Raw genomic sequence first — 43,111 nt, forward strand, 5'->3', positions numbered from 1 at the left:
AGCAACATAATTGATAGGCTCAAGATTCAGTCTAGCCAACGATTAGTACTTATTTTGTTGGTGCGAAAGTTGAGTTACTATTAATATCAGTTTTATAATCTTTTTCAATCGATGATTTTATCTGCGAATACAAATAAAATATCCGTTCTATATGATGTTGCTCAGGTCCCATCACTTCGGCTTCTTCTCCGACAAGATCTATTTCTAAAACATTCTGAACTATTTTCTTGTTAAACAAATGCAGATTTTCATATAAAACATCCCTTGTTCCTTCAACATATGTTTTCCATTCAAAATCAACTTTATCTCCTTGATGTATCTTATGTTTCAAGGGGGTTTTTCTTCCTTCGAGAAGAAGAAATTTATTATATGCTATATGTTTTTCACGTTTATCATTTGTTTTTTTAATTCTATCTTGATGCATTGTTTGTACTACATACGAAATAAATCCGCCAATTACAACACCAATCAAACCGAACAAAGATTGTAATATCCCACTCACATCCTTAATATTAAATAAATACATACATACTAAACATCTGGTTAACTTTTTCTAATTATTTTTCCGTAATAGTACCCGTTTTTATAGTTGAAGATTTTTATAGAATGGGGAATTCCATTGTTTCTAGTTGAAACTTCTCATGAGCTTTTTCATCTGTATGGTAGACTACGGAATTCAAATCTTTGATTGCATCATACAGGTTATCTACACTTAAATTTCTTTTCATTCCATTTTTGAACTTAGTATTTCTTATTGTTTTTACATATCTCTCGTCAACATATCCTCTGTTATGAATTATGAGATTTCTTATAGCTATATATTCTATAATTGTTTCACGTCTATCTTCAGGCAATTCTAATGGGATACCTCTTTCTTTACACCATTCTTGAACTTTACCTAATCCACTATAAGATAATGAACTTACTTTTTCCTCTATTAAATCCTGTACAAGAGCATCAATATTATCATATTTTAATATTTGTTCCATTGAGACTGTTGGCTGTCGATTATATAATATTTGCGGTTTTACTTTTAGTATTTCCCGTATTATATCAATAATATAAACTTGAAAATTATCTACGAGCCTACTAAAAAACATTTCTATTAATTCTTGTTTATGTTCTCTTAGCTGTAATGTTAATTTTCCAGGTTTTTTATCAAGTAATTCACTTGGTTCAGAATAAACATCATCATTCCCATCAAGGGCTTCTCTTGCCCTATATGAAGCATAGTCCATGTTTACCACATTATTCACAACAAAATAAAACAGCTTCAAATCTTTATTGACAGAACTAAAGAATTGGACTGCAGAATTTGTTCCTACTTTTGGTAAGCTATTATTTAACTCAATCTTATTATTCTCCATAAATACACCTTCCTCAACTTACCCATCTTAATTTTCTGGTTTCCAACCTCTAAGTCGGGTAAGTAATACCTTATCTTTTTACATTATAATACTTAGATATATCTATAAATTGTAACATCTAAGCGCCAATAATTCTATTGAACAAATTCAACAACACATCCTTCACACCACTTGCATTAAATACTAATCCAACCGCAATTAAAGCAACTATTAAAAATCCATCAGCTTAGAGAACTCCCGTTTAAATCCTAAATAAATTCCAATCACAACAATCGCCATTAACACTAAAGACTGCGCATTACTTAAAAACCAGTTATACAAATTTTGTCCAAAGTTCATTATTCATTTCTCCTTCCATCTGCTAATATTTTGTTATTTTACGCATACATTCGATAAACCATAAAATGATACCACCTATGATAGTAAGAAAAATATACTTTAATAATTTCATGAAAATCCTCCAATCCATCATTTAATGACATCTTCTGTCTTAAGAGCCTGTTGCATCAATAATTGTTGATGACGCTTGCTTAACTTCGCTTGATCCAACATATCTTTAATCACGGTCGTTTGATTGATTTCATCGAGTTTTGTTGCTAACTTCCAAGTAGGTGCTACTTGTCGAGCCAACCATCTATGTGTTTTATCGAATGTGTAAGGTTCAGGTTTTGTTGTTAAATATATTTTTCTGTTTTCACCTAAATCTAAAAAACGCTGCCACTCTGCATTCATTGGCCAACTACTTCGTCGTTTTTTCTCATCTTTATCAACAAATCGAATATAGCGATTAATAATAGAAAAAGCTGTTCGTCCCGCATCCTCATACGTCATTAAATCAACAACTGCATGATAGGCACGGTCATTTTTCAATCGAATTTCAAAACGATTTTTAATGTCTGTGTCTTCAAGTGATGCGCCGTGTTTCACGTACTGTTCGTAATCTTTTTCATACACGCAAAAATACACATCACTTTTCAAGGAACCAATATATAACGTATTTCCCATATCACGTTTTTCTTCTCCATGAACCAATTCGCCAGAACGATAACTTTTAAAGCTACGAAAAACGGAAATACATTCTTCATTTCGGCATTTGTTCGTTAGAAATGGAATATCCAATATGCCTGTTTTATCATTTATCGCTAGGTCAACTCGTTTAAATACACCATTCACGCGAAATACATCCATAAAGAAATCAAACCATGTACGTTGCTGGGCTAATAAAAAGTTTTCAAATTGACGGCAACCCTTGCCTTTGAGTTCAAGTAAACAACCTTTATCTTCATCTGGCGAAACCATGACGACAATGTCACCAAAAACATATTGTTCCAAGTAAGAATAAAACGCGTAATCTTCATGGATCATATACTCCATTTTCAACCGTAAGATTTCTTCAATAACAGGCTTCGGGTTCGTTGTTAAAAAGCGTATTCGCACGTAATCAAATAAGATTTCCAAAGGCGCTTCTGGATTAAATTGTTCTAAAATATCGAACATCGCTTGTTGTAACGTTTGGGTCGGTGTGATTTTTCCAGTTTCAATCTCACTTATATACTGCCTTGAAATTCCTACATGTACCGCTAATTTATTTTGCGATACGCCATATGCCAATCGTTTTTCTTTTAATTGTCGATACCAAGGTATCTCATTCATATGCATTCCTCCCAACACAAAAAAGATGTCAACTAAAGCATAAAAGCTGACATCTTCGTAATATGTTCTAAACCCTTGATGCACAAAGGGCTTTAGACTTTTGAAACAGTTTCTTATTGTTTTTCTACCCCCCTGTTAGAAACGGGGGGTAAAGGGTGGCTATCGCCACGCAGGCTTTGCCCAGCACGTCGGCTTTCGCTTCGCACGCCGCCGCACTGTGCAGCCTTTATGACACTAATTTTTCAATTTCTTTTAGAAAATCATGACCTTTTGGGACAAACGGTGTGTAAAATTCAGAAATCACATTATCCCCTTTATCAACATACCCTCGACCTTTGATCTGTTTTAAGAAAAATTGTTTTTGTACGTCGCTGCCGAAAACCATACCGTATCCGAGTTCACTCATACGACCTAAAGCCACCCGAAAATTAAATTGATCACGAATGCCATCTCCAAGGTATTTTGCATCTGGTCGTTGACAGGCGAGAATAAGGAAAAAGCCTGATTGTCTACCTAACATGACGATTTGTTTTAGTTTACTCATCACTTTGATACTTTCTTTGCCGATCATTTCCATGAAGGATGTGTACTCGTCAAAAATTAAAAAGCGAGCAGGTAAACCTAAATAAGCATAGTTTTTTCCAGTCTTGTAGTTTGGCATTTGTTTCATTTCTTCATTTCGTGTCATCATATCTTCATAAAATAGGTCGATACAAGCTGTCATATCATCCTTTTTATAATAGACATCAGGCATAACAGTGGCTAAATCCGCTAAATCGGCATTTTTCGGATCTAAAATATACAACTTTGCATCTGTTTTGAGTAGCGCTTCAATCAATGTAAGAATAAAATAGCTTTTTCCTCCGCCTGTTCCACCAGCAATTAACATATGCGGAAGTTTATCATATTCCCAATAAAGTGATTCCATCACCTTTAAGCTGCCATTTTGCACAGTAACTTCCTCAATGGAAATACGGTTCGCAATCATATCATAGAAAAGAATATACTCCACATAGGAATCATGTAACTCTTTTGATACCAATTCACAATACAGGCCACTTTCTAATTTCGTTTCTAAATTTAAAAGGGGTTCTTGATTTACCGAGTGTAATTTCCACTTGAATATACAATAATCCTTTTTCAAACCGATAATACATCTTTGGAAAGTGGCTGATTTTTTCCTTCGATTTATTGGATGGAATATCTTTAAAGAAGCCCTCTTGTGTAATTTGTTTTGTTTCATACCATCCGTTCTCCAAAATCATTTTTGCGAGCTTTTGACGGTGAATGACTTGTTTTATTTTGTCATACCGATAGCGATAATAGAGATATGCACATCCAGCAGTTAAGGCAAGACTAATTAACAATGTCACCAATCCATACGTGCTGATAAAGTGTGCTTGAAAGTCATCCAATTGCCATGTGGTCGAGAGTAAAAAGGACAGATGAAAAGGGATAAAGGAAACGAGCAATACACCAACCAGCCCAAAGAATATAAATTGAAAAACGAGGGAAGCATCTTTTTCCTTAATGCGTTTCCCTCGTCTTTTAAAAGTCTTCATTATTTTTCCTTATCAGGAGTAGACTTTGAAACATTACTAGTCGATGTTGACGCTTTTCCCTTTAAGACTAAATCATCTGCCTTGATGTACCAATCGACATCAGCACCACGAAAAGTCGCATTTGCGACGGTATCTGCGACAGGATTTATAAGCTCTACTTCCGCATTGTAATCAAACTCTTTTAAAGGCACGGAAGCAGGGATGCTTACTTGTATCATGCGACCTTGTTCACGAGATTTTAAGTCATACGTGCGTTCCTTGACTTCCGATGATACCGTGCCATCCTCATTTTGAAGAAACACTTCACGACGTAATGCCGAAAATTTTAACAATCCGAATGTCTTTTCATTATCAATGACAATACCTTGAGCTAATCTCATATTTTTTTCTCCTTATGCTTTGACTAGATCGTCAGCGTGTAAAATATAATTTGTGAAACCACGTTCTCCAATTTTATAACCTTCTGCGGTGATACGTGCATTGACTAATTTTACTTTTTCCTCATGTTCAAAGAATTTCTCTCCTGCTTCTTGTGGCAAAATAACCTCAATATCATCTGCACGTTGAATATCAGAATATAGGTTATAACTGCGCGACAGTGTTGTCATACGCCCATTAATCCGTCTTTGTTCGACTTTACCTTCTCCAGCATATTCTAAATTTCCAAACGTCTTTTCCATGTTGGGAATCACATATTTTAATTCCATCATATAGCCCTCTTTTCTTGTTTTAATTTTTGGTTATCTATTCATATGGAAAGCAAGGGCAGAAGGGAGGGGAACGAGAAAAATACATCTTCATGGGTCAATCACTCCTTATGCTTCTTGAAAACGATAATCCACCCGACCATAAATAATGCACCAAAATACAACCATCGTTTCTCCATTTTTATCACGTATCAATTTCCCATAAGGAAAAAAGGGAAAATCTTCTATCTCAATTTCATTCATAACGAAATGATCATTAATCCATTCCATTACCTTTGCTTCATTTTCTTCCAAAAAAACCACACTCCTTCCTTGATTTACCCAATAAAAAAAGCATGACAGATGGAATTTGTCACACGTAAGTTGATTTATCTATAAAACTTCTGCAATACCAGCCATAATATATTCAGCGCATGGTACAGCAATTGCATTTCCAATCGCTTTATATCTTGCATAATCGCTAATGACTTCTTCCTTGTTTCCAACAGCTGTCCAGCCCTCTGGTAATCCCATCAAACGTTCATATTCTAATGGGGTAAGCTGACGAATAAATCCTTCTTTTTCTTCTCCTTCATACCAAAATGAAAAATAGTTTACGGAACCTGCAAGCAAAGTTGGAAAAGGGTCATGTGTCCGTCCAAAACTTCCGTGGAATCCTGTTTTGTTTCTATCTTTTGCGGTACTTCGCATACGTCTTTCTTGAAAGGGGCGGACGATGGGTATTTTCCCCCTTGTTTTTTGAGTAGATATTCGACTGGTGCTGGTGGAGGACAACCTGTCTTTTCCGCAAGACGTAGGAAACGATTGCAAATTGCGGGCTTTAAATAATATTTCTTTGGCACGTTTTCCTCTAAAATCTGCCACGAGGAAGATACGTCTTCTTCTTTGAGGGAGCGTGGGCTTTCCCCAATATAGGGCATCCAACACGCACCAGCACAAATCAACATCATTCCTTCGGACCATTCCAGCTTTTGCCCAGAATCCAGAAGCAGGCATTGGAATATCGGATTTTGTGAATGACTCCAGCACGGCTTTAAAATCCAACCTGTTATTTGATGAAAAAGCTCACATGACGTTTTCCCAAACAGCGATAACTGGATATGTTCCATTCGTTGCACACCTCATTTCCTCAATAATTCGTATCGCGTGATAGAATAAACTAGATTGACTTCCTGTAAGACCTTCTCGTTTTCCGATATTTGATAAGTTCTGACAAGGTGAACCAAAGGTAATAATATGAACAGGGGGTATTTTTCCACCATCTATTTTTGTAATATCCCCCAGATGGAGCATATGAGGGAAGTGTCGTTTTGTAATAGATACAGGTGCTTTCTCTATCTCACTTGCCCATGTTGGACTAATTCCATAGCGGGAAGCAGAGAGAGGGAAGACACCTATTCCATCAAAAAGACTTCCCATTTTTAAATTTGTGTTATAATCCTTTTTAATCATGTCATCTTTCAAATATTTCACCTCCATTTTAAAAACAAAAAACGCCATCTGTCGGTAAGTAAATACCGTCCAAATGACGATGCGAATAAAAATTAATTACTATTCGTATATGGGGAGTATATCCGTTTCGATATTATTTTTACATACAATTGCAACACTATATCGTGCTCTTGTTACAGCTACATAAAATTTACACTTAATATCAAAATTATTTAGCTTCTTATCATTCAATAACCAGTCCGATATCTTTTGAGTTGGATATATTAATACTCTATCACGTGTTGTACCTTTCGATTCTCCAAAATTCTTAACTTCATAATTTGGGTTTACTTTTTTAGTTCTAGAATATCTTAATTGTGTTGGAGAATATTCTATTAAATAACGTTCAATATCTTTTTCTCTTACAAGAAAAACCCCATCATGTCCCGTAATTTCATTATGGAGTGAATCACAGGATGGATATTCCGGGAATAGACTGTTGGCAAAATCACAGATAGTCTGACTATTACGCCAACTGTCTCTAAGAGTTTCTGTATCGATATTAAAATCTATAGATTTACATTCATTTAATATAAATTCTTGTATTTTTCCGTCAGAATATTTTTTGTATTTGTCGGGAAAATGAGTGTGATATGTTACTTGCCTAGGATCGCCAGCAATTTTAATAATTGAATCAGATTGAAACAAAAGTTTTATTATCTCTAAATCGTATCCTGCCATATCTTGTACTTCGTCTATAAAGATATATTTAAATAATTTAGCAATCCGTTCAATTACATAGCCATTATTTTTTTCATTACAACGAACAACAAATTTTGAGAGCTTATCAGAATATATTTGGAAATCATTTGAAAAGTAATGTTTCTCAACTTCCGCTTCTTTGAAGTACACTGGGAATTTTCCGTTTCTATATTTTAATCCTGATTTTTTATTCATCAATAACAAACCGTTTATATTTTTCTTTGTTAACTTTCCTTGGTACGGTTTTGCTCCATGCTCTATTAAAAATGAAAACCATGTTCTAATAATAACGTTATGTGGAATAACACCATTATTTAACTCGAAAAATTTCTTTTGTATTTCTTTTTTATTTTCTTCTGTAAAAGTAGTAATTAGAACACTTTCTGTAAGCTTTAAAGCTTCTTGTACGAAAAGAGTTGTTTTTCCAGCACCAGCCGCAGCAACTAAAAGATTATTTTTCATCACAATGCCCTCATAATATATTCCGGATATTTAATCTTATCTTGAGATGAAAATATTTTTAATGCACAATCAGTCTTATTTGATTTCATGTACTTAAGTAGAGAGTCCTCAGTTTCATATTTAGTATCGAATATGGAATTCAACTTTTCTAAACTGTTTGCACGAAATAAGGCTGGTTCTAAAGTATTATAATTAAAAGGTTTATTATCTTTTCCTATAGTTAGTGATCCAGTGTGTATTTTTTCTTCATAGCAAATCTCGATATTTGATTTTTTGTTTTTTCCTAAGTAATTATTATATTTCCGTTTTAAGGACTCTAAGTCTCCATCATTGTCTGTAACAACTTTTACAGGTATCTCTAAACACTCAGCAATTTCTAAGAACCTTAGGAAAGATGTTCCTACGGAAATGATTTCTACTTCTTCTTCTATAGGTAATTTATCATTGTTGTTGTCCCTATATGCCCTTTGAAGTACTAATTCATCAGAATCTCCCTCGACTAGGATTGCTTTCTTGCATAATATTAACCGCAGAGTGTCATATCCTGATACTTTTTCAAAAAAATCTTTGGAACTTAAATGATCAAACTTAACAGTTTTTTGTTTATTTAATAATATTAAATTATCTAAACCTAATTTATTAGAAACAAAACTGCTATGAGTAGATAGTATAATCTGCTTATCATGATAATTGTTTTTGATGTTATTTAGCAGTTGGTTAAGTCGTGTGTGGCTAATATGACATTCTGGTTCTTCAATTAGGATTATAGATGAAGCTTCTGCCCTTTTGTTTGACAAAGCTAAATCAGTTTTTATAATAGATTGCTCTCCTTTACCTATAAAATCAAAGGGGATTTTATCAAGTTGCGTTATTAAACTACCGTCCCAAGTTGAACGTGACCCTAAATCAACGGTCAGTTCAATTTCTTTATTGCTTAATTTAGATATATCAGTTATTTTTGAGTTAATGTCAGCAATCGATTGGTCTTTTGAAAAAGTTTCTTTTACCTTTCTATAGGCTTGTGCAACTTTAGTTTTTTCATCAGTATCTAAAATGTTTTGAACAATTCTAGATATATAAATGTCCGATCCATTTCGAAACTTGCTAAAACCTACATCGATAAATGATGATTTAATTGGAATGCTTCTAGCAGTCAATGCTTTTCTAGCGAAAGAGTACCATTCCACATCATAGTATTCAATTGGTAGACTTTCTATATTTCCCGATTTAATTAATGATTCATATTCTTCATTATATTTTTCATCTAAGGCAATTTTTAATGCAATTCCACTTGTTTTTCCTAAGGTCTTTTTTTCAGAAAACTTATCACCTTCCAAAATAGGGAGAACTTCATCTAAATATAATTCAATTAAAATATAAGGTGGTTCAGATATCTCTCCATTGTTAACATTTTCTATATATTCTTTTACAACTTCATAGTTAAATAAATATTGAGTTAGGTTGCCTTTGACTAACTTCCCCCTAAATATACCGCTGAGAGCCAGATGTATTGCCTCTAAAATGGTAGATTTTCCAGCTTCATTATTTCCAACTAAGATATTTATTCCCTTTTTAAAATCTAAAGTGAAAGAACCCTTGATACATTTAAAATTCTCGATTTTTACACTTCTGATCATTGTCTCTCTCCTATATAATATTGTATAAATTTATTATTATGTATTTTTTAGGAAAAGACAATCTAATGCATTATAGATTAAGTATCTATTCAAATGCGCCATGAGACATAACAAGGGAATCACTTCAAATTTCATGACTCACAATTTGATTAATAGTTAAAATAATTATAGAGTGTATAAGTTTTGTTGTACCTTCTCTTTAAATAAGAGACGTCCAAATGAATGGATGTCTTTACAATAATAGTATTTGTATCTATAGAAATTAGCCAAATTTGACTATTAGAGTTTTGGGAATCGGTAACAGAATTCAACAAATATTTGATTAAGTGCAATTGCACTTTTATTGCACTTTTTATTTTTCTTTTCTATACAGTTTATTTGTTTCGATATATTCCCAAATGCCTTGATATATTACAGCATTTTGCATTATATGCTGTAATATATCAAGGGTTTTTGGCTCTTTTTTATTTCTTTATTCTACAAGTAATCTACATTGAATTGATTTTAGGGGAAGAATTATAGATTTGTTTTGCTTTCTTAAAAGTAGATATCTTTAAATACACTATCATTGAATGATTCAAACTTAGTACCATTTTTGATTAGTTTACCTCGGTAATAGACAACTACTTTTTGGTTTGTGTTTAAGAATTTTTTTAATTCAGATGTAGATTTATTCTCAGATACCGATTTTATATTTGAATAGATTTTTGGTAGTTTACTATTAATGAATTCAATTTCCAGCATATTATCACCAATCTCGGCAGTTCTAATTACTGCTTCCCCGTAAATTATTCGCGTACAGTTATATGGAACGAAGTTATTTTTACTTTCCAAAAATAATTCGTTCAATGAAATTTTTTCATTTTCGATGGCGATGATTTGTGAATCTTTGTCTAGTTCAGGATCTTCAAATAAATTAACAAAACTCGCAATAGGGTAGACGTGTCTTGATTCGCTTTTCATTTTACTATTTGAGTTAGTTGTTCGATTAGTCTGCCCACTAGGAAATTCAGTTGTTAAATTAGTTTTATCATTGCTTTTTGCTTTACCAACTGATTTTGTCATCTTAATTAATCCATTTTTTTGAATAGATTCTTTGGCAAGATCGCTTTCAAGTTTTTCTTGTTCTTTAACTTCCTTTTCAGACAATTCACTACATCCAATGACATGAAGCTCGTCTTGAGATGATGGTGTAAAAAAATATCGTATCCCTTTTTTGTTCCAGTTTGTGCAAGTCATATTAATTCGACAGTTTGGATTACTACATTGAAATGCCCGCCTGTCGTGTAATCGTCCCTTGATTGAAAAATCACTTGCTTGTTTTGCACTTATATTTCTATCCAATTCCAAGCTGTAAGCACGTTCTGACACACTATACCTCCACAAATGTTTCTTTTTATTATTATAACATTACTCTTAAGGTCTATTGGGGTATACTGATGAAGTTGTATCCTTTTTGGAACAAGTTGTGCATAAAACTCACTTATGACACTTGTTCCAACATCTACATAGCCACGACCTTTGATTTGTTTTAGAAAGAAATTTTTTGTACATCACTACCAAACATCATGCCATAGCTCATTTCAGACATACGACCTAAAGAAACCCTAAAATTAAGCTGGTCACGGATTCCTTCGCCTAAGCATTTTGCGTCTAGACGTTGAAAAGCAAGTATTAAGCAAGCTTGGCGATCAAGCATGACAATCTGTTTCAGTTTGTTTAAAAGTGCGGCATTTTCTTTTGTTCCCAGCATTTCCATAATGGCAACATACTCATAACGGTAAACCATTTTAGGAAAGTAGGTTATCTTTTCCTTTGATCAACCAAAAGACACATCTTTAAAGGAGCCATCTGTTTTGACTTGATTCATACCATTTATTTTTCAAGTATCATCTTCGCCAGCTTCAGGCAGTGGTAGGGTTGTTTAACCGGATCAAGCGATACCGCTTGAAATAGGAACGCCACAAGTAAGGATTGCGACACTAATGCCGATAGTTTAGATAGGGAATATTGAACTTGTTTACTTGCGATAGCGAGAAGTCCTGTCAGTTGAGCTACCCGAATGTCTTAACATACAACAGCACGATATCCAGCAGGAAAACTGGTAATAAGGTAGCCACTGTAAAAATGAAAGACTAAATCTTTGTCACTCGGACGAATTTTTTTACCACGAAAGATACGCTATTTCATACTTGATTTCCTCCTTCCTAAGCAAAGAAAAAACAAGTAACAATTTAGGTTACTTGTTCATAAATTCTATTCATTATTTAATTTGTTCATTATGTCCTTTCCAAAATCAGTCAACTTTACTTTTTCAATTCCATCTTTGTCAACATAACTTTCGATTAAATTAATTTGCTCAAACCAATTTCTAGCTTTTAAAGCATCTTGAGTTGAAACGTAATAACCAGATTTATAAGCACTTACTTCATCTACAAAAGCATTAATTGTTTTAATTCCTGTGAGTCTTAGGGAGACAAACTTAAATAAATCGCTTAAAGTAGTTGTAATAGTTTGCTTGTCTACTTTGGTATTTGAGGTAAAAACATAGACGGTCTCTGTGTAGTGCAGAGTAATTTCTTTTTCGTAAAAGGATTTTGCTAAATCAATTTCATTTTCAGTCACATTAATTGAAAAAAGTTTTTCTTTTAGTTCTTCATTTTCATTTTTTAAAGATAAGATCTGCTTTAACAATTCTTCGTTATCTGTAGTATTACCTCTACGCCATCCAGGTCTTTTAATTTCACTTTTCGCTTGCATGATAGAGATGGCAACTTTACCCATAAGTTCTGACGTATCACGCCATACACTTGCTAGCCTATTTTGCATAGCTTTATTTTTGAATTCAGCAAGTTTTCCTTTTTTGATATCATCAGTTTCCATTTTTTTAATATCAACTTCTACCGAATCATCTAAAGAAAACACAAGGACAGGTATTCCTTTATCTATTGCATAATTATACTCCATTTCAGTGTAACTAATGCCTGTAGATTCATTGATAGACCCATATCTTTTACCAATAATCAAAATATAGTAGTCACACAAATCTATCACTTTTTTAATTACATTAAACTGTTCATCATCAGTTGCAACGAATGATTCCATTCCCGCAGGGATACAATCAGCCATTAATAAAACATCTAAAACTTGCTTGCGTTCTTTACTTAAATCTACATATGTAGAACTAAGAAAGACTTGATACTTTACTTTTTCCACTTTAAGCCTCCTGATTACTTGAGTTCTTTTGGTTGTATTATATCAAGTAAATATGATGAAGAATAGTTATAATGTCATATCAGTTATTTTTTGTCTTGATTATGCTTTAATTCCGGTGTGATTCCATAATTGAAGATGCTTTTTTTAAAAGTTAAGCGTATTTATTATGGAGAATTCTAATATATTTGTCTCCAATTGTTTCTACAAAAAAGACGCTTCAATTGAAACGTCTCTTGTTTAAGATATCAAATATTTCAGAGATAACTCTAAGCAGTGATTTGCATTTATTGCATTAAAATTGCATTATTTTAATTTTTTATATCATAATATAAGCGGTGATACTTCCTAAAAAACCTTTAAAATCAATGATATTGCTCTATATCTAGCACCATGAAAGTAGAGTGGGAATAAACTTTTCTAAGTACCATTTCCGTCAATTTTTTTGAAAAAATGGTTTAATTCATAGTTATATTATCGCTTTCTTCCCACCTAATTTACCCACAATTAAATACTGTTCTTCCGGCGGAAATAATATTTCAAGAACGCTTAGATGTCTTAATCAAACTTTAAATGCTTTATCTCACCAGTTAATAATGGTGCGCGAAGAAACCCTGATAAATAGTGACTTCAAAATAAATAAAAAATAAAAAAAGAGATACTGCTTTTACACAATATCCCTCATTTTTCTCCATTCCCTCTGGCGGAATTTTGGCGGAGAACCTATTCATTTTTAATTGTTTTATCCATTTTACATACCATCAAAATGCAGTCAAATCAACGTTTTCACTTCAAATGCTCTTAGTGAATTACTCCCACTCAATCGTCGCAGGCGGCTTACTTGTAATATCGTATACCACTCTGTTGACATGCTCCACTTCATTAACGATCCGTCTAGAAATGGTTTCAAGAACTTCCCACGGTATGCGTGCCCAATCGGAAGTCATTCCGTCAATGGAAGTAACAGCTCTGATTCCAATGGTGTGATCATATGTGCGAGCATCACCCATTACTCCGACGCTTCGAATGTCAGGCAGCACTGTGAAGTATTGCCAGATTTCTCTATCAAGGCCAGCCTTTTTTATCTCTTCACGTAAAATATAATCGGATTCTCGAACGATTTCGAGCTTATCGTCTGTAATTTCTCCAAGAACCCTGATTCCAAGACCAGGCCCCGGGAATGGCTGACGCCATACGATTTCATCAGGGATTCCCAGTTCTGTACCAAGTGCTCTTACTTCATCCTTAAATAATGTATTTAATGGTTCTATTAATTTAAATTCCATATCTTCCGGCAATCCGCCAACATTATGGTGGGACTTAATGGTTTGTGCAGTCGCTGTTCCACTTTCAATAATATCCGTATAAAGGGTTCCTTGAGCCAAGAAATCAATGCCTTCCAGTTTTGCCGCTTCATCATCAAAAACGTAAATAAATTCGTTTCCGATGATCTTTCTTTTTTTCTCTGGATCAGACACACCCTCTAATTTAGATAAAAAGCGGTCTTTCGCATCTACTTTGATGACATTCATGTGGAAGCCTTCACGGAATGTTTTCATGACGCTGTCGGCTTCGCCTTTCCTAAGTAAACCATGATCGACAAAAATACAAGTCAACTGATCACCGATTGCTTTGTGAATAAGAACCGCTACAACAGAAGAATCTACACCGCCGCTTAGTGCACATAAAACTTTCTTGTCTCCGACTTCTTGACGGATTTTTTCCATTTCAACATCAATGAAACTGCCCATTGTCCACTCGCCTTTAGCACCGCACACATCAAAAACAAAGTTTTTCAACAGTTCATTGCCATATTGTGTGTGTTGGACTTCCGGATGGAATTGAACTCCGAAAAACTTTTTCTCTTCATTACTGATTGCAGCAATCGGGCAGGAAGCACTAACAGCATCCACAACAAAACCTTCAGGCACTTGTTTGACCAGATCTCCATGGCTCATCCATGCCACTTGCTCCGTAGGAAGGCCTTTGAAAAGGGGAGCCCCTTCTCTTACTTCAATAGAAGCTTTTCCATATTCTCTTCCCTTCGCTCTCTCGACAATGCCCCCAAAATGCATCGTCATAAGTTGCATTCCGTAGCAGATCCCAAGAATAGGAATTCCTAAATCGAAGATTTTCTCATCAGCACGAAAAGCATTTTCTCCATACACACTATTCGGTCCACCGGATAAAATAATCCCCGCCGGTTTAATAGCTTCAATCTCTTCAATGGTGATGGTGTGAGGATGAAGCTCACTGTAAACACCAAATTCGCGGATTCTTCGAGTAATCAACTGATTATATTGACTTCCAAAGTCCAATACCATAATCATTTCTTGATTTTGCAGTTCTGTTTTTCCTGGCATGTAGGCACCCTCCATATCTAAACTCCGTCCTTGCAATCATTCGACAGAGTCCTTCTCCACTCATCATATCATGATTTCCAACCGTCGTGTTCTACCAAGAACGGTTCATATGATTGTCAATTTTTTTCATTTTATACTCGTTTTTCTTCATGGTCAACCTGTTGTCATGATGATTTAATTTTCCATTAAATCACTGATGCTTCATTCAAAAAAGCTTGCAGATAGTGAAACCTTATTCTGCAAGCTGCAGTCAATATTATTTTATAAATATGAAATAAAGAACGAAAATCACGAAAAAGAAATACATAATTGGATGAATTTCTTTCGCTTTTCCTTTAACGATCATTGTAATTGGATAAAAGATAAAGCCTATCCCGATACCAGTAGCAATGGAATATGTCAATGGCATGGAAACTATTGTAAAAAATGCTGGGACAGCTATTTCAAATCTCTTCCAATCAATTCCACCAATACTTGACACCATTAATACCCCGACGATAATCAGCGCCGGTGCTGTGACAGATGCAGTAATAACACCCAATAATGGGTAGAAAAACAAAGATAATAAAAATAAAATTGCTGTAACGATATTAGCAAAACCTGTCCTTGCACCTGCAGCCACTCCAGCTGTTGATTCAACATACGAGGTTGTTGTGGAGGTTCCCAAAATAGCACCTGCCACAGTTGCTGTAGAGTCAGCCAATAGAGCCTTACCAGCACGCGGAAGCACATTTCCTTTCATCAATCCAGCTTGCTGCGCAACAGCTACAAGCGTACCTGCTGTATCAAAGAAATCAACAAATAAGAAGGTCAATACAACAACAAGCATTTGAAGTGTAAATACTTCACCTGGTGTGTTAAAAATTGGTTCTAGAGCGACGCCAAATGTAGGAGCAATGCTTGGGACAGAACCAACAATTGCATCCGGTTTAGGAACAACACCTGCTATCATCCCAATGATTCCGGTAATTAAAATCCCGAAGAAAATCCCGCCTTTGACACCACGCGTCATTAAAATCACCGTAATAGCAATTCCAACAACTGCCAAGAGGACATTTCCATCTTTCAAGTTTCCAAGGCCGACAAGAACGGCATCATCATTCACAATCAGGCCTGCGTTTTGTAATCCAACAAAGGTGATAAACAGCCCAATCCCGGAGCCAACTGCGATTTTTAATTCCGGAGGAATTGAATTAATCAGTTTCTCCCGGATACCAGTTAATGTTAGGCATATAAATATGATTCCAGAAAATAGGACACCGGTTAAAGCCGTTTGCCACGGAATCCCCATAGTTAAAATAACTGTATAGGCAAAGAACGCATTTAATCCCATTCCTGGGGCTAGAGCAATCGGATACTTTGCAATGAGACCCATTAGAAGTGTACCAAGAGCAGCTGCCAAAGCAGTTGCGACGAAAACTGCCCCATGGTCCATCCTCAAAGCATCTGGAAGATCTTTTACGGTTTCAAGAGATAGTGTGATTGGATTTAAAATCAAGATATAAGCCATAGATAAAAACGTTGTGATTCCGCCAATCGTCTCCCTGCGGTAATTTGTACCTAATTCATCGAACCTAAAATAATTCTTCAATTATTTTTCCTCCAAAATGAGGTTGATTGTCAAACCCCATAATATAATCTTTCTCATTAAATAGCTTTTTATAATTCCAAGACTGTGAAACCAGCTTCATTCCAACTTGTTAGCGGCCCCCCTCTATCAGAACACAGAAAAACGCCTAAGCAACTACGACTTAAGGCGTTGACTGAGATTAATTTACAATAATAAGGGATTTATATGACAGTAAAAGAAAAATCCCCGACATATCTCGTAGTCAAGCTATTTACGGCAGCCTGGTAGGAACTTGCGGGCCATATTCCCGCGATTATACGATAAAACGACAAAATTCTGTTGACTTTACTTTATCAAGATTGGAACAGCCCGTCAATATTTTATCACTTATGCAAGATGCTTTGCGATGTCATCCCATCTATTATCAGTTAACTTAAAGCACCTCATGGAATTGCTACATAAGATTAGATTTAGTTCCGTAATCAATCAAAGATTTTTCGTTAAAACTATATAGAATAGGACAGTACCGTCCGTAGTTCGACGTTACCGTCCAGTTTATGAAGATACTATCCGAAATTCTGCATTACTGTCCAGTTTACGAAGATACTGTCCGAAATTCTGCATTACTGGCCAGGTTGCGAAGATACTGTCCGAAATTCTGCATTACTGGCCAGTTTATGAAGATACTATCCGAAATTCTGCATTACTGGCCAGATTGCGAAGATACTATCCGAAATTCAGCATTACTGGCCAGATTACGAAGATACTGTCCGAAATTCTGCATTACTGGCCAGATTGCGAAGATACTGTCCGAAATTCTGCATTACTGGCCAGATTGCGAAGATACTTCCGAAATTCTGCATTACTGTCCAGATTACGAAGATACTGTCCGAAATTCAGCATTACTGGCCAGATTGCGAAGATACTATCCGAAACTCAGCGTTACTGTCCAGATTATGAAGATACTGTCCGAAACTCAGCGTTACTGTCCAGATTACGAAGATACTTCCGAAATTCAGCATTACTGGCCAGATTGCGAAGATACTGTCCGAAACTCAGCGTTACTGTTCAGATTGCGAAGATACTATCCGAAATTCAGCATTACTGGCCAGATTGCGAAGATACTGTCCGAAGCTCAGCGTTACTGGCCAGATTACGAAGATACTGTCCGAAATTCAGCATTACTGGCTAAAATACGAAGATACTGTCCGAAGCGCGACATTACTGTCACACATGTTTAGATTCGCTCCGGAATAACCACAAATTTTTCGTTCGACCTATCTATTCTTTTTTCATTCTATTCATCGTCTTCTTCATTAAATTCTCCCATAGCTCTTTGCTATAGTCCCAGTGTGACGAGTCTTCATTTCTACTGTAAGTCAGTTCCTCATAGCGTTTCGTCAACTGGCTCATATCAGTAGTGTTAAAGTGACGGTCAACATCATCGGCATAACTGCGTAGCGTCTGTCCCGGAGGTCTCTTTAATCCAACACTCCCCAACCTTTTAAGCAATATTCCGTATGCACGCGTAAAATCTTCCTCTTCCTTCTTAATTCTATATGTCCGTATCCAAAAGCGTGGAATCCAATAATTCCGGCTGAATATGAACACACAAGCTAATAGAACAATCAAAATGACAGCAAACCCAACGATAGCCCATTGCTGATAATAGAAGTTGCCCGCTTTTGCGTCTTTTTCATTCGCTTTGTCTGGATTTTCCTTTTCTTCCGCTTCCTTTTCAACTAGCTGCTTATCTTCAGTCTCTGAAGATTTTTCTTCAAGTCCGGCCTCTGAAGTCGAGCCTGTCTGTTCATCCTGCACGATGTTGGTAGGATTGTTAAAGCCTTTGGTCGGCTCAAACGGAACCCATCCCAATGATGGAAAAAACATTTCAACCCATGAATGAGCTTCATTGTTCGTTATTTCGTAAATCCGGTTACCATCGCCGGAAGCTCCTTTATATTGACCAGGAGCATATCCTTTTACCCATCTTGCGGGGATGTCCAACGATCGCAGCATGACAACCATGGACGTTGAAAAATTATCACAATATCCCCTCTTGGTATCGAATAGAAATTGATCAACATAGTCCTGACCATCTTTTGGAACTGCTACCCGAGTTTGATCATATGAAAATTCGCCTGTCTGAAAATGATTTTCTATCGCCAGTGCCTTATCGTACCAATTATCATATTCGCCCGTAAGTTCTAGAGCCAATCTATGAACCCGCTCCGGAAGTTCTTCCGGCAATTGGGTATACTGCTCTTGAAGTTTTGAAAAATCTGCTCCACCAAGAATACCTTTCGTTCTTTTCAATTCCTGCATGCTATATGATGGTGGTTTGTATTTAATTGTATAGCTAGGTAAACGTACCTCATTCAAATCACTGCTGTAAGAAGTCAGCTTGTCCAAACGCGGATCATAACGCAGAAACCCTGATGTTTCTCCCTCTATGGATAAAAAACCATAGGGCCTAACAACATGTGAATAGCTGACTTCAAAGTTGAACATCGCTTCCTGTATCTTGTTGCTGTTAGATCCAATGTCGTCAAGAAGCCGTTCCTCGCCATATGGAATCTCCTCCGCTTCATTAGCAGTTTGATTGGAAGCAATCCATCCTTTTCCAGTATAAGTATCTTTAGTTTCAATCTTCCAATATTGTCTTGTTGGAGTGGCGACTGTAAAAATGAGCCGATCATCACTGAGGAAGGGGCCACCCAGCTGTGAATCGTCTACCCCATATCCAATTCTTGAAATCCCGCTCCTTCCCATATTTTCAGCCTTCGACTCAATAAAAGGAACGGGATCGGGCCAAATTGGGGCAGCTTTAGGTGACAGATAACCGATCACCACGCCAAAGCCAATCATAGAAGCTAGCGGAATCACCCAACGTCTCAGCAGCAAATGTTGGCCGTTCATTTTCTCCGATTCAAGCACTCTTTTAAAAAAGAGCAAGCCCAATAGAATGAATCCGATGATCACAATTCGAACAATTGCATGATCACCGTTATATTGAGTAAATGTATCCAGTAGCGCGATATAAAAAATGGTCATGAAATAAAAAACAAAGATTTTCCTTTTAATCATTAGCCAATATCTGAGCAAATACGTGATTTGCCAAAGTAGCAGGAAAAAGAGCAGACTTCTATATAATGGAGAAAGGTCAAGCCATTCTCGCGAGAAAATCATCGCGGTATTCACCTTGATTTCCCCAATAAACTGGGATAACCATAGAACTCCTCCCATATCTTCGGAAAATATGGCATATAGTGCAAACAAGATAAAGGCTGTTTTTAGCGGCCATGTGATATACCAAGGAGCATGAAAGAAATTCAGGAGTAAAGAAGCAACTACAAAGATAATAAAATATTGAACTTCACTTGTTTTTGTCACCTGCTCAAGCGGCAAAAGCCACTCCCAAAGCAGTAAGAACCCGAGGACATAAAGGATGAGTGAAAACATTTTGTGCTCGCGCATCATGCCTGTTTCACCCCCGCAAAAGCCATTTGTAAGTCATGTTCAATTGACTGGATGATCAATCCTTTTCTGACTGCTGCGGCTTTTAGCTCCATTTTCTCCGTTGACTCTCCCTCCCCCTTTATGTAAAAAAAGATGATCTGATTATTATTTCCAGGTAAACGCTCTGACATATCAATCATTTTCTTCGTCAATTTAGAGGTAATGATTAGAATAACAGCGGATTTCCTGACAATTTTCTGATTTTCAAAAAGATTTTCCTCAGATGGCAATCGATCTTCACTTACTTTTGCCAGTTGGTAAAATATAGCTTGCAGCTGGCCCTCTCCAGTGCTTGGAGGTATGAACAAGCTTTCTTTTCCACCCAGTAAAATCCCGATTTTCCCACCGTTCCTAATGATTGCTCTTGCAACTGATGCAGCGAACTTTACTAAAAATTCGAATGTTTTTGTAGGCATTGTATCTAAAACAATCAGGAAATCATCAGATTCTCTCCTATCAAATTCCTTTGTCATCATTTCATTTGATCTTGCGGACGCCTTCCAATCGATCCAAGAAAAGCGATCTCCTGGCTCATATTCCCGAATTCCCGCTACCAAAGAAGGATCATGGCTTGATAAGGGCGAGACGATGCCTCCCTGATCGAACAAATTGCGGATTGATTTGTAAGAAATATCTTCATACGGAGGATAAACCAATATGGCTTGCTTGCAGGGAATCCATTTTTCTTTTTCCAGGAGTCCAAGTGCATCTCCCGTTTTCAGCCTGACATTTTGAAAAATGTGCTCTCCACGGGAAACTTTTCTGATTGTATATGTCATCTTTAATTTCTTTTTAAATCCCGGAAAGAACATTTGCTTTATTTCTTTATGCTTAAGTGAATCTGGCCTGACATCTTCGACTACAAGAAATAGAAGCGGAAATGGAAACCTCCTTGTCAATGTCACATTCACTTCAATATCATCACCTGCAATGTAGGTTCGTGGGGAAACGGTTCTTTCTGCCGTGAAGTTCACTGGGTAAATGAAAAGGAGTACGAGGTACAAAGCAAATGGCAAGAAACTGTAAAATAAAAACCAGCTGACGAATCCACCTTGAAACATGGCATAGGCGAAAGCTGCGGCGAGCAGGATCAAAACACCAGCAAAAGAAAAAAACCTTTTTATCTTTAGCCACTTCGACAAACCCCTGGGCATTTTATTTCACTGCCCTTTTTACTGGTACATGAACATTCGAAAGGATGTTTTCCATTATATCTCCCGCTTTGATTCCCTGATATTTTGCTTCAGACCTTAAAATAAGCCGATGACCAAAAACAAATGGAACTAAATATTGAATATCATCTGGAAGGACAAAATCGCGGCCTGACATGATCGCCAGTGCTTGTGATGCTTTCAGCAAAGCAATGGAAGCCCGAGGTGAAACACCAAGCTGAACGTGTGGATCCGTCCTGGTTTTATTCGCCAGCTCTACAATATATAGTTTCATAGCCTCTTCTACGAAAACATCCTTCGCATGCTCCTGAAGACTCCTTAGCTCATTAAGTGAAATCACTGGCTGTAGATGATCAATTGGAGAAGTCCTTTGACTTAACGTCAGCATGTCTACTTCTTCCCCCTCGCTTGGATAGCCCATTTCAAGCTTTAACAAAAAACGATCCAACTGTGCTTCAGGAAGCGGATAAGTTCCTTCATACTCAATCGGGTTTTGAGTGGCCATTACAAAGAATGGCTTCTCCATTTCCAAAGTGACTCCATCAATAGTTACACTATGCTCTTCCATTGCCTCCAACAAGGCAGACTGTGTTCTTGGAGAAGTTCTGTTAATTTCATCTGCCAAAATGATATTACCCATGATCGGGCCCGGACGAAACGTGAATTCCATTTCTTTCGGGTTGTAGATAGAGACACCGAGAACATCTGAAGGCAAAAGATCCGGGGTAAACTGAATTCGTTTAAACTCGGCATTAACAGACTTTGATAAAGCTTTGACCATCATCGTCTTGCCCACGCCCGGAACATCTTCCAGGAGCACATGCCCTTCAGCCAATAGAGCTACCAGGCAAAGTCTGGCCACCTCACTTTTACCAATCATGACCTTTTCGATATTTTGAATAATTTTTTTAATGTGCTGTTGAGTGATTTCGACCTTCATATTCCTCACCTGCCGCTCAATTTTTTCTCAACCAACCTTTCAAATGCGCCGGAGGCTTTAACTTTATTCAACCGGAGTTTTCCCCCACTGAATGGTTGCTTTCATTTCGCCATTTAAAGCAGTGGGAGATTCCTGTTGAATGAAGTTAAAACTATTGAAATTATCATTTAATTCAAGATAGTTAAGAGAAAGTGAACAAGAATCATTCCTGTTCACTTCCGTATCATTTCCAAAAATCGTCGAACACTGTGATCGGCATATGCCGCTTATGCTCTGATTTCCTGTATAAAGCTTCGATTCTCTTCTTTGCCGTTTCGGAAACCTGCTTTCCTTCCAAATAATCGTCTATATCGTCATAAGTCACACCAAGAGCCACTTCGTCCGCCAGCATTGGGCGGTCATCCTCAAGGTCCGCCGTTGGAACTTTTGTATATAAATGCTCTGGGCATCCCAATTCTTGAAGAAGCATTCTTCCCTGTCTCTTGTTTAGCCTAAAAATCGGAACTACATCAGATGCACCGTCACCGTATTTGGTGAAAAATCCCGTTAGGGCTTCAGCTGCCTGATCTGTTCCCAATACAACACATCCATTCATAGCGGCAATGCTGTACTGTGCTTTCATCCGTTCGCGCGCTTTCTCATTTCCTTTAGTAAAATCGGAAATGTGGATGCCTGCTTTTTCAAGGGAAGCCGCACTAGCGTCCACCGCCGGCTTAATGTTGACTTCATACGTGACGGAAGGCTTGATGAATTCAAGGGCATCATCCACATCTTTTGCATCGTTCTGAATCCCATATGGAAGTCTGACAGCGATCAACTTGTACTTATCCGTTCCATGTGTTTCGTTCAATTCATCGATCGCTATTTGAGCAAGCCTGCCTGCAAGCGTAGAGTCTTGGCCGCCTGAGATGCCAAGGACAAAACCGTTAAAAAAATGGTGCGCTTCTATATAATTTTTAAGAAAATCCACACTTAAGCGAATCTCCTGTTTTGGATTAATCACCGGCTTCACTTTTAACGCCTCAATGATTTTCTGTTGCAAATCCATGATGAGTTATCCTCCTTCATGAGCCCATCTACTTTTTCAACTGATCAATCTTTTCTCTTACTGCCGCTATATTTTTCATTTTATTGTCCCAGCACTTCTGGCTAAGGTCAACCGGATATTCCTCCGGATTAAGCATACGCCGATATTCATCCCACAAAACATTGAGGCTTTCACATGTATATGATTTAATCTGTTCAAGCTCAGGAAGCTCGTAAACCATTTCACCATCCACGAAAATATCATGGAGCAGGTTTTTTGCTTCAAAATCTGTAACAAACTTACTGATGAATGTATGAACAGGGTGGAACATTTTCAATTTCTTTTCTTCTTGGGGACTTTCATCCCATAATGTAATGTAGTCACCTTCTGATTTATGGTTCAACCTATTCATGATCCGATAAACCTTTTTACGGCCCGGTGTCGTGACTTTTTCCGCATTCCCGGAAATTTTGATCGTATCCTGCCAGTTGCCATGTTCGTCTTGAATGGCGACGATTTTATATACAGCTCCAAGTGCAGGTTGGTCATATGCAGTAATCAACTTAGTCCCGACGCCCCAAGAGTCGATTTTTGCCCCCTGCGCCTTCAGGTGAAAGATGGTATACTCATCCAGATCGCTTGATGCTACAATTTTTGTGTCATGGAACCCTGCTTCATCAAGCATTTTTCTCGCCTCTTTAGATAAAAACGCCATATCTCCGCTATCAAGCCTAATCCCTTCAAACTTGATCCGGTCCCCCATTTCTTTTGCCACTTTAATGGCAGCCGGTACACCAGATCTCAATGTGTCGTATGTATCGACAAGAAACACACAATTATAGTGACTTTCCGCATATTTTTTGAATGCAGTGTAATCATCTTTATAAGATTGTACTAGGGAATGGGCATGCGTCCCGGCAACAGGCATTCCGAAGAGTTTTCCCGCTCTGACATTACTCGTTGCATCGAAGCCTCCGATATATGCCGCGCGCGTTCCCCATAAAGCTGCGTCCATTTCCTGCGCCCGTCTTGTTCCGAATTCAAGTGCAGCTCCATCGCCGACAATCTCTCTGATACGGGATGCTTTTGTCGCTATCAAAGTCTGGTAATTGATGATATTTAAAAGCGCCGTTTCAATAAGTTGTGCCTCAGCAAGCGGGGCTTCTATCTGCATAATGGGTTCATTGTTAAAAACAATTTCCCCTTCCCGCATCGAACGGACTGTGCCGGTAAAACGCATGTCAGCCAAATAGTCGATAAAGTCGCTATCGTACTCCAGCTCTTCACGTAAATATTTGAGATCACTATCCGTAAATCGGAACTCATTTAAAAAATGGATCGCCTTTTCAAGCCCAGCAAATATAGCATACCCGTTTTTAAACGGCAGCTTTCTGAAATATAAATCGAACACTGTTTTGCGCTCATGTATTCCATCCTGCCAGTATGTTTTGGCCATATTGATTTGATATAAATCGGTATGAAGCATCAAGCTGTCATCCGGATGATGATATTTCATTTGTTGTCCACTCCTCTACTAAACGACCTCTGCACCAAGTGTATTTTCAAAATGGGACAATGCCCATTCATGCCCCGCTTTATTGAAGCTGGCAACAGCCGCTTTATAAATCACGATTTTAAAACCCTTATTATAGGCATCTACTGCTGTATGCAGCACACAGATATCCGTGCAGACACCACATATATGCACTTCTTCTATTCCACGTTCACGCAATTTAATTTCCAGATCTGTCCCCGCAAAAGCGCTGTACCTAGTTTTATCCATATAATGTACATTCGCTTCATCTTTATGTTGCTCATACAAATGTTTCAAGGCACCATAAAAATCGCGTCCCGATGTCCCCTCTAGGTTATGTGGAGGAAAGAGCTTTGTTTCCGGATGCAGCTTGTCCCCCTCAATATGCTTATCAACAGCAAACACGACAAAGTTACCCTCATCCAAAAATTGTTTCGTTAAACCAACAATCTCCTGCTCAATCTCCTGTCCCGGCTCCCCACATGTGAGCTTTCCATCTTCTGCTACAAAATCGTATGTATAGTCGACATTTAGCAAAGCTTTTTTCATCATGATTGAATCCTCCATTCCCCTATTTGTTACAGACTGACTTTCTGTATATGCTTTAGACCTTCTTTTCTCGCCAGATTCGATAAACTCTGAGATTCTATGAACCGAACCACATCAGCCGGGTTTGTCTTCGAATATTCCCTCAAAGCCCAGCCAATTGCTTTTTGAATAAAAAATTCTTCGATATGCTTAGTCTGTCTGATGATAGAGAATAATAATTCCTTGTCGGTCTTTTCCTTGTATTTCAGCTGAAAAAGAAGCATTGATCTTTGGAGCCAGATATTGTCGGAGTTTATCCAGACTCTTCCTCTGCTTTGGATAAACTCCGGACTTTTTGAAAAGATGGTTCCAACTAGATGCGAGGCAATCAAATCCACTGTATCCCACCATGATTTTGTAATGATTAAACTTTCAATCAAATCAAGATGACTTTCATTCAAATGTTTTTTCTTTTTCACAAGAAAATCAACAGCAACATATTGATACTCTCTTTCAGGCAGATCCCACAAGCTTAAAACGTGCGTTTCAAAGTCTTCAATTGCACAAAGTTCTTGGATGAAAGTCTTCGACAGCTTTTTGCGCTCCGGCGACTTTATACCAAGAAAAGGGAATAGATTTTTCATATACTTTTTCATAGCTGCAGCATGTTCCTGATTACGATTTTCTTCCATCTGCCTCAAAAATGAAGAGATCATTTTTTATCACCCATCTATTCCAAGACTTTCAAGCCTGCCGCTCCTGCTATAATAAAGGAAAGAAACAGCATACGCCTCCAACTCGCAGGCTCCTTAAAAAACAAAATGCCCATCAAAACAGCTCCCGCAGCGCCCAATCCGGTCCAAATGGCATACGCGGTTCCAAGCTGAATCTCCCTCATTGCCAGTGATAAAAAATAAAAGCCGAACCCAAAGGTCAATATCATGATGAAAAGCCAGAAAAACGACTTTCTTTCATTGTAAATATTAATGCTCATAACGCCCAAAATTTCTCCAAAGCTTGCAATGACAAGAAATAACCAAGCCATTTTATTTTCCCTCCGCTGAAGAAGTATTGGTCTTCGATTCTTCCTGTCCGTCTGTTGTTATTTTAATGCCAACTACACCTACGATTATAAGAGCAATCAAACACACTTTGGATAAAGAAAAGTCAGCTCCGAAAAATATAAAATCAATGAGTACAATGACCGCTGCCCCAGAACCCGTAAAAACTGCATATACCGTTCCAGCGGGCAAACTTTTACATGCTTTAATAATAAAATAAAAACTAAAAATGATTGCAACAACTGTTCCAAGCCACTCCCAGATTGTTTCAGAATACCTTAGACCAATTACCCAGAACACTTCGACGATTGCCGCACAAAGAACATAGATCCAGGCCATTTTATTCCCCTTTCATCATTAGCTCCCAACTCATATATTATCACAGAAGCCATGGCTTTGTTACGTTATGAACAATATACACAATCAAGTTAGGATCGTGAAATAAAAGGGTTATTAATGTATGAAGGAGGAACAGACTAGACAAGTATCATTCAAAAAGAGGATATCATGAAAGAGGCGGCCAAGCACCTGAAATGATTTCCGCGAAACGGGAACTAATATGGCTGTGTGTGACAGTGGAAAGAATATAGATTGGGTGAGCTGGAATGGAGAGAAGAATAAGAACGGAGAATGTAATAATCGATTGAGCAACAGCCCTGCTACTCAATCGATTAGTTTTCCTGTAAATTTGATACGTTTGCTGAAGGAAGGATTACCTCAACAATTGTCCCTTTTCCGATTTCACTTTCAAAAGTAACGGTCCCCCGATGGTTTTTAATGATCTGTCGGCTGATCATAATTCCAAGACCAGATCCTTCCTCTTTGTTCGAATAAAATGGCTTGCCAAGACGCTCTAATTTCTCAGGTGAAATTCCTGTTCCTTCATCTTTTATCATAATGGAAACACCCTCATCCACCGCAGCTACTGAAATGAATATTGTTCCACCCAGCGGCATCGCTTGCATCGCATTTTTGATCAAGTTCAAAAGAGCTTGCTTGATTTGTTCAGGTGAGCCATTCACCGATGGGAGGTTCTTTCCAAACGTTATGAACACCTTGATATTGCTTTCCAAAGCCTGTGAATTGATCGCAAGGAAAATATCGCCCACAATGTCCTTTAAATTAATTAAAATAAAATCCTGCTCTGGATAAGGCTGCGCCAACATTAAAAACTCATTAATAATGGACTCGATTCTCTCCGTTTCCTGAATGATCATTTGTTGATATACATTCGATTTATCCTGATACATCAACTGCAGGAAACCTTTAATCGTCGTCAACGGATTTCTGATTTCATGGGCAAATCCAGCAGCTATCTGGCTGAACAAATTCATCTGATTAGTCTCTTCTGAATATTCATCGTTTTTTCTCCGATGAGTGATTTCACGTGTAAGATTAAGAATCTTTGATACGTTTCCAGAAGAATCAGTAATAGGAATAGTCGTTGTCCTGAGCCACCTCTCCTCTCCTTTAACCCGATATTCTATTTCGGCAGGAGATGCTAAGGGGGACTCGAATAGCTGAAAAAGCCGCTCAACATCCTCTGGATACAATCTTTCCCTTATAATGGAGGGATCCTTCATAATTTCTTCTATATCCATTCCCCAAAATATAGGGACAGATGGACTAATGTACAAAATTTTCCGATCCAAAACATCATATAAACTAATTATTTCATTTATCCGCTCGACCGCATTTAGATCGTTACTTCTATCTTTGAATTCCTTCGCAACCATCGTGACCCCTTCTTTCAGGAAGCTCTTCCTATTTGTTCATTTTAGCAGAAAGGAAGGTAGAAAATAACAAATATTGTTTGTGTATTGGGAGAAAAGATGTTTAAAGGTTAAGATTTTTGAATGGTTAATTTCAATATGTAATTTTTTAACAAAAATAGCTACCATTCTGTCCCTATCAGTTTCTTCATGATCGAAGATAAGGGAAAAGAGCGTAAACCTTAAGAATCTACGCTCTTATTTTTCCTTAACTGTTTAGACTTTTATAAAAGCCAGCAGTAGAAGAATGAATGTTCATATTGATTACTTTCGTTTCAGTGTACTCTAGTAAACTGTTCTTACCAAGGTCTCTTCCAAAGCCGCTTTGTTTAAATCCACCCCAAGGCAATTGATTATTAACAGAGTGGTATTTATTTATCCAAACAGTACCTGCTTTCATGCTTTTCGTGACTCTTAAGGCCCTAGAAAAATCATCAGTGAATACTGCGCCAGCTAAGCCATACTTCGTACTGTTAGCCAATTTTACAGCTTCTTCCTCAGTGCTAAATGTTTGAACTGTAACAACCGGACCAAATATTTCTTCCTGAACAATACTCATGTTATTAGAAACATTTGTGAAAATAGTAGGCTCTATAAAATAGCCTTTACCATAATCCCCTTCAATCAGCCGCTTTCCGCCAGCTGCTATGGTTGCCCCTTCTCTTTCTCCTGTTTGAATACAGTCAAGAACTTTATTCATATGGGCTTCAGATGCCACAGGGCCCATTTCTACCCCTTCATCCAGCCCATTTCCGATAACAATCTGCTTGGCGTGTGCTGTCATCTTTTCTATAAACTCCGGATAGATATCCTCATGAATTAAAATTCGTGAGCCAGCTGAGCATACTTGCCCTGCTCCCAGGAAAATTCCAAATAAAGCATATTCCACAGTTGTGTCGATATTAACATCTGGAAAAACGACAACAGGTGATTTTCCACCAAGCTCCAGCGTCACTTTTTTCATTGTTTCAATGCTATTTGCCATAATCTTTTTCCCAGTTACAGTACCGCCCGTAAAAGATACCTTATCCACAAGCTCATTGGATGTGAGTTCATTTCCAATTACTCCTCCAGCTCCAAGAACCAGATTGACAACGCCCGGAGGAATATCTAATCCGGACATAAGTTCAAAAAGTCGTATCGCGGACAATGGTGTAGTCTCTGCCGGTTTAAATACAGACACATTTCCGGCTGCAAGACATGGAGCCAGTTTCCATGCTGCCATTTGAAGCGGGAAATTCCACGGGACAATTTGCGTACAAACACCAATCGGCTCATGAATAACGATGCTATCTATTGTTGAATCAAAGGTTTCACCTAATGAAGTTCTAACTAAGCCAGCATAATAACGAAAGGCATCAGAAGCCGTTTCAACATCGGAAAGCGCCTCTCTGAGAGGTTTCCCGTTATTCATTGTTTCTAGTTTAGCCAGTTCTTCTTTATGTTCGTCTATGAGACTAGAAATTTGCAATAATAGGTTTGCCCGATCTTGTGCGCTAAAACTTCTCCACGGCCCCTTATCAAACGCTTTCCGAGCTGAGAGAATCGCATGTTTGACATCTTCAACTGTACCTTCAGCTACTACAGCAATAACCTCTCCGGTTGCAGGGTTCAAAATTTCACGTGATTGACTATCTTGACTGTTAACCCATTCGCCGTTGATATACATTTTTTTAACGTTAAATGGCATGTTATTTCCTCACTTATTCTGTTTTTGCCTTAGTAATATCGAATGCGTAAATAAACTCATCCATTCTCGCTTTGAAATTCCATGCACTATTTAATCCATAAAGGTCAAATTGTTGAAACAACGGTATCCAAGGAAGCTCTTCCCTAAAAATGCTAAGTGCCTCGGAGTATAGTGTTTTTCTCTTATCCTGATCTAATGATAAGCTCGCTTCTGTAGCAACTTCGGCCAGTCTCTCATGATGGAAATGTGTAGGATTCCAAGGCTTAGGATGGATAAATGCATTTCTGTATACTTCATCAGGATCAAAGGTGAAATTTCCCCATCCTACATAATACATTTGATCATACTTATGATCTCTGAAGCGTGATATAAATGGTCCCCAAGGTTGGACATCTACTTCCAGTTCAATCCCAACTTCTTTAAGCTGCTCAGCTATGTTCCATGCAATTTCTTTATCCTGTGTAAACCGGCCATCAGGAACTTCTAATTTTACTTTTACTCCGTTCTCATAGCCTGCCTCTTTTAATAATTTCTTCGCTTTTTCCGGATTGTATTCAATTGGTTTTTGGTCCTGATCCACTCCAAATGCTTGTGGATAGACAGGGCCGTTAAGCGGGTAACCGCATCCCAATAGTTCTTCGTCTATAAACTTATTTACATCAATACCATGAGCAATTGCGTGACGCAGCGTTTTGTTTTTCAATATTTCATGGTTTGTATTAATTCCCATATAAATAACCCCGACACTCGGTGTGCCTGCAACTGTCAGATGCTCATATTGTTGAACGTTTTCCTGCTCAGATGGAGGGAAGTTTGCTGTTAAATGAATATTACCTTCAATCAATCCCTCAATTCGATCTGAACCATGGGGAACAGCATGAAATTCCAATACTTCAATATCTGCTTTTCCAGCCCAATAATCATTGTTTCTCTCCAGATGAACTTTCCCTGCTTCTCTATCCCATTGCTTGAATTTAAATGGGCCTGTACCACTTGGCTCCTTCGAAAAGCGTTCTTCACCAATGGACTCAAAGTAATCTTTTGATATGATCATTAATCCCGCCAATTGCGCAAGGATATTAGGGTCTGGCCTGTTGAAATTCACTTTTACTGTGTATTTATCCAATATATCTACTGATGTCATGGAATTGAATCTACCAGAAGGAGGAAATCTCTCTTCATTAGCAGGATCTACCATTCTCTCAATGGAGAACTTCACATCCTCAGCAGTCAGTTGATTGCCATGATGGAATACTGCATCCTGACGTAAATGGAAGACTAATTCTTTACTGCTTTTTTGTTCCCATTCAACTGCAAGGTGAGGAACAATTTCCATATCTTCATTCCGTTTGACAAGAGAGTCATATACTTGCAATAAAATATTCGAGGTTGTAGTTTCTGAGTGAGCAAAAGGATCAAGTGTAGATGCATCTGTCCCTTGCGCAATAACAAATTTTTCCGACATAAGACACACTCCTACATAATTATTTATTTTTAAGAATGACTAGCTCGATAAATTCCCTCTAACAGAAGTGGAAGACTTCTGCTGAATGAAGTTAGAAAATGAAGGATGAGTCAATCTCCCATGCTGCATTCACTTCATTTCCCTCTGCAATTTGGAGGTGAGTAAACTCTTCCGGGGAGAGTGAGCACATAAAAATTTTATCTTGAACAGCCGTTTTAATACCGAATAGGTATCTGTCTCCAATAAAGTGGATAAATTCGACCTTCCCCTTAATGCTATTTTTCTTGTCCAAAGTTTCAGATGTTTTGGACAATACAACATCTTGAGGTCTGACCATTACAATGCTGTCCTTAATTTCTTTCTCTCTGTTTTTAATAGAGATCTTTGTGCCGTCTGCTAATACTCCGCTTACAACATCGCCATTACTTTTAACGTCAGCTATTTTCATCATATTTGTTTCCCCAACAAAGTCAGCTACGAAAGAATCTGCTGGATTGCTGTATATTTCAGTTGGCGTACCGAGTTGAGCGATTTTTCCTTTATTCATTACCGCTATACGATCCGATAAAACCATGGCTTCTTCTTGATCATGAGTAACAAATATAGCTGTAAATCCATGTTTTTGCTGAAGCTGTCTTATTTCAACTCTCAAAAACTGTCGCAGCTTCGCGTCCAAATTACTTAATGGTTCATCAAATAATACCATGGGTGGGCGTAGCACCAGTGCTCTTGCCAAAGCAACCCGTTGTTGCTGGCCTCCTGATAACTGCGTAGGAAAACGTTCTTCCATTCCAGATAACTGAACGGATTCCAATACATCAGTCACTCTTTGTTTGATTTCAGATGGCGACACTTTCCGTCTTTTGAGGCCAAAGGCAATATTATTAAAAACAGTTAGGTGCGGAAAAAGTGCATAGTTTTGAAACACCAGACCAATATTCCGTTTGTGGGTCGGAATGCTGCTTAATTCTTTTTCTCCCAATTTTATAGAACCGCTCGTCGGTTTTAAAAGTCCCGCAATCATTCTTAAAGTGGTTGTTTTCCCGCAGCCACTCGGACCTAATAACGAGATGAATTCCCCTTCTTTAATGCTTAAATCCAAATGATCCACGATGACATTTTCTCCGTATTGTTTGCAAAGCTTGCTAATTTCAAAATGGCTCATTTAAAAACTCCTTCCTACCCAAAGAAACTTTTCTTATCAATAAATTTCATACTAATAAGCCCAAGGATGACTGTCCCAATAATTAAAACCGAAGAAATCGCGGATATAGATGGATCTAAGTTAAATTGAATATCTGAATAGATCAGTATTGGCAAAGTAACCACATTTGAACTAGTTAGGAACAGGGCTACTACAAGCTCATCGAACGAGATAATAAATCCAAAGAACGCTCCTGAAATCAATGCTGGTCTGATTAATGGCAAAGTGACTAAGAAAGTCGTTAAAAACGGAGAAGCCCCCAATACCCGTGACGCCTCTTCCACAGAAGGATTCAACTTAGACAAACCTGCTGAAACTGCTCTTATCACATAAGGTATTGTTAATACTGTGTGAGCAAGTATCAACCGGACATAAGCATTGGTAACACCAAGATTACTGAAAAGGATTAACAATCCAATTCCCAGTAGTAAAGTTGGCACGATCAGCGGGGATAAGAATAAAGAACTGATCAATCCTTTAAATTTAAAGTCATATCGTTTTATAGCCAATGAAATCATGATCCCTAAAACCAGTGCAAATCCTGTAGAAACAATCGCAACAATTAAGCTATTTATAAATGGTTGTAAATAACGACCGTCAGTAAAGACGTGTTCATACCAGCTGAGTGTAAAGCCTTTCGGTGGAAACACCAAGTATGAGCTGTCACTAAACGACGTTAGAATCACAATCAACAATGGAGCTGCGAGAAAAATGTAGAATAATATATTTAATATCTGAAACACTTTAATGGGGCGCATTGTTACTCAGCTCCTTGTGGTGAAACTTTTTTCATTGCTTTATTGTAAAAGCTGATAATAATTAACACAGTGATAAGCAGGATGACGGAAACGGCTGAAGAAAACGGCCAGTTTAACAGATTCATCGTTTGATTGTAAACTTCTGTTGCCATCACTTGAACTCTTGGGCCACCGATTAATGCTGGAGTGATATAGAAGCTGATTGACATTGAAAACACCAATAATGTACCAGCTAAGATTCCTGGAATTGAGAGCGGTAACGTTACAAGCCAAAAAACTTTTCCTGGCGAGGCTCCCAAGCTTTCTGCTGCGGACTCTACATTTAAATCCAAGCCATCCAATACAGGGTAAAGAATAAGAACCATAAACGGCAACATGACGTGTGTCATGGCAATAACTACGCCTGTCGACGTATATAAAATTTCAGCTGGTTCTGAGATGAGGCCTATTCCCAAAAGAGATTGGTTAATTAGACCATTTTTACCCATAATTACCATCCAACCAAAGTTCCTTACCACTGCACTCGTTAATAACGGAAGAATAACGAGAAGCAACAAAAGATTTTGATATTTAGGATTTGAGCGAGAGATTCCATAAGCGATGGAATAACCCATGATTAAACAAATGATGCTTGTTGCTAACCCGATCCAGATTGTTCTCCACAAAATTCCTAAGTAGTGGGGATCTGATAAAAATCGGAAATAATTCTCTAGTGTAAAGGCTGCTTCCATTCCCGCGCCGGGTTGGGATTTAAAAAAACTGAACAGTACTATTTGACCCAAGGGGAACAGAAAGAAAAAGAATAGAACTAATAGACCTGGTGCCATTAAAATCCAATATGGGGGTATTTTTTTAGACATCCATTCACCTTCTTACAAATATTGAGAAAAACGCAAGGCGCGCAGCCTTAGGCGACAAGTACAGGCGAACCTTAATGAGGGAGTTCCCCCAAAGTTACTCATTTCAGCTACATCGTGAAAAGCTTCCTTTAGTACGCTTCACGCAGCTTTGCGACGAGGGAAACATATGCCTTCTTGAATAAGCTGTGCCGCATGAGCACATTTTTCCTGAATGAACTTCCGCGTGACTTGATCCTTGCGCCGATGGCGCCTGGCCGCTCAAGCCTATGGCTTCGGTGGCACTTGTACTACTTCCTATACGGTGACAGCTCAGGGCACGACACCCTATCGCTTCGCTTGCACTTGTACTTCCTGTACGGCGGCAGGCTCAGGGCGCGACGTCCTGTCGCTTCGCTTGCACTTGTACTTCCTGTACGGCGTACTTAACATAGAAAAATTAAATTGGAACTAAATATTTCATCTGATTTTATACTTGCTTGTCTTATTAGAAAGGGCAGCACCTGCCACTGCCCTTAGTGCTTTTATTGGCTGATCATTTTATTCCAACGGTCTGTCCAAGCATCTTTATTATTATTTGCAGCTTCCCAATTCAAGTCTACAAGGCTGTTTACAGCTTCTTCTCCATACGGCATCACTTTCGCTAATTCGTCAGAGATTTCCACATTTTTATTTGTTGGTGCAAAACCAGTTTCCTCTGCAAAAGCCTTTTGAACTTCCGGTCTCAATGAGTAGTTGACAAATTCTTGTGCCAATGTTGGACTTTCTGTACCTTTAACTACCTGCATATTGATGAATACTGCCATCGCTCCTTCGTCAGGAATGACAAAACCAATAGGTTGACCTTGTTTACTAAAGTTAAATGCATAACCAGCATCATACGGTGCAATTACGACTTCCTCTTGTGCGAACAAATTCCCCATGTCTGGTGTTGTAGCTACAACAGAAGCTGTATTTGGTAGTAAAGTTTCAATTTTCTCAAAACCTGGATCAATATTGTCTTCATCGCCACCGTGAAGCTTTGCCATCATGGCAAGGAATTGTAATCCATAGGTGTTAGAAATATCAACTAATCCGACTTTTCCTTTATATTCTTTTTTCCATAGATCTTCCCAAGAGGTTGGCGCTTCTTTCACAAGTTCTGTATTGTATAGTAATCCCAGCGCATCGAATGCAATGGCAGGACCATAATTTGTTTTCTTTGCATTGTCATAAAGCTCGCCAGTGTTCTTAACAATATCAGAGTCCATTTCTATAATTAAATCCTCTTTAGCAGCCTGAATTTCCTGTCCGCCCGAGAATTGAACGACGTCGATTTCAGGTGCGTTCTTCTGTGCTCTTAGCTTAGCCAAGGCATCAGCAGAGTATAATGTAACCACTTCCACTTCTGCGTTAAATTCTTTCTCAAATGGTTTAATCAGATATTCCATTTGAGCTTTTTCATAATCACCGCCAAAGGAAGTGACGACTAATTTATTAGGCTCTTCTCCTCCACCATTATCGGATTTTCCTGGTTTTGCATCATTTCCGCATCCAGCCAAGACCAAACTACCTGCCAACAATAGACTACCTAAAGCTTTTTTCATACTCTTGTCCCCTTTTATATAAATTTTGTTTTGCTTCATCAATCAACCATTTAAACAAACCTATTCCTGCATTCTTTTCTTCCTTCATCATTTCTGGATGCCATTGAACAGCAAGAATGTCGTTTCTTCCTAACACAGCAATTGTTTCGATAATGCCATCTTCGGATTTACCGATTACTTCTAAACCCTCTCCCAGCTGTTCAATTGCCTGATGGTGTACACTATTGACCTTTAGCTGATGGTGAGAAAAAATCTTTTTTGTAAAATCATTCATGACGATTTCTACTTCATGAACAGGTTTCTCTCTATCCTCTACCACCCAATGATTGATGTGTGTCGAAGTGGAATCATGTAAATCAATGTATAATGATCCCCCTTTGTAGACATTTAGTAATTGCATTCCTCTACAAACAAATAAGATGGGAATTTCTTTAAGCAGTGCTTCTTTAATTAAATTGAATTCGTATTGATCTCTAGCATCTGAAGCTGGAGGATAATCATTCTTATAATCCAAATAATATTTCGGGTGGATATCTTCTCCTCCGGCAAAAATAATAGCGTCCAAATCAGCTAATTGATCTTTTATTGTATCTGGATTTACGATTGGTAAAAGAATGGGTATCCCGCCAGATTGTTCAATTGATTGAACAAAATCATAACTAAAAATTGAAAGAGCTTGTTTTGGTAACCCTTTAATGATTCCTTCCTTGTTTTCAATACTGGAAAGGCTATAACCAGAGATTCCAACTCTGATTTTTTTATCCCTCATCATAACACCTCATGGAGTTTTTCTTATGTTCGTTTTCATTCTCTAATAATTTCTTCAAGCTTATTAGTTGTGCCGAAAATATGGTCGTACATTACTTTTTTAGCTGCACTTTTATCTTGTTTTTCTATTGACTCTATGATGAACTGATGTTCCTCATAGGTTTTCTTTCTGACATCCTCGTTAAAGGGCAGAAGATCCAAAGCCGGATTGATTTTAGTCCTAATCATGCGAACTGAATTTTGGAAGTAGATGTTATTAGCTATTTCCGATATTTTCAAATGAAATTTCACATCGTTTGATCGGAATTCTTCCCGCTCACAGGGGCCAGATATTTGACCATTTAATTGATGGAGCTCCTCAATCTTTTCCTCGCTAATATTGACAGCAGCCAATTTAGCTGTATATGGCTCTATAAAGTTGCGATATACAAAGATGTCCTGAAAATCTTCCCACTGGTTAATCAAGCTTTCCTTTGTTTTCTCATGTATCTTTGCTGTTAAAGGAAGAATAAAGGTTCCGCCTTTAGCACCTCTTATCTGCTCCACTAATCCTTCCTCTTTTAACCTTTGAATAGCTTCTCGAACAGTCAGTCGACTCGCATTAAAAATGCTGCACAATTCTCTTTCTGGCGGTAATTGCTCTTCAGGCAAGATTTCCTTCAGAATAATCGACTCTTTTAATTGTTCAAAAATGTGATCGCTTACTTTTTGAGCAGAAACATGCTTTAAACTAGATAAATCCGGATAATTATTTGAAGTCACTATATACCTCCTTATCAAATGCTCCTTGGCGTATTTGCGCCCAGATTTTATCGAGCTCCGCCCGACATATCCCTCTGAAAATCTGTGGCATCCGCCGGAGGCTTCAACTTGATTCAGCCGGGATTTAACCCCCACTGAATGGAATACCAATGTGCATCACCTCACCACTTACAGAAGTGGGAGACTTCTGCTGAATGAAGTTAAAGGTTTAACGTTTGAACCTTATACCAAATAATAAAACATAGGAAAATATTTTGCAAGATTTTTTTTACTTAAAAAGAACATAATCTGCCCGAAATTACTTTCATATGCAAATTATCAATAAAAAACCCGAATCCATATCAACAAGGACCCGGGTTGTCTAAAAAATTCCTTCTTTATTCTACTGATTGGTAATCATTTCCTTTAGTCGGCAGTTTGGCTTCCTTTCAACAGCTTAGCCCATTCAGTAACTATTTCCCTGCATAACTGCGTTGAATATAATAGAGATGGCTTAACCTGTTGATCAATATTACCTATAAAACTGGGACTCTGCTTTAATATCCATTCTTTCTCTTCATCCACCCATCTATCTAAAATAACTTCATTTACCTCCGGATGGAATTGTAATCCGTAAATATTATCTTTAATACGAAATGCTTGATTGACACAATGGGCACCTGATGCCAAAAGGGTTGCCTCCTCGGGCAATTCAAAATAATCTTCATGCCATTCCATAAATGAAAAAGTATCTGGCAATTTGTTGAATAATGGATCTTTCTTTCCATCAGCGGTCTTTTCCAACTCCGTTATCCCAAATTCCGGCTTGGGCATCTTCCTAACTTTTTTATTAAAAGAGCTCGCAATCAGTTGGGCACCAAGGCAAACACCCAGAACTGGCCTATTGCTCTTGTAAAAAATTTGAATGGCCTTTTTAGCGTCTGTAAGAAATGGAAACTCGGCATCATCATTGGCTCCCATCGTTCCCCCAAGTATGATTAAACCGTTGTAATTGCCAAATTCTTTCGGAAGCCTATCGTTTTCCTCCATCCGAAAAATCTCATAAGTTTCCCCAGTCGAATCTAATGCTTTAATAATTTCTCCAGGCGGAGCAAGATTGACTGGTTGGATGACTAAAACACTCACTATACTCCCTCTTTTCAGAAAATAAGTTTAGCTCCCAATCACAGATATATTTTGATCATTTAATAGGTTTCCCTGGTTACTCCTTTCTTAGTGCAACATTATTTAGCTGAAAAACTATTACATCTCATTTTCTGAGTTTACTAAATAGTCTTCTAAAGACACTTGCAGACTATCACATTCGCTAAATTCTGAGTTTCAAATAAATTTAATTTATGGTTTTATACGAGACCATATTCTTTAACAGTTCAATGACCTGGCCATTATTATTAACTAACTATTCCCCTATATCTTTATCCAGCTTTTTCAGTTATATTATTAATTCCTATGAAATATAACAATCTATCGAGATAAATTAGTTGTACCCCATTTATTATTCCACTTTAATGTTGTAGCAATTAAAACTTTTATTGTTTGAAAATATGATTCAATATCCACACATTCATTGACCCCGTGAATTCTTTCAGATTTTGGACCATATATAATGGCTGGAATTCCCTTTCCTGCATAAAAAGCAGCATCTGAAACAGCAACAAACCCCTGGAATTCTGGTGCAATATTAAATTCTCTATGAGAACTACTGCATGTTTCAACTAGTGGGTGGTCTAGAGATGTATCTACTGGTGGAAAGGAAATGCCTCTAATTCCCCATTCAATCGTAGGAACATGATCCTTCAACCAATCATCCGTCAGAGAAACTTTTTTGATAAAATTTTCAAATTCCTCTTTTACCTCTTTTTCATTTTCATTAGGTAAAAATTTAAGGTCAAACTCAATGATACAACTATCGGGAGTGATAGCAGGATTAGTAGTGATTTCCGGACCTTCCTGGCCTTTGCTGGCTCCTCCAATCATAACACCTGGATTTATAGTGGTAACTCCATAAGGTAATAGAGGATGCGACTTTTTCCGAGCCCAAGTTCTTTCAAGGTCTTGAACAGCTGCTATAATCTTCGTTGCTTTTTCAATTGCATTAACTCCTTCTCCGCTGTAACCTGGATAAATATCACTATACCTCCAGCCCGCATGGGATGAGACACCTTCAATATGAATCCGAACCCATTCTAATCCTCCTTCCGTCGGATTAATGATATTAGCAGTTGGTTCGGTTACAATTACACCACCCCCACTTGAATATTTTTCTAGGACTGCCCTTGATCCGCTGCCTCCTCCTTCCTCATCTACAACAACATGAATTTGTAAATCATTTTCCAGATAAATTTGATGATCATGTAAAAACTTTGCGACAAGTAAATTCGCTGCTACTCCAGCTTTCATGTCTCCTGATCCACGGCCGTATAGCTTCCCATCGCGGATTACTGGATCCCATGGATTCGTATTCCATTTATTTAAATCCCCTGGTGGAACAACATCAATATGACCGTTTAATATTAAACTATTGCAGGTACTTTCACCTTTTAGTATGCCGACCACATTCGGCAAATCTTCTTCAACTTCCCAGTAGTCTACTGTCATCCCATGTTTAATCATAAAATCTTGAACATAATTTTGTAACTTAATAGTTTCTTTTCTGTCAGCTGTTTTTGAAAATTTCGGATTTATTGTCTGAAAACGAACCAAGTCTTCTAATATCCCTATACATGTTTCCCTTTGACTCTCTAACCACTGCTCAATAATTGTTCTCATTTAAAATCATCTCCACTGTTAATTCCAAGTATGAAAATTTAATACTTACTATATACCCCATAATCATAGTTAGGAAAAAATTTGGCGGATTTGCGCCCAGATTGTATCGTGCTTAATTTCCTATGAAAATCTGTGGCATCCGCCAGAGGCTTGTAAGTTTATTCAGCTGAGGTTTGAAAGCCCACTGAATGGAATACCAATAGGTACTCATCTCACCACTTACAGTAGCGAGAGACTTTGGCTGAATGAAGTTAAAATCTATCCGAAAATACTTTCAGTTCCCAATCACTAATATATTGCGTGAATTTTATTGATTCTGTTCTTTTAACTTTAATAAACTCTTCCCAAATTTCTCTCCCAATAGACTCCGCAAGAATCGTATCTTCCTCCAAAGCATCCATTGCCTCATCAAGAGTACGTGGAACCCAATTCACTCCTTTTTCCAACAACTCAACCTCGCTAAGGCTACTTACATCCACCTCCATTGGTTCTCCAGGTTCTATTTTATTTTTTATTCCATCCAATCCAGCTGCCAATAAGCATGTAGTTAATAGATATGGGTTACAGGTTCCATCTGCTCCTCTGAATTCAAATCGTCTTTCTCTTCGCTTTTCCGGAATTCGAACTAAAACTGAACGGTTGGCAGATCCATAACAAATATGAGCTGGGGCCCAAGAACCAGGTTGCATACGCTTATAGGAGTTGGCGCTAGGAGCACCAACGGCGATGAGTGAACGAGCGTGTTTTAATAAACCTCCAATAAAATAATAAGCTTCTTCAGAAAGACCAAATCCTTTTTGGTCTGCAATATCCTTGAATAAATTGTCGCCTTCCTCATTGTAAAGACTTATATGAACATGGAGGCCACTCCCTGCCAGATTGGAAAACGGTTTGGGCATTAATGTCCCTATCAAATCTTGACTTCGTGCTACTTGCTTAAAGACATGCATAAATGTTACTTGATCATCTGTAGCCTTCAAGGATGGAGCGTATTTAAGATTAACCTCTACTTGTCCGGGACCATACTCACTTGAAATTTGCTCCGTCTCAACTCCCATCTCTTCCATTGCATAAACAAAGGACTGTATAAATTCCTCTTGCATGTCAATACCATCAGAAGAGAAACAATGACTGTTATCGGCAGGAACTCTTTTTCCATTCTCTTCTTTTAGTAAATAAGCTTCCTGCTCATATGCCATATAGAGCTTTCCATCTAAGGCAGTTTCCAATTCTTTTAAAAGCCTTTTTAAAGCGCCTCTCGGACACCCTGGCCAAGGTGAACCATCTACATCTACCAAGTCACACAACATTCTAGCTGTATTTTTTCGGTAGGGCAGTATGGCAAATGTTTCAGGATCCGGGACCGCAAAAAAGTCACCGTCATTCGCCCCGTACATTGGATTGGGGATATACTCATCAAATACATCAAAGCTCATAATAGCTGTACTAAAGTTTACTCCTCTTTCCATTGCAGCTCTAAGTCTATTTTTCCGAATCGTTCTTCCCCTTGTAACACCTGCATAGTCTAAAAATTCAATTCTAATAAACTCAATATTTTTTTCTTCTACTTGTTTTAATACATTTTCTATTTGTGGATTCTTGTTTACTGTCAAGTTCATTTGCGCTCTCCTTTTTGTTTAATAAAAGCATATTCGGTGAGTATCTTTGCACCTATGGGGATTACTTTTCCTTTAAATTGAAACTTCGGATGATGTAAATCAAAAGCTTCCTTATCCATTTCCCGAATACCTAAACGAAAATAACAACTGGAAACTTTATCTGCAAAAAAGCCAAAATCGTCAGCGCCCATAGAGACGTTGCTCAGTTCGTTGATATTCCCGGTACCGATGATTTTTGCCGCCGCCTTCCTAACTTTTTCAACGGCAACTTTGTCATTCACAATTGAAGGAATACCATCATCGTAATTAATATCCGCTTCTCCTCCATACTGTTTTGCCACTTCGGTAACAAAGGAGATAAACTTACTTTTTATTTCCAGTCTTGTCTCTGGGAAAACAGAACGTATTGTACCTTCCATTCTTACTTCATCTGCTATTACATTCCTGGCGCTCCCGCCATCAACTTTTCCCACATGAATAACTAGTGGATCGGCCGGATCCTTCCATTTTGCTGTAAAATATTGAAGGGAGCGTATGATTTCAGCACCGATTGAAATAGCATCTATTCCTTCATGAGGTCTGGCCGCATGGCCGCTTTTTCCTTTGATCGTAATGTCAAAATCATCACATGCAGCTGTAACCGGTCCTGTTTTTATTCCTATTGATCCAAGTGGAAGCTTTGGCCAGAGGTGAAGGGCCACAACCTCTTCAATTTTAGGCTTCTGAAGTACCCCTTCGTCGATCATGATTTTTGCGGCACCATCCGCCTCTTCTCCCGGTTGAAAAATACACCTGACCATTCCCTTTAAATTATGCCTAAATTTCCATATATGGTAGACTGTGCCCAATAAGATCGTTGTATGTCCGTCGTGTCCGCACGCATGCATGACCCCTTCTCGTTTTGAGGAAAAAGCTAATCCGCTTTCCTCATGGATAGGCAGTGCATCGATATCGGCCCTAAGTGCAATATTTGGACCATCTCCGGCTCCACCCAATATATCAACAACAACGCCTGTTTCTGCCATCACTTTAAAAGGTATGCCCCAGTTCTCAAGGCACGACTGGATATATTTGCTGGTTTCATATTCCTTGAACGATAATTCCGGATATTGATGAAGATGCTTCCGGATCTCAAATAATTCCTCGTCAAGATTCTGATCCCACTTCCATGATGTATGTTCTTTCATGTCATTCATCCTTCCTGCATAATGCCTATATCTACTAAATTATCAAATGCGCCTTGGCATATTTGCGCCCAGATTTTATCGAGCTTAATCTCGATAAATTTTGTATGAAAATTATTTCCGCTAGAAAGCAATACTTAAGTAAGCCCTCTATTCCTATTTTTTAAAA

Annotated in this window: 35 protein-coding genes, 4 pseudogenes and 1 riboswitch; of the genes and pseudogenes, 1 reads left to right on the top strand and 38 read right to left on the bottom strand. The window is 37.9% G+C overall.

What is annotated here, in order from left to right:
- Positions 1–49 precede the first annotated feature (49 nt).
- The 16 genes and pseudogenes from H9631_RS17310 to H9631_RS17385 form a co-directional block, all read right to left on the bottom strand.
- The gene (locus tag H9631_RS17310) at positions 50–526 is read right to left on the bottom strand and encodes a hypothetical protein (RefSeq protein WP_191815021.1); all 477 of its coding nucleotides are present in this window, start codon (positions 524–526) and stop codon (positions 50–52) included.
- Positions 527–599: 73 nt separating this feature from the next.
- Positions 600–1,367: a hypothetical protein gene (locus H9631_RS17315; protein WP_191815023.1), complete on the bottom strand. Its 768-nt coding sequence runs from the start codon at positions 1,365–1,367 to the stop codon at positions 600–602.
- Positions 1,368–1,485: 118 nt separating this feature from the next.
- A pseudogene (locus tag H9631_RS17320) lies at positions 1,486–1,706 on the bottom strand (hypothetical protein).
- A gap of 129 nt (positions 1,707–1,835) precedes the next feature.
- Positions 1,836–3,035 carry a MobT family relaxase gene (gene mobT, locus H9631_RS17325; protein WP_191815082.1) on the bottom strand — a complete coding sequence of 400 codons (1,200 nt, stop codon included), beginning with the start codon at positions 3,033–3,035 and terminating at the stop codon, positions 1,836–1,838.
- A gap of 211 nt (positions 3,036–3,246) precedes the next feature.
- Positions 3,247–4,582: pseudogene (locus H9631_RS17330) on the bottom strand (FtsK/SpoIIIE domain-containing protein).
- The gene (locus H9631_RS17335) at positions 4,582–4,962 is read right to left on the bottom strand and encodes a YdcP family protein (RefSeq protein WP_191815025.1); all 381 of its coding nucleotides are present in this window, start codon (positions 4,960–4,962) and stop codon (positions 4,582–4,584) included. Before H9631_RS17335 ends, H9631_RS17330 begins: the two are co-directional and overlap by 1 nt.
- Before the next feature lie 12 nt (positions 4,963–4,974).
- Complete coding sequence (locus H9631_RS17340; protein ID WP_191815027.1) at positions 4,975–5,289, bottom strand: YdcP family protein; 315 nt, start codon at positions 5,287–5,289, stop codon at positions 4,975–4,977.
- Between the two features lie 108 nt (positions 5,290–5,397).
- Positions 5,398–5,583: a hypothetical protein gene (locus H9631_RS17345; RefSeq protein WP_191815088.1), complete on the bottom strand. Its 186-nt coding sequence runs from the start codon at positions 5,581–5,583 to the stop codon at positions 5,398–5,400.
- Between the two features lie 78 nt (positions 5,584–5,661).
- A pseudogene (locus tag H9631_RS17350) lies at positions 5,662–6,789 on the bottom strand (DNA cytosine methyltransferase).
- Between the two features lie 51 nt (positions 6,790–6,840).
- Positions 6,841–7,944, bottom strand: a complete 1,104-nt coding sequence (locus tag H9631_RS17355; protein ID WP_191815029.1) for a UvrD-helicase domain-containing protein — start codon at positions 7,942–7,944, stop codon at positions 6,841–6,843.
- The gene (locus tag H9631_RS17360; protein ID WP_191815031.1) at positions 7,944–9,581 is read right to left on the bottom strand and encodes an ATP-dependent nuclease; all 1,638 of its coding nucleotides are present in this window, start codon (positions 9,579–9,581) and stop codon (positions 7,944–7,946) included. Before H9631_RS17360 ends, H9631_RS17355 begins: the two co-directional genes overlap by 1 nt.
- A 537-nt stretch (positions 9,582–10,118) precedes the next feature.
- Positions 10,119–10,952, bottom strand: a complete 834-nt coding sequence (locus tag H9631_RS17365) for a hypothetical protein (RefSeq protein ID WP_191815033.1) — start codon at positions 10,950–10,952, stop codon at positions 10,119–10,121.
- Positions 10,910–11,355: pseudogene (locus H9631_RS22990) on the bottom strand (hypothetical protein); the annotation flags it as partial. The gene H9631_RS17365 and the pseudogene H9631_RS22990, both read right to left, overlap by 43 nt.
- 482 nt (positions 11,356–11,837) lie before the next feature.
- Complete coding sequence (locus tag H9631_RS17375; RefSeq protein ID WP_191815035.1) at positions 11,838–12,797, bottom strand: DUF4062 domain-containing protein; 960 nt, start codon at positions 12,795–12,797, stop codon at positions 11,838–11,840.
- A gap of 806 nt (positions 12,798–13,603) precedes the next feature.
- A complete protein-coding gene (gene guaA / locus H9631_RS17380) occupies positions 13,604–15,157 on the bottom strand; it encodes a glutamine-hydrolyzing GMP synthase (RefSeq protein ID WP_191815037.1) in 1,554 nt (517 codons plus the stop codon).
- A 256-nt stretch (positions 15,158–15,413) separates the two neighbouring features.
- Complete coding sequence (locus H9631_RS17385; protein ID WP_191815039.1) at positions 15,414–16,748, bottom strand: NCS2 family permease; 1,335 nt, start codon at positions 16,746–16,748, stop codon at positions 15,414–15,416.
- Between the two features lie 218 nt (positions 16,749–16,966).
- Positions 16,967–17,068: riboswitch (purine riboswitch) on the bottom strand.
- 336 nt (positions 17,069–17,404) lie between these two features.
- Between H9631_RS17385 and H9631_RS17390 the strand changes: the two genes are divergently transcribed.
- On the top strand, positions 17,405–17,968 hold the full coding sequence (locus H9631_RS17390) for a hypothetical protein (RefSeq protein ID WP_191815041.1): 564 nt from the start codon (positions 17,405–17,407) through the stop codon (positions 17,966–17,968).
- 40 nt (positions 17,969–18,008) lie between these two features.
- Here H9631_RS17390 and H9631_RS17395 read toward each other — a convergent pair whose 3' ends face one another.
- The 22 genes from H9631_RS17395 to H9631_RS17500 all read right to left on the bottom strand — a co-directional run bounded on the left by H9631_RS17395 (position 18,009) and on the right by H9631_RS17500 (position 42,945).
- The gene (locus H9631_RS17395) at positions 18,009–20,207 is read right to left on the bottom strand and encodes a transglutaminase TgpA family protein (protein ID WP_191815043.1); all 2,199 of its coding nucleotides are present in this window, start codon (positions 20,205–20,207) and stop codon (positions 18,009–18,011) included.
- Entirely contained in the window at positions 20,204–21,388 is a 1,185-nt protein-coding gene (locus H9631_RS17400) for a DUF58 domain-containing protein (RefSeq protein ID WP_191815045.1), read from the bottom strand. The genes H9631_RS17395 and H9631_RS17400 overlap by 4 nt, the downstream gene beginning before the upstream one ends.
- 13 nt (positions 21,389–21,401) lie before the next feature.
- A complete protein-coding gene (locus H9631_RS17405) occupies positions 21,402–22,358 on the bottom strand; it encodes an AAA family ATPase (RefSeq protein ID WP_191815047.1) in 957 nt (318 codons plus the stop codon).
- Positions 22,359–22,581: 223 nt separating this feature from the next.
- Entirely contained in the window at positions 22,582–23,406 is an 825-nt protein-coding gene (gene nadE / locus H9631_RS17410; protein ID WP_191815049.1) for an ammonia-dependent NAD(+) synthetase, read from the bottom strand.
- Between the two features lie 28 nt (positions 23,407–23,434).
- Positions 23,435–24,901, bottom strand: a complete 1,467-nt coding sequence (locus tag H9631_RS17415) for a nicotinate phosphoribosyltransferase (protein WP_191815051.1) — start codon at positions 24,899–24,901, stop codon at positions 23,435–23,437.
- Positions 24,902–24,919: 18 nt separating this feature from the next.
- Positions 24,920–25,468, bottom strand: coding sequence for a cysteine hydrolase family protein (locus H9631_RS17420; protein ID WP_191815084.1), 549 nt, complete (start codon positions 25,466–25,468; stop codon positions 24,920–24,922).
- Between the two features lie 29 nt (positions 25,469–25,497).
- Entirely contained in the window at positions 25,498–26,160 is a 663-nt protein-coding gene (locus tag H9631_RS17425; RefSeq protein WP_191815086.1) for a DNA alkylation repair protein, read from the bottom strand.
- A gap of 17 nt (positions 26,161–26,177) precedes the next feature.
- Positions 26,178–26,492: a DMT family transporter gene (locus H9631_RS17430; RefSeq protein WP_191815054.1), complete on the bottom strand. Its 315-nt coding sequence runs from the start codon at positions 26,490–26,492 to the stop codon at positions 26,178–26,180.
- 1 nt (position 26,493) lies between these two features.
- Positions 26,494–26,847, bottom strand: coding sequence for a DMT family transporter (locus H9631_RS17435; protein WP_191815056.1), 354 nt, complete (start codon positions 26,845–26,847; stop codon positions 26,494–26,496).
- Positions 26,848–27,179: 332 nt separating this feature from the next.
- The gene (locus H9631_RS17440; protein WP_191815058.1) at positions 27,180–28,244 is read right to left on the bottom strand and encodes a PAS domain-containing sensor histidine kinase; all 1,065 of its coding nucleotides are present in this window, start codon (positions 28,242–28,244) and stop codon (positions 27,180–27,182) included.
- A gap of 244 nt (positions 28,245–28,488) precedes the next feature.
- A complete protein-coding gene (locus tag H9631_RS17445; RefSeq protein ID WP_191815060.1) occupies positions 28,489–29,970 on the bottom strand; it encodes an aldehyde dehydrogenase family protein in 1,482 nt (493 codons plus the stop codon).
- Positions 29,971–29,983: 13 nt separating this feature from the next.
- Positions 29,984–31,435, bottom strand: a complete 1,452-nt coding sequence (locus H9631_RS17450; protein ID WP_191815061.1) for an ABC transporter substrate-binding protein — start codon at positions 31,433–31,435, stop codon at positions 29,984–29,986.
- 91 nt (positions 31,436–31,526) lie between these two features.
- The gene (locus H9631_RS17455) at positions 31,527–32,600 is read right to left on the bottom strand and encodes an ABC transporter ATP-binding protein (RefSeq protein WP_191815063.1); all 1,074 of its coding nucleotides are present in this window, start codon (positions 32,598–32,600) and stop codon (positions 31,527–31,529) included.
- 14 nt (positions 32,601–32,614) lie between these two features.
- Complete coding sequence (locus tag H9631_RS17460; protein WP_191815065.1) at positions 32,615–33,397, bottom strand: ABC transporter permease; 783 nt, start codon at positions 33,395–33,397, stop codon at positions 32,615–32,617.
- 2 nt (positions 33,398–33,399) lie between these two features.
- Complete coding sequence (locus tag H9631_RS17465) at positions 33,400–34,257, bottom strand: ABC transporter permease (RefSeq protein ID WP_191815067.1); 858 nt, start codon at positions 34,255–34,257, stop codon at positions 33,400–33,402.
- A 521-nt stretch (positions 34,258–34,778) separates the two neighbouring features.
- A complete protein-coding gene (locus tag H9631_RS17470) occupies positions 34,779–35,840 on the bottom strand; it encodes an ABC transporter substrate-binding protein (protein ID WP_191815069.1) in 1,062 nt (353 codons plus the stop codon).
- Positions 35,821–36,609, bottom strand: coding sequence for a gamma-glutamyl-gamma-aminobutyrate hydrolase family protein (locus H9631_RS17475; RefSeq protein WP_191815071.1), 789 nt, complete (start codon positions 36,607–36,609; stop codon positions 35,821–35,823). The genes H9631_RS17470 and H9631_RS17475 overlap by 20 nt, the downstream gene beginning before the upstream one ends.
- 35 nt (positions 36,610–36,644) lie before the next feature.
- Positions 36,645–37,370, bottom strand: coding sequence for a FadR/GntR family transcriptional regulator (locus H9631_RS17480; RefSeq protein ID WP_191815073.1), 726 nt, complete (start codon positions 37,368–37,370; stop codon positions 36,645–36,647).
- A 405-nt stretch (positions 37,371–37,775) separates the two neighbouring features.
- On the bottom strand, positions 37,776–38,495 hold the full coding sequence (locus H9631_RS17485; protein WP_191815075.1) for a type 1 glutamine amidotransferase: 720 nt from the start codon (positions 38,493–38,495) through the stop codon (positions 37,776–37,778).
- A 339-nt stretch (positions 38,496–38,834) separates the two neighbouring features.
- The gene (locus H9631_RS17490) at positions 38,835–40,139 is read right to left on the bottom strand and encodes a M20 family metallopeptidase (protein ID WP_191815077.1); all 1,305 of its coding nucleotides are present in this window, start codon (positions 40,137–40,139) and stop codon (positions 38,835–38,837) included.
- Positions 40,140–40,390: 251 nt separating this feature from the next.
- Complete coding sequence (locus H9631_RS17495; protein WP_191815078.1) at positions 40,391–41,758, bottom strand: glutamine synthetase family protein; 1,368 nt, start codon at positions 41,756–41,758, stop codon at positions 40,391–40,393.
- Positions 41,755–42,945: a M20 metallopeptidase family protein gene (locus H9631_RS17500; RefSeq protein ID WP_191815080.1), complete on the bottom strand. Its 1,191-nt coding sequence runs from the start codon at positions 42,943–42,945 to the stop codon at positions 41,755–41,757. Before H9631_RS17500 ends, H9631_RS17495 begins: the two co-directional genes overlap by 4 nt.
- Between the last annotated feature and the right edge of the window lie 166 nt (positions 42,946–43,111).

It is taken from the genome of Bacillus norwichensis, assembly GCF_014836955.1.
Lineage (GTDB): Bacteria > Bacillota > Bacilli > Bacillales > Bacillaceae_C > Siminovitchia > Siminovitchia norwichensis.

What these genes read in the sequence shown, in the direction of transcription:
- H9631_RS17310 (WP_191815021.1), bottom strand. Translation starts at nt 526, where the DNA reads ATGTATTTATTTAATATTAAGGATGTGAGTGGGATATTACAATCTTTG.
- H9631_RS17315 (WP_191815023.1), bottom strand. Translation starts at nt 1,367, where the DNA reads ATGGAGAATAATAAGATTGAGTTAAATAATAGCTTACCAAAAGTAGGA.
- H9631_RS17335 (WP_191815025.1), bottom strand. Translation starts at nt 4,962, where the DNA reads ATGAGATTAGCTCAAGGTATTGTCATTGATAATGAAAAGACATTCGGA.
- H9631_RS17340 (WP_191815027.1), bottom strand. Translation starts at nt 5,289, where the DNA reads ATGGAATTAAAATATGTGATTCCCAACATGGAAAAGACGTTTGGAAAT.
- H9631_RS17355 (WP_191815029.1), bottom strand. Translation starts at nt 7,944, where the DNA reads ATGAAAAATAATCTTTTAGTTGCTGCGGCTGGTGCTGGAAAAACAACT.
- H9631_RS17360 (WP_191815031.1), bottom strand. Translation starts at nt 9,581, where the DNA reads ATGATCAGAAGTGTAAAAATCGAGAATTTTAAATGTATCAAGGGTTCT.
- guaA (WP_191815037.1), bottom strand. Translation starts at nt 15,157, where the DNA reads ATGCCAGGAAAAACAGAACTGCAAAATCAAGAAATGATTATGGTATTG.
- H9631_RS17390 (WP_191815041.1), top strand. Translation starts at nt 17,405, where the DNA reads ATGAAGATACTATCCGAAATTCTGCATTACTGGCCAGATTGCGAAGAT.
- H9631_RS17395 (WP_191815043.1), bottom strand. Translation starts at nt 20,207, where the DNA reads ATGATGCGCGAGCACAAAATGTTTTCACTCATCCTTTATGTCCTCGGG.
- H9631_RS17405 (WP_191815047.1), bottom strand. Translation starts at nt 22,358, where the DNA reads ATGAAGGTCGAAATCACTCAACAGCACATTAAAAAAATTATTCAAAAT.
- nadE (WP_191815049.1), bottom strand. Translation starts at nt 23,406, where the DNA reads ATGGATTTGCAACAGAAAATCATTGAGGCGTTAAAAGTGAAGCCGGTG.
- H9631_RS17415 (WP_191815051.1), bottom strand. Translation starts at nt 24,901, where the DNA reads ATGAAATATCATCATCCGGATGACAGCTTGATGCTTCATACCGATTTA.
- H9631_RS17420 (WP_191815084.1), bottom strand. Translation starts at nt 25,468, where the DNA reads ATGAAAAAAGCTTTGCTAAATGTCGACTATACATACGATTTTGTAGCA.
- H9631_RS17430 (WP_191815054.1), bottom strand. Translation starts at nt 26,492, where the DNA reads ATGGCTTGGTTATTTCTTGTCATTGCAAGCTTTGGAGAAATTTTGGGC.
- H9631_RS17435 (WP_191815056.1), bottom strand. Translation starts at nt 26,847, where the DNA reads ATGGCCTGGATCTATGTTCTTTGTGCGGCAATCGTCGAAGTGTTCTGG.
- H9631_RS17440 (WP_191815058.1), bottom strand. Translation starts at nt 28,244, where the DNA reads ATGGTTGCGAAGGAATTCAAAGATAGAAGTAACGATCTAAATGCGGTC.
- H9631_RS17445 (WP_191815060.1), bottom strand. Translation starts at nt 29,970, where the DNA reads ATGCCATTTAACGTTAAAAAAATGTATATCAACGGCGAATGGGTTAAC.
- H9631_RS17450 (WP_191815061.1), bottom strand. Translation starts at nt 31,435, where the DNA reads ATGTCGGAAAAATTTGTTATTGCGCAAGGGACAGATGCATCTACACTT.
- H9631_RS17455 (WP_191815063.1), bottom strand. Translation starts at nt 32,600, where the DNA reads ATGAGCCATTTTGAAATTAGCAAGCTTTGCAAACAATACGGAGAAAAT.
- H9631_RS17460 (WP_191815065.1), bottom strand. Translation starts at nt 33,397, where the DNA reads ATGCGCCCCATTAAAGTGTTTCAGATATTAAATATATTATTCTACATT.
- H9631_RS17465 (WP_191815067.1), bottom strand. Translation starts at nt 34,257, where the DNA reads ATGTCTAAAAAAATACCCCCATATTGGATTTTAATGGCACCAGGTCTA.
- H9631_RS17470 (WP_191815069.1), bottom strand. Translation starts at nt 35,840, where the DNA reads ATGAAAAAAGCTTTAGGTAGTCTATTGTTGGCAGGTAGTTTGGTCTTG.
- H9631_RS17475 (WP_191815071.1), bottom strand. Translation starts at nt 36,609, where the DNA reads ATGAGGGATAAAAAAATCAGAGTTGGAATCTCTGGTTATAGCCTTTCC.
- H9631_RS17490 (WP_191815077.1), bottom strand. Translation starts at nt 40,139, where the DNA reads ATGAGAACAATTATTGAGCAGTGGTTAGAGAGTCAAAGGGAAACATGT.
- H9631_RS17495 (WP_191815078.1), bottom strand. Translation starts at nt 41,758, where the DNA reads ATGAACTTGACAGTAAACAAGAATCCACAAATAGAAAATGTATTAAAA.
- H9631_RS17500 (WP_191815080.1), bottom strand. Translation starts at nt 42,945, where the DNA reads ATGAAAGAACATACATCATGGAAGTGGGATCAGAATCTTGACGAGGAA.